The following is a 57,671-nucleotide window of genomic DNA, read 5'->3' as shown; positions in this document are numbered from 1 at the left end:
TTTTCAATTTGCAGCTGCCGAACGGCATTCTGGTTCATTTCGCCACTGAAAAATTTATAGCTGTTGCCCCCATTGTTTTTCGCAAAATACATAGCCGTATCGGCATTTTTAAGCATTTCCTGTGAACTCACGCCGTCTTCGGGATAAAAGGCGATGCCGATACTGGCGCCCAGTACAAACTCCTGCTTATTGATGATAAAAGGGCGTGACAGGGTATCTAATAAGCCCTGGGCGTAGTGGGTAATGGTGTGAATATCCGATTTATCCTCCAGCAGTACACTGAACTCATCCCCGCCTAAACGGTAACAGGTTGCCGTTTTCCCGGTGGTTCGTTGAATCCGTTTGGCAATTTGTTTTATCAAAACATCGCCGGTCTGGTGCCCTAAAGAATCATTGATTTTTTTGAAGTTATCCATATCCAGGCACAGCAATGCATGACTTTCGGTCCGGCGAACCAGATTCTGATGGCTGGCCTGGAAAAAAGAACGATTGGGTAAGTCCGTCAATGGATCGGTATTAGCAAGTTTCAGCAGTTCTTTTTCTGTATTTTTGCGCGAGGTGATATCAGAAAATACACCAACAAAGTGACTGATACGGCCTTCTTCATTGTGAACCGCATCGATATTCATCTCCATTTCAAATTTTTCACCATTAATGCGGGCTGATTCAACCTCTCCAAACCAGTTGCCTTTGGCTCGCAAAGTTTTCTTAATCTCTTCGGTATAGGGTTCGGGGTACTGGTGAAAGTACAAATACGAAGCAAGTGCCTGATCCCGGGTTTCGCCGGTATACTGGCAATACGCATTGTTCACTGATATAAATTTGAAATTGGTATTGGTAATAAACACACCTTCCGAGATATTTTCGATAGAGCGTTTAAATAGATTCAGCTGTTCTTCGGCTTCTTTCAGATGATGAATATTTTTGAGGGTCCCGGTCATACGTATGGGCTGGTCGTTGTGGTCCCGGGTAACTACCTTGCCTCTGTCTAAAATCCAAATCCATTGATTGTTAAATGTTTTTGCCCGATACGTCAGTTCGTAGTATTCCGTTTTATTGGCAAGATGGGCTTTGAGTGCTTCCTGAACCCGGAGTAAATCATTAGGATGAATATTAGCATCGTAGGCCGTGGAGGTACGGATATTATCCTGCGGAAAGTCCAGCGTACCCCAGGTGTTTGAGCGATACACCTGGCCTTTATAGACATCCCAGTCCCACAATTCGTCGCCGCTGCTCCATAATGTAAGCTTCAGACGCTCTTCGGATTCGCGAACCGCCAGCTGAGTTTTTTTCCGCGACTGATAATTTTTAAACAGTAACAGCAAAATACTTGCGAAAATCAGGGCATAAAAAGCCAGTGCACCCGTGTGCAACCAGGGAGGCCGGCCTATCTTTATCTTCAGGCTTGAGGTCTTTGACCAGTCTTTGCCTGGTTCTTTGGCCTGAACTTCGAAAGTGTAACTACCAAATGGAATATTATTGAATTGCGCATTGCGGCCGCCTTCAGAGTTCATCCAATTTCCGTCAGCACCTTGAAGTCGATAACGGTATTCAACCAAATTAGGAAACAGAGGATTAATTAGCTCAAATGTGATGCTAAATCGTGACTCATCGTACTTAAGTTCGATGGCACCATGTTCAGCACTGATAATATTTTGCGTTAAACCGCTTTCACCATCAATGTTATAGCCGAATACCTTCGTTGCTAAAATTAGTGGCTTTTGAGTAGGATAATCCGCGGCTAATCTAAATTCTGGACGGTTAAGTTTGATACGATTAAAACCAGAGCTACCTGCGAACACTACATGGTCGTTGGCAGTTTTTAAGACAACCCCATCATTAAAACTATTATATCCAAGCTGCTCTAAACTAAAGGTCTCGATTTTTTCTGATGTAGAAAGATCGTAAGCGTATATTGAATCGTTCGTAGCTATCCATAATATTTCTTCGTGAGAAATTGCCGACATGGGCCCCTTGCCCTCTGCGTCGACAACTTTACTATCGATAATTTCTAATCTAGTTTTATCTATTTTTGATAATGTATTCAGACTGTTCAAAAGCCAATAAGAATCTCGCCATGAGAAGATTGTAACCGTTCTGAAATCGCTGTCTTTATTCAAAGTAATTGATTTTATTATCTTCTTTGAAGTTGGGTTGTAAATAAATAAAGACTCTTTACTTGCTATCCAAAGCCTACCTAGCGTATCTGCGTATTGCACAGCAGAGTAACGATCTATGCCGGTGATATAATGCGTTTCTGTGATTGGTGTTGCGTCAGGAGAATCCAAATAACCCGGCAATAATGCTGAATCTATAGAAAATGCTTTATTTTCTTCCATCACTAACCAAATTTTGTTATTGGCTTCGTAAATTGAGTCAATGAAATTTCCTTCGAAAAAACTGGTCACGAAGGTGAATTTACTTTTATCTCTTCGAAATACTTTTATGCCGTCAGACGTGGCAATCCAGAAGTAGCCATTGTTATCTATGACTAAATCCCAAAATGTTTCATTTCGTTCGGTAATATAATAAGAGATTTTTCCAGTATCAAAACTAAAACGACCCATTCCTTCATTTTGTGTAACGAACCACAAAGTCTCTTCTTTGTCCTGTTTGATAGCCCAAATCGAATTACCATCTTTTTTCTCTTGGAAGCTTTTTTGATTTGAGTAGACTCTCGTGTGGCTTTCTTTAGAGTTGTATTTAAATAACCCCTGATAGGAACCAATCCAAATGTTATCATTTGTATCTTTTAAGTAAGTCAACAAGTAGCGCTGAGATAAACCTGTAAGACTGACGCTATCTGGACCTATAGACAAAAAATGTTTGGTATTGAAGTCGTAAATATCTAAACTTACATCAGTTCCAATCCATAATTGCTCTTGATAGGAGAAAGCAAAAAAAACAAATGGGGCGTTTGAGGTTGAACTCTTTTCGCTGTATAGCTCTTTAACAGTACCGTTTGCCTGAACTTCAAATAGCCCATTCTCAGTGGCTAGCCAATATTTTCCATCAATAATAGTAATTTGATTGATCGACTCAGCTGGTACATGTATTGACCAGGGGTTGGCTTCCTGGGCTGAATATAGTGTTTTGGTCGTCTTATCTAGTATGAATAAGCCTTCGTCGACGGTACCAATCCATGTTCGGGATGTTTCATCAAGCAAAGAAACAATATCTGAATCTATATTAAGCTCTTTGATATAAATATCTAAAAACTGGTTGTTTTCATCCCAGAAATAGAGGTTATTATCGATAGCAATCAAGGGGGCATCGCTGGAAGAAGAAACAATTTCACCTATAGAGCCGGACTTATCCTCAGAATTTTTTTGTGAACTATTTCGAATTTATCACTTTTTTTATTATAGCGGGCAATGCCACTGGTAGTACCGACCCACAACACGCCCCAGCTATCGACATAAAGGGATGTAATGCGGTTAGAAGGAATTGAGAACTCATCATCTTCAGAAGCAAGATATTGCTTGATTTCATAGCCTGAATAGCGATTGAGGCCATTTAGCGTGGCTATCCAGATATATCCGTCTTTATCTTCAGCAATGTCCAGGACAGTTAAGTCTGACAATCCATCGCGGAGGGTGAGTTCTTTAAAATAAATATCTGTGATCGAGACGGCGTAGCTTGACACCGAAGCCAGGCTGCCACACAGCATCAACAGAACAACTGTTAAACGAGCGATGGTCGAGCGCACCAAAAACACCTTTATACGGCCTAACGCCTTATCATTATTAGTTAATGTTATTTTTATCGGCTTTTATCCGTAAAACCGTAGTCACAATATGCCGAAATCGATTGGGGTCTACAAGATATTTTTATGGTAATACAATAACTAGCGTAAAGAATAATCAATTAGTTGTAATTTACCCCCTGACTAGTCAAAGCAGGGGTCAGCGACTTGAATTCAGCAATTTTATCAACCCGCTTTCCCTTGCTACAGTCAAGCTCAGCAAAGCGTCCGTTAGCAAACAATACCAACTCTCCGAATAGCGAACGGTCGGCAATCTGGTGCGCGTATGAGCGAATTTCCTCAAATGTCAGATTGGCCACACACTCAGCCAGCTGACTATTGCGGTTAAATTCGTAATCTGAGGTGCCCAGGCTTATCCACAATCGCTGAGACTTCATGGATAGCGAAAGGTCGCGTTCATCAAGCTGCTTCAACAGGTTGTGCTGAATAGTAGGCCAGTATTCCTGATAAAAATCCACCTCCTCAAGCTGTTTAAACAAAAAGCCGGTAATTTCGTTCATAAGCTGGTCCGGGGAACAGTTCGGGCTTTGAATATAAAATGCCATGCCCGGATGCTGGTTCTGCGGCACGTAACCGGTGCCTACCACATAACCCAGTTGTTTCTGGGTACGCAGAACACTGAAAAACGGTGCGGCCAGTATCTGCTCTAGTACCATGCAAAGTGCCGTATCTTTCAGATTACTGCTGGGGGCCTGTAAATACAGCACCACGGCACTGTCTTCATGCTCGCTGGGCACCTGATGATATAAAGTGGTGCCAGCAGGAAGCTGGGAGACCTGACGGGGTAACGCTTCGCCGGTTGCGTAAGGACTCAAACTGCTAATCTGCTCAGCAAAACTCCGCGCCTGTTCACCTGACCAATTCCCATGCATAAAGGTTTCAAGATAATACTGTTCAAGCGCCTGTTTAGAAAAGGTCAGCATATCCTGATATTCGCATTTTTCTAATGCTTTTATCAGATCGATAGGGGCCTGAGTATTACGCTGGATAAGCACACTCATTCTTGAAAACAAGCGGTTGGTGGGTTTGTTTAGCAGTGAGTTTTGCAAGCTTTGAAGCTGCATTGCTTTACGCTGTTCAAACTGTTCCTGAGTGGGAACTTCTGTTTGCACTGCCTGTAAAAGCTGAGTCGCGAGTAGCGTCTGTTGATTGGTAAAGCCGCGGGTATGCAGGCTGAACCCGGCCTGGTGACCATACAAACGGTAGTGCAGACCGGCAATTTCAGCGCGATAATATTTGGCCTGCAAGGTGTCATTAAGACAGGCCAGCCATATTCGTTTTGCGGCGACTGATTCTAATGACTGGGTCAGGGCAGGGGTATCAAGCGAAAAGTAGATATCCCCCTTGGGACTATGAAACTGATGGTCCTGAGCAAACCAGCAGGTCAGCCCCGATTCCCGGATTAACGCTACCGGCTTTTCGTATTCAGGCTCAGGCAAAGTGAGCGAATACTCACTACCCATATATGGGTTGGGTGGTGGCAGGTACAGGGCCTCAATTTGCGGTGGTTGCGCTAGGCTTTGCTGCAGCTCGTGAGTCAACGGCTGAACACTGTAGCTGGCATTATAATGCTGGCATTCGCGCTCGGTAGGTAGTCCCGGGGCGATGAGTTTCACTCTGAGATTATCCGCTGAAAAATAACCTAATGCATGCTCCAGCACCTCGCGATCAAAACTGTCGATGGTAGTTCTGAACTGCCTGATCTCCTCCTCACTGAATAAAAACATATGCTGGGCGTATTCGCAGGCAATGGGCATCAGCTTGGGATTGTCCTCATACTGATACGCTAACGAATGTAACCGGGCTTTTTCCTGATAGCGCCAGGGGTCGTTCAATGAGCTACGAATAAGTTCGATATACGTAAACAACGCCTGTATTACAGCTTCATGATGTTGCAAGCCATCTTTTGTGAGCTGAAAATTCACGTTAAAATCTTTGTAGTCATCGCCTTCAATACCACTACCTGCGATCAGGTTTGTCACCCAGTCTTTGTCTTTCAAATACGCCAGTAGCGAGCCTTCTCCCTCATCGCCCAGTAAATGGCTGATGTAATTGAGTGGCTTTACCCGAAAGTTGTTGTGCAGAGCTGGCATTGGAAAGGTCACAATCATCCGGCGCGCCGACTGTAAGGGCTCAATATTGATTTGAATGCCTTTATGGGCATCCAGGTACAGAGGCGGCCAGTTGGCGCTGGCCGGGGTACCGGCAGGAATGTCTTCAAAAAAATGTGTTACCGCGCTGGCCAGCTCCTTCGTCGGTATGGAAGAAAAAATACATAGCGTCATATTGCTGGCACAATAATATTGCTGATGATGGGCCAACAACTTTTGCTGCAACGAGGAGATTTCATTTTGGCCAAAGATATGGGCATTACCTACCGAAAACTGGCTGAACGGGTGCGCCGGGTTGCAGGTTTCTTTGTGGATTTGATACAGCCTGCGAAGATCATCTTTACGTTTAAATTGAAATTCTGCCTCAATGGACTGAATTTCTTTTTCCAGCGCCGCTGTCTTAAGCAATGGATGTTGCAGCATATCTGCAAAGGCTGGGAGTAGGGTAGGCAGCGAGGTATTGCGACAATGAAAATGATAATTTGCGTATTCGGTGCCCGTCCAGGCATTGATAGCGCCGCCCTGGCGCTCCACCAAGTTATTAATCTGGTTGGGTTCGGGCAGATGTTCACTGCCTAAAAACAGACCGTGCTCTAACAGATGGGCCAGGCCCTCACAGTCTTTAGGATCGTAAAAGTGGCCTGCTTTTACTGCCATCGAAACATAGCTCACCGCAGAGTCCTCAAGGGGACAATGCATTACTTTAAGACCATTAGGTAAAGTAAGAAAATGAGATTGCGTGAAATTAAGTGTTGTCAAAATGCCCTCAATTCATTGGGTTTTACTGCATTTTAAGGAATCAACACACTCCACTAATTCCCTGACTTAAACATTAGTATGAGATACCAAAGAATTCGAACATTATCTCTAGGTTATAAATACGCCTTCTGCTATCGTTAAAGAGCAGTATCTCATCTTATTAGTAATGTTATGTCACGTCAAAGCAGCGATTCCATTTTGCTATTTATCATGCGCCACGGAGAGGCAGAAGACTTACGTCGCGACGATAAGTCACGCAAGCTCACCGACTTCGGGCGTACCCAGGCGGTAACCACCTCACGCTGGCTGGCTAAGTACAGCCCGGATCATGCTATTGATCTGGCATTGGTTTCGCCGTATCAGCGAACCCGCCAGACCTTTGATATGATGACAGAGGATAATAAGTTCAGTGAGATGCAGTTGTGCGACGATATTATTCCGGATGGGGATGTGCGACTGGCCCACGATTACATCGATGCAATGCTTGCTCAGGCCCGTAAATTGCCAATGAATAATGTGTTGGTGGTCAGCCACATGCCCTTTGTCAGCTATTTTGTCGATGAGCTTTGCCGAACACAGCGAACCGCGTTGTTTGCTACGGGGTCGGTCGCCGTTATTCGTTATTCTCTCGTTCGTCATCAAGGTGAGTTACTGGAGCATTATCAGGGGTAGATCTTTTCCTGCCAGCTCACAGGCCACTATTTTTTATTAGTGTTGCGCTTTAGAAAAATGTTACCGGTCCGATACATACTCTAAGTGAGAGGCTGCGACATGATTCTTCCCTAACGGACAGGGCAGTCGCGTTAATGAGCAACGGTAATGACCACCAAATCAATCCCCGAAATGTTACGGCATTCGCTGGAAAGTCATATGGCTGAGGCGGATTTACGTGATGACGATGAGTTGCGTCAACTGATGGGAAAGTTAACTAACTTATCCCAGAAAGTCGCCGCGGCCAAAGCCCAGGCGCTGGCGCGCCGGGCCGATACGTCCGATTAATCGTCAGAGCCGTCGCTTTGCGCCAGATAATACTCAGGCATTATCCTGACGGTCTTGATCATGTTCTCTGTAATATCCACAATTTCGATAGGGTAGCCGGATAGCCGAACACTCACCCGATTCTCAGGAATTTCTTCCAGATACTCTAAAATCAAGCCATTTAATGTTTTGGGCCCCTCGGTAGGCAGGTTCCATTCCATTTCCCGATTTAAATCACGGATATTCGCACTGCCATCGACCAGCACGCTGCCATCTTGCTGCAAATGTGCTTCTTTGCTGTGGTCCGGCACCATGCTAGTGGTAAAGTCGCCCACAATCTCTTCCAGAATATCTTCCAGCGTTACCAGCCCATGATGTCGCCGTACTCATCTACCACCAACGCAATCCGTTCTTTTTCGGTTTGAAACTTATACATCAGGGTATGCAAGGGCGTGGACTCGGGGGTGTAATACACTTCACGCACCGCCCGCAATAAGCTGCTTTTAGTAAACTGGTCGCGCGACAACAACCGCAATGCATCACGCACGTGAACAAAGCCCACTGCGTCATCGATACGATCGCGATACAACAACACCCGGGTGTGCTGGGAGCTGGTCAGTTGCTTTTGAATTTTTTTCCAATCATCGTTGATATCGATAGCAAAAATTTCGGCGCGGGGCACCATGATATCTTCAGCGGTAACGCTTTCCAGATCTAGTATGCTGACCAGCATATCCTGGTGCTTTTTAGGAATCATGGCCCCGGCTTCATACACCACGGTGCGCAATTCTTCGCGACTCAGTGAGTCGTCGCTGCCTGTGGTGGGATTGATTCTCAGAATATACAAAATGCTGTTGGTAATACTGTTGATGAGGGCTACAAAGGGATACATCACCGTTAACAGCGGCAGCAAAATTACGGAGCTGGGAAAGGCGATTTTTTCAGGATAAAGCGCCGCCAGCGTTTTCGGGGTCACTTCAGCAAAAATCAGTAAGATCAGCGTCAACCCAAAAGTTGTGGCAAAAAAGCCCCAGTAATCACCAAACAGCCGGGTACAGATAATGGTTGCAATCGAAGACGCTGCTATATTGACCAGGTTATTACCGATCAGGATCAGACCAATAAGCCGATCGGGGCGGTCGAGTAGCTTCTGAACCCGTTTCGCTGAGGTGTTCCCTTCATTTTGCAGATGCTTAAGCCGGTAGCGGTTTATCGACATCATGCCGGTTTCAGAACTAGAGAAATAAGCAGAAAATAATATGAGCACTGCCAGTATAATACACAGCGTGCTGGTTGATATGGCGTCCAACTATGGGTTTCCTATACCTTGGTGATTTTCAATGTTGTGTTGCGTAACCAACAGAATTTTTAATGTACAGTACCGCATTTACCCATGCGTGTGACTGAATTCTGGTTAAAAATTATTTAACACCGGTTACAGCAGTACCTCCCGAACAAAACGACTGCCAAAGTAGGCGAGTGTAAGTAACACAATGCCGATGATATTCATGACAATTAACTGGCGACTCCGCCAGCCTCTGAGCGTTTGTCCTGCCAGCATAAAAATATACAGGATCAGAGCCAGGATAGATAACACTGTTTTATGGGCATACTGTAAACTGAACATGTCATCTAAGAAAATAAACCCGCTCAATAATGAAATAACCAGCAAGCCGGTACCAATTTGCAGTAGCCGGAACATCAGACCTTCAACCAGGGTTAATGGCGGCAATCCGGAATGTAACAGTGACGAGCCTTTTTGTTTTAACCGAAACGTAATGTAGGAAACCTGCAACGCGTACAAAAAGGCAATAGCCAGGGTGCCGTAGGCAAACAATGACAACGTGATATGCACCACCAGACCCGGATGCAGTTCGATATGCATAATATGATTAACCGGAATCAGCAATGACGCCAGTACCGTCAGTGCCGCAAATGTAAATACCACGGGCAGCATAATACGGTTGGGTAATACTTTGGCAGAGACCAGCAGTGCAGCTGTAATGAGCCAGGCGACCAATGACAATACATTGGTGATACTCATGTTTTGTCCCGGAGCCAGGATAATAGCTTTAGTCAGAAACAACACATGGGCGGTACAGCCGATACCGGCAAGTATTAACGGCAAACCTGATGAGGGGGGGCCTGATGATGAATAAAGCGGCGCACCAGCACGGTTGCTGCAATAACATAAAATATTACCGCTATCGGGGCAAAAAGCGAGGTCATGAATTGTCCTGTTGAACCGGCATCTAGGATTGGGCTACCTGAGTTTGCTGGCCTGCGAATAATGCAGGCCTTTGTACAGGAGGGTATTGTTACTGTAAGTGTTGATAAAATTCAACCATATGCTTGATTTTTAGTGCTATGAATCACCATATCAGACAGATAATGACGCTTGGACAGCCCGGCACGGTCTTAACCTCGTGCTATTTTCCCCCTCATCAGAAAAATCTTCGTCATCTGATGGTACGTTCGTTGCGCAAATTTCGTTATACTAGACTCATTAACCAAACAAAGAAGACTCTTGTGTATGTTTGAGAATTTATCTGAACGTCTTGGCCAGACCCTCAAAAATGTGAGTGGCCGGGGACGACTGACCGAAGACAACATCAAAGATACCCTGCGCGAAGTGCGTATGGCGCTGCTTGAAGCCGATGTTGCACTGCCGGTGGTCAAAGAATTTGTCGCGCAGGTGAAGGCCCGCGCCGTGGGCACCGAGGTGTCAAAAAGCCTCAAGCCCGGCCAGGTTTTCATCAAGATTGTGCAATCTGAGCTTGAATCGGTCATGGGGAGGCGAATGAAAAGCTGAACCTGGCGACCCAGCCGCCCGCCGTGGTACTGATGGCTGGTTTGCAAGGTGCGGGTAAAACCACCAGTGTGGGTAAGCTGGCTAAGTACCTGACTGAGCGTGAAAAGAAAAAGGTCATGGTGGTCAGTGCCGATATCTATCGTCCGGCGGCTATTAAGCAGCTGGAAACCCTGGCAGAGGAAGTCAATGTCGGCTTCCATCCGTCCACGGTATTACAAAAGCCGGTGGATATTGTCGAAGAGGCCATCGATACGGCCCGTAAACAATTTTATGATGTACTGTTAGTCGATACCGCAGGTCGCCTGCATGTTGATGCAGACATGATGGACGAAATTAAAGCGCTGCATGCGGCGGTCAAACCCATCGAAACTCTGTTCGTGGTCGATGCCATGACGGGTCAGGATGCGGCCAATACAGCCAAAGCCTTTAATGATGCGTTACCCCTTACCGGGGTGATCTTAACCAAAGCCGATGGTGATGCCCGTGGTGGTGCGGCCCTGTCGGTCCGAAAAATTACCGGTAAGCCAATTAAGTTTTTGGGTATGGGCGAAAAAGTCGATGCCTTAGAGCCTTTCCATCCCGAGCGGGTGGCGTCACGTATTCTGGGCATGGGCGATGTATTAAGCCTGATTGAAGATGTTGAGCGTAAAGTCGATAAAGACAAAGCGCAGAAGCTGGCGAAGAAAGTTCAGAAAGGCAAAGGCTTCGATCTGCAAGATTTCAAAGAACAGCTTGAGCAGATGAAAAACATGGGCGGCATGATGGGCATGATGGATAAAATGCCGGGCATGGGTGGCATGATGGATAAAATAAAAGATCAGGCCAACGATAAGCAGTTTAACCAGATGGAAGCCATCATCAGTTCTATGACCCCGGGCGAACGCGCCCGTCCTGATATTATCAAGGGCTCGCGTAAGCGTCGCATCGCGGCTGGGTCAGGCACGCAGATTCAGGATGTGAATCGATTGCTTAAGCAGTTCACTCAGATGCAAAAGATGATGAAAAAGATGTCTGGAGGCGGCATGAAAAAAATGATGCGCCAAATGAAAGGCATGATGCCACCGGGTGGCGCTGGTGGTATGTTCCCGCCCCGGTAGCCCAGGGCGCGCTATGGCCAGGGACAGTGGCCTGTTTGACCATTCACCAGCTGTCGCTGGATAAAAAATGCCGGTACGTACGCCGGCATTTTTGTATGTGCAAACCGATCATATTGTTTACAACACTACCTTCTCAGCGCTTTTTTTGGCAAAATAGCCCGCCGGCAAGGGCAGGAAGGCGCGGCCACAACGCCGCTTTTTTAGCCTTTTATAATAACAACAAAGCAGCTTTTGCTACCCAACTACAAAGGTTTTTATGGCTGGTTTAAAACGCATCATCCTTATTGATACTCATTTACCTGGCATCGTGGAGCTCAAACTCGAAGGACACACCAATATTTGCGGTACCAATGCTTCGGGTAAAACCACCTTACAGCGTCTGATTCCGGTATTTTACGGCGAGTATCCCAGTCGGGTAGTACCGGCGACCCGCGACAGTTTCGAGCGCTGGTATTTACCCCGAACCTCCAGCTTTATTATCTACGAGTATACCCGAGCGGATGGGCAGCTGTGTCAGGCGGTATTAAGTTCCACCGGTAATGGGGTGAATTATCGGTTTATCGGTAAAGCGTTTGAGCTGGAAGACTACCTGGTTTCTCAGAAAAAGGGCAAATATACCAGCCTCAGCAGCACCGAAATTGCCCGCAATATGAAACGCAACAATGTGCTGGTGACCAGTCAGCTGAACACCAAAGATTTCAGGGCTATATTGCAAAACGATCATAGCGTCTTAAACCATAGCAGTAACGCCCGGGAACTGCTGGGGTATTCACGTAGCTTTAGTTTGTGTGCCCGGCAAACGCATATTCGGCATATGGAAAAGCTGGCCAAAGCGGTGCACTCCAAAGAAGGCAAAATGGAAACCATAAAAGCCATGATTGCCGCTATCCTGGAAGAGGATGGGGTGCAGCCGCCCACCTCTGGGTTAAGTCGCCAGCGGGTCGATGACTGGATCCGCGAGTGTCATCTGATCAAACAGTTTGAACGCATTCGGCCCGAATTTGCGCGGCTGGAACAAGCCGATCTTGCCCTTAGTGATACCGAATCGGGCCTGGCAGAATTAGCCGCCTGTTTTGAGACCGACATCTCGGTACTGGATGCCCGGGTGGAGAACACCAAGGCAGACCTTAAAGACAATGAGTTTGCTAAAAAACAGTGTGAAACAGAATGGCACAGCCAGCGGGATACGTTAAACCAGACCTTATCGGGAGCCCGCGCGGACGTTGAAAAGTACAGCAGCGAGCTGGAAACCGTGGAACAGGAATATGAACACTGGCAACAACAAAACATCGATCAGTTAAAAGACGATGTGGCCAGCCTGGGTCAGTGGCAAAACGAGCTTACCACCGTCAGTAACCGCTATAACTTGCTTACCGAACAGCATCAGGATGTTGAGTCCGCGTACTCCCGCCAGCTGGCAGAGCAGGGCGAGCGATTGGCCGCGACCCTGGAAGAGCTGGCGCAAAATCGGCAGCAAACGGCTGAAAAGTACGCTGAGCAACAACAACGTGAGCGTGATGGTCTGCATGACTTAAAACAACAGTTTGCAGAGCAACTGCAAAAACTAAATGATGATACACAGCAACGCCTCAGTAGCCTCAAAGTATCCCATGCCGAACTTAATGCCACCGTCACGAATACGGGCTTTAATGAATTTGAACAGTCACAACTGGATTTGATGGATGCAGCGGTTAAAGAAGCCACGATTAATGAGGATGCTGCCAGAAGTGAATACCGCTCGGCGCAGCAAGCCCATCACAAAGCGGTGCAGCACCGCAGCCAGGTGGATAAACAGCTGGAAAGGCTACGTTTACAGTACGCAGAACAGGAAAAGGTTATTGCTGGCGTTCAGCAATTGCTGTATCCCGGCGAAGGCTCCTTGCTGGAGTTTTTGCATAAAAATGTGGATCGCTGGGAAACCACAGTAGGCAAGATAATCCGTCCGGAGTTGCTGGAACGTACTGATCTGGCCCCCGGGCTGGTGGCAGACTCTGAGCACCACGAGAACCACATCTTTGGGATGCGGCTGGCCACTGAAGCACTGGATACCCCAGAATACGCTCACTCAGAACAGCAGTTACAACAGCAGCTGCAAAGCGGCCAGGCTCAGCTGACGGTGATACATGAGCAGCAAAACGAGCAGGAAAGCTTGCTGGCGCAGGCAAATGAAGCGGTCCGTCACTGTGAGCTGACGCTTTCTAAGCAGGATAATGCGGTTCGCAGCGCCGAGTCGACCCGCAAACGTACCCAACAAGATCGAGAAAGCTTGCAAAGTGAGTATCAGCAGGCGTTAAGCCAGCGCCGGACAAAAATCAAAGCGCAACTGGCAAGCAATGAACAGGCACAGCAAAAAATTCAAAGCCAGTTCCAACAAGAGCGCGATAAGGTAAAACAACAGCAGGGGGAAACCCAGTCCGAACACAGTTTCCACTGGCAGCAGTTACTCAGCGATATCAACACCCGGCTGACCCAGATCGACAGTGAAATTCGCCAGGCCAAAACGATGGCTGCCAGCGAACGTCAGGAACTTGAAGGCTGGCTAAGCAATGAGCTTAATCAGCGCGGCGTGGATGTAGATGAAATCGGGCAGCTGAAAAAGCGTCAGAAAGCATTGAAAAGTAAAATTCAGCAAACCGAAAGTCAGCGCCATCTGGTGGCCGACTTTGAGCGCTGGTACCAGCATACCTTTATCACCCAGAAAGTCAGCTGGCAGAGCGCGTTGAGTGATGCCCGCAAGCAGCTGGCAGAGGCAGAGCGCAGCCTGGCATCCAAACTGGCGTTGTATCGCGAGCAGCGAGATCAGTACCAGCAGCAGTACGAACAGCTGGAAGCTGCGTTGCATACCGCTTCAGATCAGCAGGAGAAGGTGCGTAACCTCAACAAAACCCTGGGCCGGCTTAATCTGCCCAAACACCAGGTGAGTGAGACACTGAAGCAGGATGAACTGAGCATCAGTCAACGGGTGTCCCGGGTCCAGGAGTTACTTCAGCAACGTGAAACGCTGGTGGCAGATGTCAAAAATTATATTGAACGCTTTGATCAGCTGATTGCCGCGCAGGCCGGCACCGGCTTATCCGACACCTGGGAACGGGCACGCGAAGAATGTGCCACTACCAATGCTCAGGGCATCAAGTCAATCGATCACCGACGCATGGTAGCGCACCTGGCCCAACTGCTTAATGTTATTGTGCCGCAGAAGTTACAGGGGCTTAAAGAGCAGGGCCGGATTTTTGGCGCGGATTTAACCCAGTACTATTTTGTGCTGGCCGATATCGATAAGCGCATCGTTTCTCAAAGCCGCCGTATTTCGCAGGAGGTAGATGGCGAACTGTTTCTGGATGGGGTGTCAGACTCAGCCGTTAAGATTCGCTCACGTATCAGCGAATTGGAGTTCTGGCCTGAACTAAAGCAGTTTCGCGAACATTACGAAGCCTGGATCGATGATGGCTCGGCGCAGCTACCGGCAGAGGAATACGGTCAGAGTATGCGTAAAGTACTCGATATCTTAGGCAGAGCCGCGCTAGGTGGTGGTATCAGCAAGCTGCTGGATATTGAACTGCACCTGCGAGAAGGCAACAGCGATCTGGTGATCCGTACCGACCGGCAGTTAAATGAGTCTTCCAGTCATGGAATGGCCTATATGATTTTGTGCAAATTTCTGCTGGCGTTTACCCGGTTATTACGTGGGGATGAAAATACCGTGGTCCACTGGCCCATCGATGAGCTGGGCACGCTGCACCAAAGCAACGTAAAGAAAATTTTTGATGCTTGTCATAATAACAATATCAGCGTAGTGGGAGCCTTTCCCAATCCCGAATCGGAAGTACTCAGCCTGTTCGAAAATCGTTATCTCATTGACAAGGTCAGTCGTCAGTTGCAGGTAGTGCAGCCAAAAACCAATGCCATTTCCAGCCGAATTGCTGCCCGTCGCCAACAACAGGAGGTGTCCGCATGATGAATGAAACAGGTCGGGTGCTGAGCCTGCTGCTGGAAGGTAAATTTATTTGTCAGGTGACCGATGAAGAAGCCTGGCGCTTTCTTAAAAGTCGCCATAGTGTTGCGACTATCGAACCGCATCTGGCATTGTTAAATCGTAGTCTGGCCAGCACCGCTGACGGCGAAGTGTTTTTTTGTGCCTATAACACGCTGGGCGAAGCAGAGCGTAAGGTTTTACAACAACAGTTTCAGGATGTGGCGACGAATCTGGTGCCCCTGGTGGAATGGCTGATGCTGGTACAACAAGCCAGTGAGTCAGATATTCCTTTGACCATGGGCGCGGCCCTGCGCCTGAGTGAATTACAAACAGTTATTGAAGACACCCCGGCCTATGCCGAACAACTTGGAAAGATATCACGGTATCGGCTGTTTAACTCCGCCAGTGTTAATTTAGACGGCCAGCTGAAGCAGGTGTTTAAGCGACTAACTGATCTGGGTTATTTGTATAAGCCTAATATCGAGAAACAAATTTATCTGGCCACCGGCAAAGTTGAACACCTGTACGAGATGATTAAGTTTATTGATGAGACTGAGTCGCTGTCGTTGGCAGAGCAGGCCGATGCGGCCATTACCCAGGGTAATCTGCTATGAGTCAGACGCTGCTGCAGGCGGGAGCGCGGCTCTTTAATGCGTTAAGCCGGCATCATGATCTCATTATGCAGGCTTACCTGAGTGGCCAGGTAGATGAAGCCCAGGCCAGCCCCAAAGTGTTGGATCAGTTAGTACAGCTGGGGGTGCTTTGGCGACCTGATGTACACAGTGCCTTGCGGCTGAAAAGCGCGGTGCGCAATCTGCTTGAAGGCAGCTTGCAGGATGAGCGCAACCGTACGGTCAATGCCAATATCGGCGCCGCTCTGGCCAGCCTGAAAACCCTGGCGGAACATTACAAAGAAGCCTTGCACTACAGCCGCTATAGTGACGCGCAGGCACACATGAGCGAGCTTACCGAGCATGTTTATCAGCTGACTGAATCGTTAGGAAATAGTGTTCGGGTAATGTTCAGCCGGATAAATAACGAATTTGGGTATGTGGCTTCGGTGGAGGCCAAAATTCGTGAAAACGAACTGGCCCAAAGCCAGGTTTCAGAGCTATTACAGCAGCTGGAATGCTTTCGGTTTGATGAGCTTAGCGAAGTGGCGGGCAGCCAGCGCGAACTGCGTCACTTGCTGGTAGTGGCGCTTCAGCAAAGCTTTTCTGATGCGGCGCAGGAGCTGGCTGTGGCGCAGGCTCGCTTACTCGACTTGCTAGGCCGCTTTCGGGAGTTTCAGGGGCGTACCCGGCTGCTCAAAGGATTTTTACTGCATACCGAGCAGCATCCGGATTTTACTCCTTCTGAATACCCGGCGCTCTCACAGGTCCCGGTCTTGTTCAATCAGGCCCCGGGCTTACTGAATGCGGCTGCGGTCGACGTGAATCAGGTCGAGCACGAAAATGATTATCAGCAATTGGTGTCTTCTTTGACTCATTGGCAGCGTCGCGGCCAGAATGCCGGGGCCAACACCGAAGCGGCCGATATTGATGTCGGTGAACAAAGCACGGTGGCGCTCGAAAAAGGCGAAATCCAACAAGCGGTAGAAAGTTACTTCTGTAAGGTTATTGATACCGGCCAGGCATGTTCCGCGCTGGAGTATTATCAGCAGCAGCAACTGGCGTTTGATTCTGAGGTTTGGCTTTATCAGGTCATCGGTGGTTACCAGGCACTTCATGAGACCGATAAAGCATTTTTTGCATTAGATACCGAAGGTCAGGTTCATACCCTGTTCACCGGCAATTATTATATTCACGATGTGACCCTGGGCTTACGCTAAAGCACGGCCTCCCGGATAGCGGCGAAGTCGTCTTCAACACGGTACCAGGGTTACTTCGTATCAGTGGAGGCTCAGTGGCCAAGGGCCAAGGGGCAAGGCCAAGGACAAGGGCAAAGCACCAATGGGCAAAAGTTGGGAATCTGTGTAGACGTGGTTTATAATTAACACAGTTTTTACATGGTTCCGGGCGTATTGCGTGACCTGGGCAGGCTGGTTTCAGGTTGACCAGAGTGGGCAAACCTAATCTGACAGAGGCGCGTTAAACCCGTCTGAACCTTTCTGTAAAAATGTGCGTAACAGGCTTGTCATTATTTTCCCTTCGCCTGCTCAGACATCGCTCAGGCCGGGGGTTTCACCTATTTTTTTCGTCGGCACCGGCGAATGGAGAGACCTATGCAGTTGTCCAGCCAGCAAACCTTTAATCAGGCTTTAATCCGCCTGTCAGTATTGCTGTACCAGGTAGATAACAAGGTAACCCTGACCGAACAGGACTATCTGGAAGAATTACTCGCGTCTTTGGACTGGCAAAGCCCCATTTGCCGGGAGGCATTCTTTAATGATGTGGTTTATCAGACGCGACTGGCACTGGATACCGGAGAAGGTATTTACTATCTGCGTTCTTTCAAAGACGATTTATTGTTTGATGCCGAAAAGGCCATGGAAGTGGCAATGGCGATGACCGGTATTGATGGCGATCGCAGCGAGGAGGAAACTGAGATCCTGGCTCTGCTAAGCCACAAGATGCTGGCAAAAGCACTGGTCTCCCCAAAATCTAAACCAGCAGCAACAAACCACCTGAACTAATCCGTTTTCTGTTATAGCGAAGCGACATCCTGGATGTTGCTTCCCAGTAGTATTTATTTGATTCCTGCCATCCGCATTTATGTTCAAAGCTCTAAAACCAAGCCATCCGTCTACTACTTGAAGATTCCATGACGGTGCTAACCCCGGCTTACCCCATAAAACTGTCAGAATTATTTACACTCTCCAATCCTCAAATTATAGACGATTATCTATGGTCCTGTTTACTTTAGTAATTTTAATACTGGCGTGTTCTATGCGTATTTTTCTACTGCTGCATTGATGTTTTGTGTAAGTACTCCTATTTCCTTTGTCCAGGAATTGTCATTATGAAAATCAAAATTATGGTCTTTTTATGCGGTGTTTTTCTTGCCTTACCGCTTAGTGCTGCCGTGGTTAAAGTTGCCAGCGACGACTTTACCGCTTCGGCGAATGTCATCACTTTCTCTGAGTTTCCATTAGGAACCGTAAACCCTACGTATACGCCAGCCGAATATGCCGGCGATGTGGGCGATCCAACGATCACCTTTGGCGGTTTTTTTATGGGTCAGTCATTAAGTGCGACCCCTGGTGTAGATTGTCCCGGAGCGGCGGCCTCAGCATGTATTGTAGGGACCCCCACCGGGCCATTGATGCTGGACCCGGATTCACCCGATACCTTTACTGTTACGGATGGTTCAAACCCGAGCTCACCGGTGTTATCCGGTACCCCTACCTTTAATGGCGGTATTGCTTTGCTTTTCAGTGAAGATCAATTTGCTGTTGGCTTTGATGGCGGCTTCTTTAATGCGGTCGCGTCTACTGCCATTACCGCCTTTGCCCGCGATGGCAGTATGCTGGGGTCGATTGGCAACGATGTGGAAGGTATCGAGTTTTTGGGGCTGGCACTATCTAATGGAGCCAGCGAGATAGCCGGGGTCTTTCTGGATTTAATTGGCGCCGAGCCCGCAGGCTTTGCTATCGATAATGTTCGCTTTGGTACCGCCGATGAAGTCGATGTCATCATCATTGATGATGGTGACGAGAATGGCGGTCCGCAAGCCGATGTTCCCGAACCAGCCACCATCTTTATATTCACGATATTGTGTGCAGGGTTGGCAGGCCAGCAAAGACTGAGACATCAGCTAAAAGCTTAACAACACAGTAAACCTGTTAAAACGCAGGTAACAGGCATAAAAAGAGGCATCCGAAGATGCCTTTTTTATGCCTGGATATTTTACCCAATTCACAATGACTGACGGTGGGCTTCTTCCATCTCGTCTTCTAAACGCTGACTTTCATCGGCTCTGGGTTTGGTAAAGCGTGCCAGTCCCAGATACAACACCGGTGTAAGGTATAGCGTAAATACCACGGCAATGCCCAGGCCACCAAATACCACCCAACCAATGGCGTTGCGTGACTCAGCGCCCGCCCCGGTAGACAGAATCAATGGCAGACCACCCAAAATGGTAGAAACCAGGGTCATCATGATGGGGCGCAACCGCACCTTACCGGCCTCTACAATAGCATCATAGACACTGTGGCCCTGGTCGCGCAGCTGGTCGGCGAACTCAATCAGCAATATGGCATTTTTTGCCAGCAGTCCGATAAGCATCACCAATCCGATTTGTGAATACACATTGATGGTGGTGCCGGTCAGATACAAGGCATAAATAGCCGCAGCAATACCAAAGGGCACGGTGAGCATCACCACAATGGCACTGTTGACGCTTTCAAACTGCGCCGCCAGCACCAGCAGCACAATGATAAAGGCCAGCACATAGGTCAGCGCCACTTGTTTCGATGTTTCTTCAAAGGTTTGGGCTTCACCTAAGAAAATAAGGCCGATACCGTCGGGAAGGGATGACTGCAGGCCGCGAATCTTTTCCACCACCTCATTGATGGGCATATCTTCGGGAAGCTCCATTTCCATTTCAATTGCCCGGCGCTGAGCCTGACGTTCCAGTTCGGCAGCCACCCCTTCTTCGGTAATGTAGGCAATGCTGGACAGTGGCACCAGGGCCCCATTTACTGATTTTACGTAAAGATTGGTTAAGTCTGCAGGATTGCTGGTGTTACGTTCACTGGACTGCAACATGATCGGAATCGCCTGATCGCCAACATTCAAATCGGCAATATCATCTCCGTTAACGGCCGCTCGCAATGTACTGGCTATATCAGACAGAGGGACACCAAGTTCTTCTGCCCGGCGACGATCGATATTGATGCGCATTTGTGGCTGGGTGGGCTCGTAGCTGATACGCGGCGCACCGACTTCTGGCAAAGCCTGTTCAATCTTAACAGAAAAGTCCTGAGCTGCTTTAAATATGGTTTCATAGCTGCTGCCGGTAAGCGCAATCTCCAAACCACCGCCTTGCCCACGCAGGTTAAGACTGTTGCCCCCAAAGGCATTGCCAGGCGCTCCGGGAATAGCGCGTAATTGTGGACGAATTTCTTCAATTACATCCTGCAGTGATTTGTCCCGGGCATCCCAGTGCTGCAAAGGGGCGGTAATGAATACAATGTTGGGATCCCAGGAGCCGACCACGGTGTAAACCGAGTCGATGGTGCCATTGTCCACATAGGGCATTAGCACTTCTTCCATCTTTTCGGCCTGGCGGTTCATAAAGTTCATACCCGCACCATCGGGGCCGCGGGCAAAGATTCGGATAGTGCCGCGATCCTCACTGGGTAACAATTCATTGTCTATCTGAGTGGCAGTAAACCAGGCGCCCACACCTGCCGCAATGCTAACAAAGACAATGATCCAGCCATGCCGAAGCGACCAGCCTAACGAGCGTTGATAGCCGTTTAACCCGGCGTAACCAATCCGGCCCAGTGTGCGAGCGAACCAGCCATCAGACTTCTTGTTTTTAAGGGCAGGCGTGCGGTCAGGGCCGGAACCAGCGACAGCGCCACAAATGAGGAAATAATCACCGCACCCGCTAATACTCCGCCAAATTCCCGAAACAGACGGCCGGCGGTGGAGGGTAAAAAGGCAATGGGAATAAACACCGAGGCCAGCACTGCGGTGGTAGCGACTACGGCGAAAAAGACTTCCCGAGAGCCAACCACGGCAGCCGCGCGGGCACCTAATCCTAAACTGCGACGACGCTGAATATTTTCTGATACCACAATGGCATCATCCACAATCATTCCGGTAGCCAGCACCAGTGCCAGCAATGTCAGAATATTGATGGAAAAGCCCAACGCCCAGATAATGGCCAGCGCGCCGGCCAGGGAGACCGGTATCGACAACGCCGGTACAATCGTTGCTCGCCACGAGCCAATGAAAATAAGTAGCGTGAATATTACCAGCAACACCGTCAGACTGAGTGACTGCACCACTTCGCTCACCGAGTCGCGGATAAATTCAGCATCGTCGGAGGTCAGCACGATATCCATGTCGGCAAAACGCTGATTCATCTGCGTCACCATGGCTCGCACTTCATCCGAGATTTGGATGGTGTTGGAGCTGGCCTGCCGGATCACCCCCAGGCCAATAACCGGTTTGCCATCCAGGCGTACCATGCTGGTGGTATCGGCGGGCCCGAAATAGACACTGGCCACATCGCTGATACGCACATCGCCCTGTAACACAATGCCCGCTACGTCCTCGGCCGACACCGAGGTCGCATCGGCGCGGACTATTAAAGACTGATCCTGAGACTGGATGCTTCCGGCCGGCACATCAAACGGCGCCGTGCGCAGTGCCGCGGCAACATCGGTCATGGATAAACCAAAACTGGTTAGCCGCAGCGGATCCACCGAAACCCGCAGGGTTCGTTCACGGTTACCGCTAAGCTGCACATCGGCAACGCCGGGAATACTTAAAAATAATGGGGCTAAATCGGTATCAACCCGCTCGGTTAAGGTTTCCATATCCAGGGTGTCGGAGGACACGGCCAGACTGACCACCGCCTGAGCATCACTGTCGGCGCGAATAATCGAAACCTGCTCCACATCTTCAGGCAGCTCCCGCTGGACCCGGCTTACCGATTCGCGGGTTTCATTGGCTGCATCTTCCAGATTAACCCCGGGGCGAAATTCAACCCGGATACGGGCAGAATTTTCTTCGCTTTGGGCATAGATGTTCTTTACCCCGCTAACCCGTGCCACCGCGCCTTCTAAGCGACTGGTGAGCTCGGCATCCACTGTCTCAGGCGAGGCGCCCGGTAGTTGGGCGGTAACAGTAATGGTCGGTGTGTCGACATCGGGAAGTTCACGAACTTCCAGTCCGTTCAGGGCAGCAAAGCCGGCAATGATAATCAGCAGATTAAGCACGACAATCAACACCGGGCGGCGAATAGCCGTAGACGGCAAATCATTCGCCTGGGAGGTCAGCTTGCTCATTGCGGGCTTCTCCGGGCCAGCTCGGTAGTGACTTCCTGACCATTACGCAGCCGCTGAACACCTTCGGAGATAAGCAGGTCACCTTCCTCTAAATCGCCGGAAACCAGGATGGTGCCACGCAGCCGCTGATGAACTTTAACATCGACCCGTTTGGCCTTACCTTCCTCTGAAATCCAGACATAAGCTCCATTTGCGCCCCACAACAGGGCAGCTTCAGGAATGGCGGCATAGCGATTACCGTTGATGGATAATCTGACCCGAAAACTCATGCCGGGGCGATATTTATCCTTACTGTTATCCAAAATCGCCCGGGCCCGCATCGTCCGGTCGACTTCATTGATACGTGAGTCAATTTCAGCTATCTGGGCTGGAATTTTTTGTTCCCGGTCGGTCCAGGGCTGCAACGACACCGAGGGTTCATTCATCAAAATGGGAAGGGCGGCTTCCGGTGCCCGAAAATTAACATACAGTTTAGTTCTGTTATCCAACGTGGTGATCGCAGTTTGCGTGGTAATGCGATCGCCTTCTTCAATGTCGGTCAGACCCACCACACCATCAAACGGCGCTTCTACCGTACGGTCATCTAAATCGGCCTGCGCTTCATCCAGGTTGACCTGGGCCAGGTCGCGTTCGGTCTGTGCCACATCCAGCTCGCTTTGAGAAACGGCGCCTTTATTCAGCGTATTTTGCAGTCTTTCGAGTGAACGCTGGGCATCCTGCAGTTGTAGCTGTGCACGACGCACGGCCACTTGCTGACGTCTATCATCAAGCCGCATCAGGACTTTATCTTTTTCAACATACTGTCCCGGTACGAAGTTTATTTCTACCACTTCATCGGCCACGGCGGGGTACAGGGTAACCGAGCGCACCGCTTCGGCGGTGCCGACGGCTTCAATATCGCGGTTGGCGTATTCAAAGGTGACTTTTTCTAATACCACCAGCTTGGCCTGACTATCACCGAAGTATTGCGCAGTTGCCAACGGGGCAAGCAGGGTCAATACAACCCCCAGAACCAGTGCCGGGACTGGCTTTATGAGTTTTGTGAACATTATAATTCCATTATCTTAAAAAAGGACGAAACCATGCTGGCAGTTCGTGTGGTATTAAAACGCGAATAGCCGCAGGATGGTTCGAACGTTGCTTATCATTAATGTTATTGCAACGCCTTTTATAGCACCACAAGGGCTCTAGCTAAGCAATTGCAGTTCGGCGTATTCCCGATACAGTGTGTCGCTTTTCATCAACTGCACATGCTTGCCCTGGGCGGTAATCTTACCCTGGTCCAGCACAATGATACGGTCGGCATGCTGTACAGTCGCCAGCCGGTGGGCAATCACGATGGTAGTACGTCCGCGCATAAGCGATGACAGGGCTTGCTGAACCATCTTTTCAGAACGGGCGTCCAAGGCGCTGGTGGCTTCGTCTAGCAGCAACACCGGCCGGTCTGCCAGGATGGCCCGGGCAATGGCAATACGCTGGCGCTGTCCGCCGGATAAGCGCACGCCCCGTTCTCCCAGCTGTGTATGGTAGCCATCCTCAAGCGCTTCGATAAACTCATCAGCAAAGGCGTTTTTAGCAGCGGCCACCACATCTTCATCGCTGGCATCTTCACGGCCATAGCGGATGTTTTCCATCACCGTGGTAGCGAACACCACCGACTCCTGACTGACCATCGCAATCTGGTTACGTAAATCGTGCAGCTTCAGTTGCTTTATCGAGTATCCCCCCAGTGTAATGTCACCTTCATTCACATCATAAAAACGCAACAGCAACTGAAACAATGTGGTTTTGCCGGCGCCACTGGCGCCCACTAACGCGACCTTTTCACCCGCGTCGATGGTCAATGAAAAATTATTGAACAGGGCCGGCGAGTCGGGGTAAGCAAACTGCAGTTGTTTAATATGGATAGCGGGTGCACTGGGCAGATGGGGCAGGGTGGTGGTCCCGTCGACAATGTCCACTGGCGAGGCCAGTAATTCCAGCAAGCGCTCAGAGGCGCCCACGCCGCGCTGCACCTCACCGATAACCTCGCTAATGGTGGCAACACTGCCCCCGGCCAAAATGGCGTAAAACAAGAAGGCGGATAACTCCCCGGCGGAGATATCACCTGCAAATACCTGTCGGGCGCCGACCCAGGCGATCAATAAAATGGCACTTAAACTAAGCACCATAATTAAACCGATAAGCAATGAGCGGTAATGAATTCGCCAGCGGGCCACGCCAAATGCTTCATCTACCCGATTATCAAATTGTCGTGCTTCGCTGGTTTGGGCATTAAAGGCCTGCACGGTGGCGATTTCATGCAAGCTCTGGTCAATATGTGCGCCTAAATCAGCAATCTTATCCTGACTTAAACGCGCGTAACGGCGGACCTTTGGCGCCAGTACCCGAATGGGAATGAGCACCACCGGCACGGCTAACAGCACGCATAGTGTTAATAACGGACTGGTGGCCCCCATCAGAATCAGGGCACCAATAAAGGTGACCAACGAGCGCAAGGCCATCGACAAACTCATGCCCACCACCGTTTGCAAGATAGCGGTATCACTGGTGAAACGTGAAATCACTTCGCCGGTGCGTATTTTTGAAAAAAACGAGGGGGATAAATGCAAAAGATGCTGGTATAGCTGCATGCGGATATCAGCGCTGATTCGCTCCCCTAGCCAGGTCATCAGATAAAACCGGCAATAGGTGGCCAGGCTGGCAATTATGCAAATAATCAGTACCGCCAAAGCCGCCTGATTCAACACCTGTGGATGATCCCCGATAAAGCCATTATCGATAGCATATTTAACCCCCTGGCCCAGCGCCAGCCAGGCCCCTGAGGCCAAAAATAGCGCCACAATAGCACCGGCTACCTGCCAGCGATAAGGCGCCAGATGGCCGCCCAGCCAGCGAAGTACTTCTCGGGTGTTTACCTGGGTTAATACTGTTGTTGAAGACAGATCATCCTCCTGTAGCCTGCATACCGGCCTGAATTAATAACATCAGCCCGGGAGCAATGAAGCCGGGCCGCCGCCAAACATCATATACTACTGCTTTAGTTTATCCTGATTTAATTGTTTTTAAGCCGGGGTTTTGCTTGCATTTAATTCGCATACCCGTATAATTCTGCGGCCTTCCAGCCTAGCTTAAAACAAGCGAACGGCACAGGAAGGAAAGTTAACGGTAACGCTACAACGAGTTTGAGGCACCCATGGTTACTATTCGTTTACAGCGTGGCGGCGCGAAAAAGCGTCCATTTTATCAAGTTGTCGTGGCTGAGAGCAGCCGTGCACGAGACGGTCGTTTCATCGAAAACGTCGGTTTCTTCAACCCAACTGCACAAGGTCAGGCAGAGCGTCTTCGCTTAGATCTTGACCGTGTTGAATACTGGGTTGGTGTTGGCGCGAGCTTATCTGAGCGCGTTAACAGCTTGGTAAAAGAAGCTAAAAAATCAGCAGCGTAAGCTGCAACACTGGTAGGTATAAATGAGTCAAGCGTCTGACAATTTGGTTATTGGCAAAATCGGCGCGCCACACGGCGTTAAAGGTTGGGTTAAAATCAACACTTATACCAACGTACCAGAGGGTATTTTTGAGTATTCGCCCTGGATATTGGGCGACGAAAAAGAATACCGCGTTGACCAGTGGCGACCGCACGGTAAAGTTCTGGTAGCAAAACTTGTGAATATTGAGACTCGTGACGATGCCGAGCGCATTAAGAATCTTGATATTCGCATTACTGCTGACCAGTTACCTGAACTTGAAGAAGGTGAATTTTACTGGCGTGAGCTTACCGGCATGCAGGTGGTAACAACGCAAGGTTACGATCTGGGTGTGGTGAAAGATGTATTTAATACCGGTGCGAATGACGTTATTCAAGTCAAAGCAAACGCGAAAGATGCATTTGGTCAAAAAGAAAGATTACTGCCGTTTGATCTCGACGAAGTCGTACAGACGGTGGATAAAGTCGGTAGGATCATTACCGTAGACTGGGATCCGGGGTTTTAAGTGACCGCGGATAAATGGTTTGGCATTGTCAGCCTTTTTCCGGAAATGTTTGCGCCATTCACTCAACAGGGTGTTATTGGTCGGGCAGTAAAGTCGGGAACGCTGGCGGTCGAAACATTCAACCCCAGAGACTACACCCATGATCGCCATCGTACCGTGGACGACCGCCCTTATGGTGGTGGCCCCGGAATGCTGATGATGGTCAAACCGCTCACAGACGCAATTACGGCAGCCCGGCAGGCTGCTGGAGAAAACAGCAAGGTTATCTACTTATCTCCACAGGGTAAGAAACTTGACCAGGCCGGGGTTGCCCGGCTGGCAGATAATGATCGCATGATATTAATCTGCGGTCGTTATGAAGGAATCGACGAGCGGGTAATCGAAAGCCATGTTGACGAAGAAGTCTCTATTGGTGATTACGTGTTAAGCGGTGGGGAATTACCGGCGATGGTCCTGATGGACTCAGTGGCACGGTTAGTTCCTGGCGTGCTGGGGCATAAAGCTTCAGCGGTTGAAGATTCTTTTACCGATGGGTTACTGGATTGTCCGCATTATACGCGGCCTGAAGTACTCGACGGGCGGTCAGTTCCTTCTGTGTTGTTAAGTGGTGACCATGAAAAAATACGGCAGTGGCGACAAAAGCAAGCGCTGGGAAGAACCTGGCAGCGTCGCCCTGAATTGTTAAATCACCTAGCTCTGACTGAGGAGCAGCAGCGTCTACTTGAAGAATTCAAGTCGCAGTTGCAGCGAGATGACAGTTAACTAGGACGAGAGGATATGATGAGCAAAGTCAGTCAAGATATCATCAAGAAAATTGAGCAAGCACAGCTCAAATCTGATGTTCCTGCGTTCGGCCCAGGTGACACAGTTATAGTTAAAGTGCGAGTTACTGAAGGTGACAAAGAACGTCTACAGGCTTATGAAGGCGTTGTTATCGGTAAGCGTAACCGTGGTCTTCACTCGTCTTTTACCGTACGTAAAATTTCAAGTGGCGAAGGCGTAGAGCGTGTTTTCCAAACACACAGCCCGGCAATCTCTTCTATTGAAGTGAAACGTCGTGGTGCGGTTCGTCGTGCTAAGCTTTATTATCTTCGTGAGCGTTCAGGCAAATCTGCACGTATCAAAGAAAAGCTTAACTAAGATTACTAATCCTTGCGTTATTGTTAACTTTTCGAAAAGCCCGCAGATTGCGGGCTTTTTTTATGGCTGGAGAAAAGCATGAGTCAGGCGTTGTATAGCAGCCAGATTTGGCAGCAAATGGTGTCAGGCCGGCCCTATCAGACCCAGGCTAAACCGTTGAAGCGCGCACGTAAGCTAGCCAAACACCGTTGCCACAAACTAAACCAGGAGGCGAACAAGGCAGAGCGCCAGTTACTTATACAGCAACTATTGCCCCATGTTACCGAGGTCACCCTGGGAAGCGGATTTTATTGCGATTATGGCGTCAATATCGTTGCGGCCCCGCAATTGCATATTGGCCACCATGTGGTCATGCTGGATGCCGCCCCTATCACTTTTGGCGCGAAGGTAACCATAGCCGATGGGGTGGTGTTAGCCAGTGTGTATCATGCTACCGATAGCCTCCGCCGGCGTGCCGGCTGGCAGCACAGTCAACCGGTGTTTATTGGTGATAACGTGGTTATCGGACCGGGCGCCACTATACTGCCTGGCGCATGTATTGAGAGCGACACAGTCATTGCCGCCGGACAGGTGGTAACTGCATCTCAGCCGATTTAATTGCGGTTAAACGACCAAAGTGCGGTTTTAAACAAATGTTGGTTGCGGCTTTAGCTATATATTGATAAAAAGTCAATCAGCTTGAATAAATGCAAAAATGAAAGTGTAATTATTAGTTTGCACTTAAAGGTAAGTGGTTAGGCAACAAAACTCAGCCTACACTATGAAGTCAGTTTCTAAATAGTAGAGTGGTAAGATGCAAGATACAGTGAACAATATCCATATCAGCACTCAGGATGTGCTGATCACCCCCGATGCGCTTAGCCAGGAACTGCCGGTGTCAGACAAAGCGCTTAATGGCATCTCTTCTGCCCGCAAAACCATCTCCGACATCATTCACGGCCAGGACCACCGGTTGTTAGTGATTTGCGGCCCATGTTCTATTCATGATATTGACGCGGCAAAAGATTATGCCCTACGGTTAAAAGAGCTGCATGAGTCCTGTAAAGACAGCCTGTTTGTGGTGATGCGGGTCTACTTTGAGAAACCACGCACTACCACCGGCTGGAAAGGATTGATTAACGATCCGCATATCGATGGTACCTTTGATATTGAAACCGGTTTACGCAAAGCCCGCGAACTATTGATTTGGCTGGCGGAACTGGAATTGCCCGTTGCCACCGAAGCCCTGGACCCCATCAGTCCGCAGTATCTGGCGGAGCTATTCAGCTGGAGCGCCATCGGGGCGCGTACTTCTGAGTCCCAGACGCACCGTGAAATGGCCAGCGGCCTGTCTATGCCGGTAGGTTTTAAAAACGGCACCGATGGTAGCCTGGGTATTGCGATTAATGCGTTAAAGTCGGCGGCGTCTGGCCACCGGTTCATGGGTATTAATCAACAGGGGCAGGTCAGTATCATTGGTACTAAAGGCAACCCGGATGGCCACATTATTTTGCGCGGCGGTAAGCAGCCAAACTATGACTCTGTATGTGTGGCCGATGCCGAAGTTGAGCTTGCAGAGGCCAACTTAACCGCAGGTCTGATGGTGGATTGCAGTCATGCCAATTCCAGCAAAGATTATCGTCGTCAGCCGGCGGTGGCCAAAAATGTGGTGAATCAGATTTTAGAAGGTAATCAGTCTATTATCGGAGTTATGCTCGAAAGCCACATCAACGCTGGCAATCAGAAAGCCGACGATAAAAACCAGGACGAACTGGAGTACGGCGTTTCTATTACTGATGGCTGTATTGATTGGCAAACCACCGAAGAACTTATTGCCCAGATGCGCGATCGCCTGATTACCGTATTACCAATGCGTCGTGATAAACGTATTCAGGTCGCCTAAATAGTAAAAGAGTAATTAACACTTATGTCTGATTTGTCGAGACGCTTAGGTGAGCTGCGCAATGACATCGACCAGCTGGATTCCCAGTTGGTCGACTTGCTGGCGAAACGCGCAAAAGTCACCACCGAAGTTGGGCAAATAAAAGCCGAAACCGGAATGCCGGTGTATGTGCCGGAGCGAGAAAAAGATCTCATCGCTTCACGGCGGGAACAGGCGCAGGCAGCAGGCGTTTCGCCGGAATTGGTCGAAGACCTGTTGCGCCGAATTATGCGTGAGTCTTATCACACGCAAAATAACCGTTACCTTTGCATGAACCCAGCGGCCGGTGAGGTCGTGATTATTGGGGGGAAGGGGCTCTGGGCCGGGTGTTTGTCGGGCTGTTTGAAAAAAGCGGTTACCGGGTCAGCAGCATTGAACCTGCAGACTGGGACAATGGCCGGGCTCATAAGATACTTAGTACTGCCACGCTGGTGGTGGTCGCGGTGCCGATTAATATCACCGAGCAGGTAATCGCGCGGCTCACGATGCTACCTGATGACTGTATTCTGGCTGACATCACCAGTATCAAAGCCCGCCCTTTGCAAGCCATGCTGAATGTCCACCAGGGGCCGGTAGTAGGTCTGCATCCCATGTTTGGTCCGGATGCGCCGGGGATGATCAAGCAGGTGGTGGTCGTGTGCGAAGGGCGTCAGCCCGAGGCCTACCAGTGGCTGGTAGAGCAGATGAATACCTGGGGCGCTACCGTGCATCACAGTGATGCCAAAGAGCATGATGAGGCCATGGCTTATATTCAGGTTATGCGCCATTTCAATACCTTTGTGTATGGTGAGCACCTGCGCGGTGAAAAACCTGATCTGGAAAAGCTCACGCAGTTTTCATCACCAATTTACCGGCTGGAGCTGGCGATGGTCGGACGTTTGTTTGCGCAGGCGCCGGATCTGTACGCGGATATTATCTTTAATAACCCGGATAACTTTGCTTTACTACGAAGGTTTCATGAACGTTTTGGCGCGGCCTTGGCGTTACTTGAAGCCGGCAACAAACCTGCCTTTATACAACAATTTGCCGAAGTCGGAAATTGGTTTGGCGATTACGCCAGGCGTTGCCTGACCGACAGCAAGCAGTTGTTATTAAAAGCCGATGACAGTCATTTGTTGCGCAAGTAGCCCGCAGCGTACTCAGGACGGTCACAAAGCATAAAAAAAGGCTGAATATTCTATATTCAGCCTTTTTTATTGCAGAGGCGTTACCGCTATGACGAGGATGTCAGCGCATTGGCTGCGGCTACCTTAGTGGGACTGATCTCTTCGCTGGGATAACACCCCAGAACCTTTATATACCGGGTAATGCCGCGCAGTGATTCCAGTGCCTTTTGTACCGGGCCGTCCTGTACATTGCCCTGCACATCAATATAAAACATTTCTTCCCAGGGATTACCATGAATCGGCCGTGACTCCAGCTTCGTCATATTAATTTTATTTTCACGCAATACCAGTAACGCATCAACCAATGCCCCGGGCTGCTGTACCGTAGAGATAACCAGGGTGGTTTTAGCCGGAACCTGCAAAGGCACCACCACCGGAGCCCGTGCTACAACAATAAACCGACTATGATTTTCTTTCTGGTTAGCCAGATTGGATTTAATCGCCGATAACCCGTATAAGCCCCCGCCGGCTTCGCTGCCGATAGCGGCAACATCGTCCCGTTGCATCTCACTGACCATGAGCATGGCAGAAGACGTGCTATCAATGGTTTTTACCTCCACATTGCCCAATTCTGCCAGAAAGTGGCTGCACTGGGTAAAGACCTGCGGGTGGGCATACAAGGTTTTGATCTTATCCAGGCTGGTTTGGGTGGCCACCAACAGGGAATGCCGGATAGGGTGGATCAGTTCGCCGATAATACTGAGCTCGGTATGCTGTAGCTGGTCATAAACCTCGTTGATACTGCCCGACGTACTGTTCTCAATAGGCAACACCGCGTAATCGGCTTCGGCATGCTCGACCTTTTGTACAATCTCAGCAAAGCTTTGACATCCGATTTCCAGCAGCTCACCCGGGCGTCGCGAAAAATACTTCTGCGTGGCCAGGTACGAATACGAGCCTTTGTCCCCCAAAAATGCTACCCGATTGAGCGGCAGCGCGGCTCCGGGATTAGCTCGCGCGGCCAGCAAGGCTTGCTGATTGAGTACCGAGTCTTCAATCACCACATGAAATAACTGCGTGACATAGTGGGGATCCAGACCTATCTGCTGACCTTCCTTGATAAGCCGGACCAGCAACTGTTCTTCGCGTTTTACATCGCGTACCGGGATATGATGCGCAATTTTGGTCTCGGCAACTTCCTGGGTAAGCTGGCGGCGTTCGGCCAAAAGCTGTAACAAGTGGCTGTCCAGCTCAGTAATGCGGTGTCGAATGGTATCCAGCGCTGATTGTGTCATCGTAGGTTCCGTTTAAAGCCAAAAAAAAACCTCCCGGGGGAGGTTTCTGAATACAGTGCACGCTCCCTCAGGCAAAGAGAATAAAGCCGTTAAAGAAGATGAAAGTGCGACCAAGAATGTGTTTCATGTCCTGACTTTATAAAGCAAAGGGGTGTGTGTCAATTCCTTTTTACAATGCGATGGTGCGCAATTACCGGCAATTGTTGTTTTGTCTTTGCACCCTATGCTAGGACGGTGAGTTACTCACCTAGCAAGGCGGCCAGCATCGCCCGTACTTCGGTGGGTTCAAAGGGTTTGTCACATAGTGCATTGACCCCGGTTTGCTGGATATTGAGCATATGCATGCTGTCCGCGGCTTCAGAAGTGACCATGATAATCGGAATATGCGAGGTTTCCGGATTAAAGCGGATAAACTCAGATAATTCCCGCCCATCCATTTCCGGCATATTGTAATCAGTCACTACCAGGTCAAAGGCTTCTTCTTTAACCAGGGTCAGGGCTGTGGCCCCATTTTCCGCTTCTTTAATTTTTTCCAGACCCATGCCTTCTAACACCCGCCGAATATGATTACGTGCCAGACGACTGTCATCCACCAGCAATACCCGCACATCGCGAACATCAAACAAGTCCAGCTCAAGCTCATCGTGGTTAATCAAATCCAGACTGGCGTTTAATGCCCGGGACAAGTGCAAAGGCTCGAACGGTTTAGGCAAAATGGCTGCCACGCCTGCCTGCTTCAATTCCTCAAGCTTGCTCAAGCGGTTTTCAGATGAAACCAGCATAAAAGGAATATTTTCGAAGTCAGGATCCTCTTTAATAAAACGCAAAAGTTCTGAGGCGGTGCCATCTTCAAAATACATGGCGCTTACCACCAAATCCGCACCATGGGAACGGATCGCGGCCCGGGCTTCAGCAAGGCTGGCCACAGAGTCAATTTCTTTGACCTTTTCCTTAAGCAGTAAGGTGGTGATAATTTTACGCTGGGTATCGGATGGCTCGACCAATACAATATTCAGGTCACAAATAGACAGTTTTTCCATCAACAATTCTCACTTTTATCTCTGTTATTCTAATTGGTGCGTGCAGCCAACCTTAGGGGTAAACCCAGTCAGCCGCCGGCCAGCTTTACATTATGACCTTTTGCCTCTAACAGGCTCTTTAGTTTGTCGCGATCATCTGTTTGTACTTCAATGGTGCCTTCTTTGACCGCGCCGCCACACCCACATTTCTTTTTCAATTCGGTACACATCGCTTTCAGTGCTTTTGCATCCATGTCCAGCCCGGTGATAATAGAAACCCCTTTACCCTTACGGCCTTTGGTTTCTCGTTTAATTCTTACCACCCCGTCTTTGGAGACCGAGCGCTCACTGGACTGCTGTGTGTCTTTGATTCTGCCGGTGTCGGTACTGTATACCAGTTTAGAGTCTTGCATAAATTGCCCTTTAGCCTAATTTTCACAGCGGGTTACGCCACTGATAGCTGCTATGGTAGAAAATATTACGCTAAATTTATAGCACAGTGACCTGCCACGGCCATACCTGGCCGCTAACCGCATAGTGGCATTGCTGACGAAGCTATAGCGGCACCGTCGTATTAGTTGACTTATTTGTATGACCGTTGGTCTCTGCAACGGCTCGGTTAAGCAGCCTGACACCCGGTACCGGCGGCGTGCTAGTTACAGACAGCTTACTACAGGGCGGGCCTTAGCATTCGTGTGAATTTCTTTCTTAACTCTTTCTGTTGCCGCTCTTTCTTCAGGCGCTATCGGCATTTTCTTATTGCTCCTGGCCCCAGGCGAAGGCCATGTGCCGCCAGAATTATGGTGGTTATCGCGGATTTTCAGCCAGCCAACCTGACAGAATGAGCAAACTTTTAACATTTATGGTCGTAGAAAATGCAATAACTACCAACCAGGTTGAAGTGTATGTTAAAAAAAGTGCTGGATTTATTTGATCGTCCCGACGAGGAAACCAAAGCCTCACAATATTCCGTAGAACTGGCCACTGCGGCTTTATTAAGTGAAGTTATCCGGGCCGATCACGAGGTTGATGAGCGCGAAAAAATTGCCTACCGGGAAATTCTTGAACGCCAGTTCTCACTTGACCAGGAGGCGCTGGATACCCTGGTTGAAGATGGCCATGAGACCGCCGATGATGCCGTAGGTTTGGTGCATTTCACTAAAGTTATCAACAAAAAGTGCGATAATGAACAAAAGAAGAATATCTTAACCAGCCTCTGGGAACTTGCCTATGCTGATGATAATCTTGCACCTATGGAAGAGCATACTATCCGGCGCATTGCCGATCTTTTGTATATTCCTCATAGCCAGTTTATTAAAACCAAGCTTTCAGTGTCCGACGAGTAACGCAGTCAACTGCAATATCCGATGAGTACCAGTGAGCACGGCACAGGGTAGCAGTAAAGTGTTCAAATCTATCAAAACCCCGATTGCAATTATGCTGGTAGGGGCAGTGTTAGTTATCTCGGCGCTAGTTACCTGGTTTGCCGCACAAAAGCATGAACAGCTCTATACCGAGTCAGTGAAAAGCAACCTAACCGCCCTGACCAGGAATATGGCGGATGAACTGTTGCCGGTGCTAATGGCCGCTTCCTCAGGCCCGGTGACCGCTACAGCGTCGATGGGGGGCACTAAAAGCACAAACAGGACCACAAGCCCGGACATGGGCTCCAGCGCTTTCTTTTCAGCGGATCCTATCCAGGCCATCATGAAACGAGCGGCGGCCTATCAGCACATTGTACAGGCCCGAGTGTATGATGGGCACAAAGTCTTGCTGCATAGCCAAACCGGGGTTGCCGGACACAAGTACGGCCTGCCAAAAAATGACCCTTATGTATTACTTCTCAACTCGCCCTCAGGGACTTATCACATTGATGAGCAATTGATCGCCAGTCGCCGCATCATCCAAGATGGGGTGACCTATGGTTATTTGATGATCATGAACGACATTAATTCCCCGGTGACCAACAGCTGGCGGACCCTGCTTTGGCATGTGGGCCCGTTGGTGGCATTAAGCCTGCTGATTACCATTGCCATTGGGCTGTACTGGCTGAACCGGCTTCTAACCCCCCTTAGCAGTTTGTCCCATTTCACCCATCAGCTTAGTCAGTCAACAGATTACACCCGTCGTTTTAAAACCCGGTCAAACGGTGAGGTCGCCCGCCTGGGTCAGAATGTTAATATGCTGCTGGATACCATAGAAGCCGAACTGACCATTAATGATGAGCAGAATCAGACCCTCATAGAGCAACAGCAGACCATGTCCAGACTGGCAAACTTCGACAGTCTCACCGGTTTACCCAATCGCCAGTTTGTGATGGATAACTTACGTCTGGAGCTGGCCCGGGCGAAACGCCAGAGCACTGATTTGGCGCTGATGTTTTTTGATTTAGACGGGTTTAAGGGCATCAATGATTCGCTGGGGCATGAAACGGGTGATTTGATTTTAATTGAAGTTGCTGACCGGGTTTCCGGAATGCTACGAGAAAGCGATTTGGTGGCCCGGCTGGGCGGCGACGAATTTATTATTGTCCCTGATCGTGATGTCACCGATGTCAGTCTCGACAATCTGGCGCAGCGAGTGATTGCCGCATTCGAAAAGCCCTTTCATTTTCGCGGACTGGCACTGACGGTGGGTGTCAGTATTGGTATTGCCCGGGCCATCGAGGCTGATTTTGAGCTTAGCCAGTTAATGAGTAATGCTGATCTGGCCATGTATCGGTCTAAGGCTCGCGGACGGGGTATGGCCACCATCTTTACCAATGAGATGGTAGAAACCCACAAACGCAAATTGTCTATCGCCAACAGCATCGATCAGGGCATCGTCAACAACGAGTTTGTATTGTTTTACCAGCCCAAAATTGACCGTAATGGCCAGGTGATAGGTTTTGAAGCCCTGATGCGCTGGGAACATCCTGACTTTGGGCTGGTGTTGCCTGGTGAGTTTATTCCTGTGGCCGAACAAAGCGGTAAAATTTCCCTGCTGACCCGTTGGGCTATCGAGCAGTCCTGTGCCGATCTATCTTTGCTACAGTCAGTTATGCAGCATAAATTTCGGGTGGCCATTAATCTATCGGGTCATGACCTGCGACATAGCGAATTGTTCGATGTTATTTACCAAATATTCACCGAGCAGCAGGTCAATCCCGAATACATTGAGTTTGAAGTAACCGAGTCGGCGTATCTCGAAAATTTCGAATCTGCGAATAAACTTTTCAAACGCCTCAGTAATATGGGGTGTGCGGTGGCTCTGGATGATTTCGGTACGGGCTACTCCTCACTGAGCTACCTGACCCAAATCTCCATCGATACCCTCAAGATTGACCGGCAGTTTGTGCGGGAAATCAGTACGTGTCATCGCAGCCGACTGGTCACCGGCGCCATTATCGATTTGGCTAAACGGCTGTCACTGACAATATGTGCCGAAGGGGTAGAAGAGCTTAGCCAGTGGGAATATTTGTTAAATCATGGTTGCGATCATGTTCAGGGCTATCTGTTCAGTAAGCCGTTACCCCTGGAAAAAATTGCCCTGTTACCTGACTATTTTGACTTTGGCTCCTCCCCGCGACAGCGGTCTGAAGACGGCGGTAAAAGCTGATTAGAAGCTGTTGGTGAACAGCAACACATTATTAGCTGAATAGGAATAATGTCCCCGAATTTTACTTTAAGTTGTTAATATGTAAACGCTAAAGCACTTTGGCATGGTTCTGGCTTTGTAATTTTTGTTATTACTTTTTGGCAACTACCGCACAAGACGCCAAATTTGCCAAAGTCAGGAGCAGCTTATGAAACGCATTGAAAAAGTTTTTTTAATTTTACTCACCATTATTGCAGTGCAGTCTGTGGCAGTAGCCAATGCTAACGCGACAGAGTCAACCATTGCCCGTCTAGATGCAGACCTTGATGGTCAGGTGTCTCTTAAAGAAGCGGTGTCTGACACCCAGCTCTTGCGTAAGTTTGCTCGTCTGGACAATAATAAAGATGGCAAACTCAGTAAACAGGAGCTTTCCGGTGACGAGTTTGTTGCACAGGCAACTGCTAAACCTTAAGACAAAAGGTATAACAAGCAATAAGGAGCGTCGTGTCTCTGACTTGCTAGCAATTTAGGGGTATGCCATTCTGATTGGCCGTTTTTCTTTCAGTGAGCAGGTAGTGCGACTCGGTTCCTTACGACAATTAACCCTTGCCAGTTTTGTATTGGCCCTGGTGCCACTTATTGCATTGTTATGGCAAAGCCAGAACGATTTAGCAAAGGTAGGCAAAATGACCCACGTAGAAACCCGCTACGTGGTGGATGTTGTGGGGCTGATGCAACAACTCGATGGCGCCGCTATCGACCTGGAACGTGCCCTGCGTCAATATGCTATTATTCGCAATGAAACGGTGGCTGAGCTTACCGATAATGCCATCATACAGTTTGTCGAAGCACTTAAAGAGCTGTGCACTAGCTTACCGGCCAGCAATACCTGCGACACCATTAAAAAAGACATTACCCAGTTAAAAACCTTTCGAAACATTGACGATACCAGAGTGCTTAACGCGTATTTGAACGCGATGAACAAGCATGTGTCGCTGATGCGAAAAGATGTGGATACCGCCATACAGCAGCGTTTGGAAGTTCAGAAAAACGATCTGAACGCGATGCAGGCTAAACAGGCCTGGTCTACGGCGATGCTGGTAAGCGTTTCTCTGCTGCTGATTTTGCTGGGCAGTCAGTTAATTGTAAATCCGGTTAAAAAGCTTAAACAGATTATCCGGATCCTGGCCCAGGAGCAGGGCACGTTACCGCCCTTATCGACGCAGGCCCCCACTGAGCTTATCGGCGTCGAAAAAGACTTACACTGGCTGGCCGATCGACTGCAACAACTGGAACATATCCGTACCGCATTGTTACGTCATGCTGCCCACGAATTAAAAACCCCGCTGGCCAGCATCAAGGAAGGTTGCAGCCTGCTGTCGGAAAATGTAGTGGGGCATTTGAATACTCAGCAGACCGAAGTGCTGGCATTATTGACCTCCAGTACACAACGGCTCAATACGCTGATTGAAAAGCTGTTAGACTACAACCTGTTGTTACAACAGGCGCAGCCTACGTTTACCGAGGTGAACCCGAGCCAGATGGTGAAGGATTGTCTGGAAGATTATGCGCTGGCCTTGCAGGAACGCGAAGTCACGGTAGATATCCGGGTCAGTAAAATCTGGGTAGACGAAGAACTTTACCGTCGGATTCTGGATAATCTGATTTCTAATGCGGTGGCTCATGGCGCCGTGGGCAGGCCAATCAACCTGGCTATTTATGAAAAAGATAAACACATAACCCTGGATGTTGCCAATCGTGGAAAACGGATTTCCCCGGAAACAGTGACCCGTTTATTCGAACCCTTCACCCGGGGCGATGATCCACGCAACGATAATGTCATCGGGACCGGCCTGGGACTGTCTATTGTCTCAGATTGTGCCAAACTGATGCATGGGGATGTGGAAGTGGCAGAGGTGGATTATGCCGATGTATGTTTTAGGGTGACTATCCCGCAAGAGGAAGAACAATAATGAAAAAAATGCTAGTTCTGTCACTGGTAGCGGTTTTGACAGGCTGCGCGGGGATGATACCACAACCTGTAACCGAGCCGGCTGATACAGTAGCGCAACCGGTCACGGTAATTCATGACAGTGATGATATGTGTCTGGTCACCGAAGACACGATTGAGTTTGAGCATCAATGCGATCTTATCTACTGGGCCAATATGTGGATTAAGGCTGATGCCACGCCCTGGCCCCAACGCAGAGCGCGTATCGATGAATTGAGCGACTCGTTACCCGACACCATTGAACGGGTGATTTTGTCGCTGCCGGTAGACACACCTTATCAGGCGCGTTTACGGTCACAGCACTGGATCACCAGCATCATCGACAAACTGTCGCCGGCGTTACAGCCGCTGGTCAAAACGATGGTGGATGCCCCCAATAATGAAATGCTGGAGCTGGAATCAGCGCTGGTCATTTTAAACAAAGTCAATGCAGAGCAAGCGCAGTCCAGTGAAGCATTGCAACAAGAACTTGAAGCCCAGCAAAAAAAGCTGGAAGAACTATTAGAAATTGAAGCGACATTGATGGATAAGAACAGGAGTAGCCAGCAGTGAGTGAGTCAGGTAAAAGTAATCCGCAGTTATTGCTGGTAGACGACGACAAAAGTTTGTTACGGCTTCTGACTATTCGTTTAGAAGGTGAAGGTTATCAGGTTACCGCCGTCGAAGATGGCAATGCCGCGCTTAAAAAAGTTCGCAGCGAAGAATTTGATGTGGTGCTCAGTGACCTGCGTATGCCAGGCCTGGACGGCTTGAGCCTGTTTGAAGAAATCATGGGCATTCGACAAGATATCCCGGTGATTCTGATGACCGCCCACGGCACCATCTCTGATGCGGTGGCCGCCACCCAGCGCGGAGTGTTTGGCTTTTTGCCAAAACCCGTGGATCATGAAGAGCTACGCACCCTGCTTAAAAAGGCCCTGAGTCAGTCTCAGGCGTCCCAGCCTGGCGAATGGTGCTCAGCCATTATTACCCGCTCACCTGAAATGACCAATGTGCTGGACCAGGCGTATCGTATTGCCCAGCGCGAAGTCAGTGTGCTGATTACCGGGGCCAGCGGTACCGGTAAAGAATTACTGGCTAATGCTATCCATCAGGCCAGCACCCGTAAAGATATGCCGTTTGTGGCCATCAACTGTGGCGCGTTGCCTGAAAACCTGCTTGAATCTGAGCTGTTCGGGCACGCCAAAGGCGCCTTCACCGGCGCGGTTCAGGCCGCCCCGGGTTTGTTTCGTGAAGCCGACGGCGGCACCCTGTTTTTAGACGAAATCGGGGACATGCCGATGACGCTGCAGGTCAAACTATTACGGGCTTTGCAGGAACGTCAGATTCGACCGGTGGGCAGTAGCAAGCAGGTGGATATCGATGTCCGGGTTATCTCGGCCACGCACAAAGATTTACACAAAGAGATGGAAGAGGGCACCTTCCGCGAAGATTTGTATTACCGGCTAAATGTGGTAAATCTCAAACTTCCTTCGCTAAAAGAACGCAGTGAAGATATTCCCTTGTTAGCGCGCACATTGCTGCAACAAAGCGGCCAGCGTCACAATGTCAATGTCACGCAGTTTTCTGATGATGCCATGCAGCTGATGGTTAAGTCAGACTGGCAGGGTAATGTTCGGCAACTGGTGAACGTGGTAGAACAATGTGTAGCGCTGACCCAGACGCCGGTTATTCCCCTGCATTTGGTCGAACAGGCGTTGTCAGCCACCAAACAAAGCTGGCCCACGCTGACCGAAGCGCGGGATGCCTTTGAACAGCAGTATCTGTACAAGCTGTTGAAAATGACCGACGGTAATGTGACCCGGGCGGCAGAGCTGGCCGGTCGCAACCGTACCGACATGCATAAGCTTATGAAAAAGCACGAGCTTGACGCCGCGGACTTTCGTAACACCTCAGAATAAGTCTTCCTGCTGACCGGTCGCTGACATCGGGCCGGTCAGAGGGGTTTTCGGGTAACACCGGTTGTGAAGCTCCACAAACTGTTGCGCCAGCCATGGCGCATCTTTGTTATCGGGTCTGTGTAAAAATAAAAACGGACTCTTTCCTTCCTGACGCCATTGCTGGCATTTGTGCACCCATGGGGTCAACATTTGCTGATTGATGTGGTCATCATCTCCGCCCACAAAACGGACCACCGGCGATTGAGCCGTCGCAATGATATTTACCGGCACTCGCGGCTTTTTGATTCGGGCCTCGGCCACCATGGCATTTTGCGCCGGACCTGCAAACAACGCACGGGTATCCATAATGATTCGATTAGCGCCATAGCGCATCAACAGACGATTCAGGGCGACTTCGGCCTCACCTTTGGTAAAAAACTCGGGATGACGCACTTCCACACCCAGCACAAATTCATCGGCCAGATACGCCAATAATTTTTTAAGCTGACGCAGTGCCGATGGGGCAAAGTGCGCAGGCAGCTGAATCAGCAACATGCCCAGCTGGTCTTTCAGTTGCCGCATCAGACTAAGCTGCTCCTCCAGCCGCGCCTGGTTCGCGCCAACAGGCCCGTTATGGGTAATGTCCTGATGCAACTTAAACGTAAAACGGAAGTCAGCCGGCACCGCCGCCTGCCATTTAGCGAGGGTGGCCTGGGAGGGCAGCGCATAAAAGGTGGTGTTGCCTTCTACTGAATTGAAGAAACGCGCATAATACTGCAGTGTGTGCTGACGCGCCGCCGGGTCACCAAACCAGCGGCTGGCCCAGCTGCTATCCTGCCACACGGGTAAGCCAAGGTGCAGCGGCGCGGTTACGGGTAAATCTGTTGCGGCGAATGTTGTTTTTGGCATTGGGGTTTATTACGCATTTGTTTATACTATGCGGCCTTATTTTGTCATAAAGCCATCGGTTGCCGCGCACTTTTTTATCCTGCCACTCCCGCATGCTGTGTTTTTGCACAGTCAGGGTCGGGTTTGTGTGAACAGCAGCACCGGTAACAACCAGAACTATCAGGGGTCATCGACCATGCGCACAGATTACTGTGGGAATATTGATTCATCTTATGTCGGACAGGAAGTTACCCTGTGCGGTTGGGTAAACAAGCGCCGCGATTTAGGCGGAGTGATTTTTATCGACCTGCGCGATCGCGAAGGGCTGGTTCAGGTTGTGTTTGATCCGGATTTGCCGGACGTGCTTGAAGAAGCCAATAAGTTGCGTAGCGAATTTTGTGTAAAACTGACCGGTAAAGTACGAGCCCGGCCTGCCGGCCAGGTTAACGACACCATGCGTACCGGTGAGATTGAAATTCTGGGAACCGGCTTACATATTTACAGCAAAGCGAATGCGTTACCCCTTGACTGGAACCAGGAAAATTCCGAAGAGCAGCGTCTGCGTTATCGTTATCTGGACCTGCGCCGGCCATTGATGAGTCAGCGTCTGAAGTTTCGTTCGCAGGTAACCGCCGCAGTACGCCGTTACTTAGAAGGTGATGGTTTTCTGGATATTGAAACCCCCATCCTGACCAAAGCCACGCCTGAAGGGGCCCGCGATTATCTGGTGCCAAGCCGCACGCACAAAGGTGAATTTTTCGCATTGCCACAATCGCCGCAGCTGTTTAAACAGTTGCTGATGATGTCAGGCATGGACCGTTATTATCAAATCGTGAAATGCTTCCGTGATGAAGATTTACGTGCCGATCGCCAGCCAGAGTTTACCCAAATCGATTTGGAAACCACCTTTTTGGATGCCGATGGTGTGATGGCGATTACCGAAGGTCTGATTCGGGATCTGTTTAACAAGATGCTAAATGTTGAACTGGGTGACTTCCCGCGCATGACCTATGCCGAGGCAATGCAGCGCTACGGCTCAGATAAACCTGATCTGCGTAATCCGCTGGAGCTGGTGGATGTGGCCGACTTGCTTAGCACGGTAGAATTTAAAGTATTCAGCGGTCCAGCCAATGATCCTAAAGGTCGGGTGTCGGTCATTCGGGTACCCGGCGGTGCCAGCTTGTCTCGTAAGCAACTGGACGAGTACACCAAGTTTGTGGGTATTTACGGTGCTAAAGGGCTGGCATGGCTGAAAGTAAACAGCCTTGAAGGCGGTCAGGAAGGACTGCAATCACCGGTACTTAAGTTCCTGAGCGAAGATATTACTGACGCCGTGTTACAGCGCACCGGCGCGCAAAGTGGCGATATTCTGTTGTTTGGCGCCGATACGGCCAATGTGGTCACCGAAGCACTGGGCGCTCTGCGTCTGAAACTGGGTGAAGATCTTGATTTGCTGGAAGGCGAATGGCGCCCACTGTGGGTCGTGGATTTCCCCATGTTCGAAGAAGTCGATGGCCAGTATCACGCTCTGCACCATCCGTTCACCGCGCCCCGGGATGTGGACGCCGAACAACTTAAAGCCAATCCTGCCGACGCCTTGTCTGATGCCTATGACATGGTATTAAATGGGGTTGAATTAGGCGGCGGTTCGGTACGTATTCATGATGAACAAATGCAGTCGGCGGTATTCAGTATTCTGGGTATTGGCGAGCAGGAAGCACAAAGTAAATTTGGCTTCTTACTGGATGCGTTGCAATTTGGCGCGCCGCCCCATGCTGGCCTGGCCTTTGGTTTGGATCGTTTGGTGATGCTGATGACCGGTGCCACCTCCATTCGTGATGTGATGGCCTTTCCAAAAACCACCACGGCTGCGTGCCCGCTGACATCAGCGCCTAGCCCGGCAAACGAACAGCAGCTTGCTGACCTGGCGATTGGCGTGGTCAAGAAAAACACCTGATTCTATGGGTTATAAAAGACCTGAATCAGTGTTGGTGGTGCTTTATGATGAGCACCACCGCATTTTATTGTTACAACGAGATGATGATGCCAGTTTCTGGCAATCGGTGACCGGCACCATAGAAACCGGTGAGTCTCCTGAACAAACCGCTTATCGCGAGGTTCACGAAGAAATAGGCTTACAGCTGCAACCGCATCTGCATCAGGTGGTGAACTGTCACCAGACCAACCGCTTTAAAATCCGTTCCTGCTGGTTACATCGTTATCCGCCAGGTACCCTCTATAACACTGAACATGTTTTTACCGCGCAAATTCCCGCTGATACGGTAATTGTGCTAACCGAACATCTTTCCTACGAGTGGCTCGACAAACCTGCGGCTTTACAGCGAATTTGGTCGCCCAGTAACCGCGAGGCGGTCGATACATTTGTTCCCGGAGCCAAATAATGATTATACTGGGTATAGATCCAGGTTCTCGCATCACCGGCTATGGTTTAATTGCCCGCCGTCAAGGCAAGTTAGTGTATGTGGCCAGTGGCTGTATCAGGTTAAAAACTGATGCGTTACCCGAACGCTTGTCACAAATCTTCAGCAGTGTCGGTGAGGTCATCAAACAATATGGCCCCCAGCAGTTTGCCATTGAGCAAGTGTTTATGGCGAAGAATCCGGATTCAGCGTTAAAGCTTGGGCAGGCGCGGGGGCCGCGATTGTGGCAGCTACCCAGAGTCACTTGCCGGTGGCAGAATATTCTGCCCGACAGATAAAACAGGCGGTAGTGGGCAAGGGAGGCGCGGATAAAGCGCAGGTTCAGCATATGGTAAAACATCTGCTGGGTTTACCAGGCACTCCCCAGGCAGATGCTGCCGATGCGTTAGCGGTGGCCCTGTGCCATGCTCATACCGAACAAAGTTTGATTAAACTGGCCGGACAGGCAAGTAAGACTGTTCGGGGCCGGTTGCGATAATACAGAGCAGTTAATGACATGATAGGTCGAATCAGAGGAACCCTGGTGGAAAAGCAGCCACCAGAAGTATTAATAGACGTTGCCGGGGTGGGGTATGAGATTCAGATGCCCATGACCAGCTTTTATCAGTTGCCGGCCCTTAACGAAGAAGTAGTGGTGTACACTCACTTTGTCGTGCGCGAAGATGCCCAGTTGCTATTTGGCTTTGCCGATAAAATGGAACGCAGTTTGTTTCGCGAGTTAATCAAAGCCAATGGCGTGGGTCCGAAACTGGCGTTAACGATACTGTCGGGCATGTCAGCCAGTCAGTTTATGGTTTGCGTGCAAAACGAAGATGTATCTTCACTGGTGGCCATGCCCGGAATAGGTAAAAAAACCGCGGAAAGGCTGGTGGTTGAGCTACGTGACCGGCTGGCAAAATTTGGCAAAATTCAGGATGTAAATTTGCCGGATTTACCAATGGAAAGCACCAACGGCGCTAGCGTAGTACCCATCAACGATGTTCGTGAAGATGCGGCCAGTGCCCTGGTGGCATTAGGCTACAAACCCACGCAGGCCAGTAAAATGGTAAGCGGTGTGTATACCTCCGACATGGACAGCGAAGCCCTTATCCGCGAAGCGCTGCGTGCAGCACTATAAGAGTCTATTGCAATGATTGAAGCCGATCGTTTAATTGGCGCCGACGCCACTAACGAAGATGAAGTGATCGACCGGGCAATTCGCCCGAAGATGCTGAGCGACTACACCGGCCAGCCCCATGTTTGCGAGCAGATGGAAATTTTTATTCAGGCTGCCCGTAACCGCGAAGATGCGCTGGATCATCTGCTTATCTTCGGGCCTCCGGGGCTGGGCAAAACTACGCTGGCCAATATCGTGGCCAACGAAATGGATGTCAGCATTAAAACCACCTCCGGACCGGTGCTTGAAAAAGCCGGTGACCTGGCGGCATTGCTGACCAATCTTGAACGCAACGATGTTTTGTTTATCGATGAAATTCATCGTCTAAGCCCGGTAGTCGAAGAGATTCTGTACCCGGCGATGGAAGATTACCAATTAGACATCATGATTGGCGAAGGTCCTGCGGCGCGCTCTATAAAGCTTGATTTGCCGCCCTTCACCCTGGTGGGGGCCACCACCAGGGCCGGCTCGTTGACCTCGCCCCTTCGAGACCGTTTTGGGATTGTGCAGCGTCTGGAATTCTATTCAGTGAAAGATTTAACCACGATAGTGGCCCGCAGCGCGGAATTTTTAAATCTTAATATGGATGAAGAGGGCGCGCTGGAAGTGGCCAGGCGTTCGCGCGGGACTCCGCGCATAGCTAACCGGCTGTTACGCCGGGTGCGCGATTATGCCGAGATCAAAGCCAATGGTGTGGTCAGTGCTCAAGTGGCAGCCAGTGCGTTGGACATGCTGGATGTGGACAAGCAAGGCTTTGACTATATGGATCGTAAGCTACTGCTGGCCATTATCGAAAAATTCGATGGCGGCCCGGTAGGGCTGGATAACCTGGCGGCAGCCATCGGCGAAGAAAAAGAAACCATCGAAGATGTCATCGAACCGTTTCTTATTCAGCAAGGCTTTTTACAACGCACTCCCCGTGGCCGTATTGTGCAGCAGCGCGCCTTTCTGCACTTTGGGTTTAATCCTACCGAATAACAAACCGCGGCTCCTGGTCTGTATCGGGGCTGCGGTAAGTCTTAACGATTTTCCATTTTGCTGTTTTCATTTTGCAATTGTACAAAGTGGCACACTTTCCGCTTAGCTTTGGGCAAAGCTGGTTAAGGTAGTCTCGGGCGAAAGCTCGAGCCGATTGCCCGACAAAATGGCTCGATAAGCTAAAGCGGCCTGCGGTTGAAGAAATCAGATCTTAAGTCTGAGGCAAGAATTCTGAGCATTGCAGGGAAAATGAGGTTGGCTAAGTACCGGGCAAAAAAAAGCCCGCTCAAATGAACGGGCTAAAACAACAAGTGTTGAAGGAAATAAATCCAGGGAACTCATGTCTAACAGGAGAAATTCTCATACATCCCGAAAAATTCGTGATGTCTGTGTGACAGATGGTGCGCATTATAGAGTAGAACTGGTTTCTATCAATTGAGTAAAATTATAATTTGAGATTAGAAAAACTAATTCGTTAACGGGTTGTTATAATGTGGCGATAGTTGCGTTAAATCTATTGTTTTAAATAGTTTATAACGGTATTTTGCCTCTTGAATAGTCCCCGTCACTACCAAGGATTGGGGGCAAAGCGATTAATTTTATTGTGGTAGGAAGCATAAGTATGCATAAATGGCAGGTGCGCATTTATTATGAAGATACCGATGCCGGTGGCATTGTTTATTATGCGAATTATCTGAAGTTTATGGAGCGGGCCCGCACCGAATGGTTACGTGAAATAGGTTATGATCAGGATGTTTTGCTGGAACAATCTATTGGTTTTGTCGTCAAACGGGTCGAGATGCATAACTATGCGCCTGCGCGATTCAATCAGCTGTTGAGTATTGATTCACAGATTGTAGAATTGAAAGGTGCCAGCATGGTGTTTCAGCAAAGAATTTATAATGAAAGTGGCGAACTACTGGTTGCTGCTGATATTCAGGTTGTGTGCGTGGATCAGCTTAAAATGAAAGCAAGAAAAATCCCACGCACTTTATTAGGGGATTTATCGCGTGGAATCTGATTTAACTTTTATCGGACTGTTCCTTCAGGCCAGTTTTGTCGTGCAGTTGGTAATGCTGTTATTGCTGGGCGTCTCGGTGGCATCGTGGACATTTATTTTTCAGCGTACCAAGGCGCTAAAATCGGCCGAGACCGAGATGCGCAACTTTGAAGACAAATTCTGGTCGGGCGCAGATCTAAACCGCCTGTATCAGGAATTGTCGGCGCGCACCAATATTGGCGGAATATCTGGCATTTTCTGTTCAGGCTTTAAAGAATTTGTACGTCTGCGTAAAGGTAATACCGCCGTCAACGGTATTGTGGATGGCACCTACCGTGCTATGCGGGTGACCATGTCCCGGGAAGTAGAAGAGCTGGAAAGCCGGTTACCATTTTTGGCCACGGCAGGCTCTATCAGCCCCTACATCGGTTTGTTTGGTACCGTATGGGGAATCATGAATGCCTTTATTGCGCTGGGTGAAGTGCAACAGGCCACACTGGCAATGGTAGCGCCGGGCATTGCTGAGGCGCTTATTGCCACGGCTATCGGTTTGTTTGCAGCTATTCCGGCCGTTATTGCGTATAACCGCTTTAGTCATAAGGTAGAAAAACTGGAAAACAATTACGCCAACTTTATGGAAGAATTTTCGGCCATATTGCATCGTCAGGCCATCGCGGCGCAGCAGCACCAAACGCCTTAATGCAGGCGTTTGTTAGTACAGGAGTCTGTTATGTATACCCGTAAACGCCGTCGCCCGGTATCTGAGATTAATGTGGTGCCCTACATTGATGTGATGTTGGTATTGCTGATTATCTTTATGGTGACCTCGCCGCTGGTTTCGCAGGGCGTAAAAGTGGATTTACCAAAAGCCAGTGCCGAGCCTATTGAGCAGAAAGACAACCCGCCACTGATTGCTTCGGTGGATGTGGAAGGCAAATATTATCTGAATCTGGGTGATGACGAAGAACGTCCTGTCGCCCCAGAAGATTTGGGCGCGCTGGTTCAGGCACAATTGCAAAAGCAGCCTGACACCCCGGTGGTAGTTAAAGGCGACGGGCAGGTGGCCTACGATAAAGTCATTCAGTTGATGGTTTTGCTGCAAAGTGCAGGTGTGCCTTCGGTGGGCCTGATGACGGATCCCAAAGAGTAATCGGCCTATGCGCAAACCCAAAATATTGGCCAGACTCTTCGACACAGATGAAAAAGTGGCGGTGGCAAAGTCTGTGGGCGTGCACCTGGGCATTGCGCTGGTGTTGCTGATTAGTGTCAGTTTTTCACCGGATCCCTTGCCCACGCCGCCGGCCTCACAGCCGGTGATAAAAGCGACGTTTATCGATGCTCAGGCCATTGCGGATAAACAAAAAGCGCAGGCACAAGCCGCGGCACGTGAAGAGCAACAGCGGGCCGCCGCAGCCGCTGCCAAAAAAGCAGAGGCTGAGCGTCAGCGTAAAATCAATGCTCAAAAAGCAAAACAGCGGGCGCAGGAGAAGCGGGCCGAGCAAGAACGTCAAAAGCAAGCTGCTGAGGCTAAACGTCAAAAAGAACTGAAACGGGTGGCCGCCCAAAAAGCCAAAGAGCGTAAAGAACGCGAGGCCCGGGAGAAAGCCGCAGCCGAAGCCAGACGCAAACAGGCCGAAGAAGATGCGGCGATGGAAAAGATGCGTCAGGAGCAGGCTGACGCAGAGCGAGCGGCTCAGCAACAACGGCGGCAGCGGCAGGTGCTTTCCGAAACTGACCGCTATCGGGCACTTATTAAACAAAAGATTATGCAGGGGTTATACAAAGACTCTGCGTATAAAGGTAAGAAGTGTCGGCTGAATGTTCGACTGGCGACCACAGGCTTTGTGGTCCAGGTCAGAACGCTCAGTGGCGATGCAGCATTGTGCCGGGCTTCAGAGGCAGCGGTAAGACGTCCTGATAAACTGCCAATGTCAGAAGACCCTCAAGTGTATCAACAACTTAAAGACATTAATCTAACGGTGGAATTGTAGTGATCAAGAAAAAAATCGGAATCTGGTTTAGTGCTACATTGCTAATGTTTAGCACGTTGGCGCAGGCTTCTCTGGAAATTGTCATTACCGAGGGCGTAGACGGTGCGCGGCCTATCGGGGTAGTCCCGTTTACTTTCAAAGGCACGGGCGAGATGCCCGAAGACATTGCTGCCGTGGTGCGCGCTGATTTACTGCGTAGCGGTAAGTTTAACCCTACTGCGCCGGATGATATGCCGCAATATCCTGACACCGATGCCAGCATCAATTATTCAGCCTGGGCGTCAGCCGGGGTAGATACGGTACTGGTTGGCACGGTTGAGCAACAAGCCGGCAGCAAATACAAAGTCAGCTTCGAATTAGTGGATGTGCTGCGGGGGCAAGCCACCGGCGGCAAATCCAAAGCCATGAGCCAGGGTAAACTGGTGGCGGCCAATGATCACCTTATTGATAAACGCCAGGCGGTTATCAAACCCGAGGACTTTAGGCAGTATGCCCATCGCATCTCTGATGTGGTGTACGAAAAGCTGACCGGTACCCGGGGTGCCTTCCTAACCCGCATTGCGTATGTCAAAGTACGTGACCGTGATGCCCATGCCCGCCCGTATGAGTTGGCCATTGCTGACTATGATGGCAAAAACGAAACGCGCCTGTTGTCATCCCCTGAGCCGCTGATGTCGCCAAGCTGGTCACCTGATGGTGAAAAGCTGGCGTATGTGAGTTTTGAAAACAAACGTCCACAAATTTTTATTCAGGATATTTATACCCGCAAGCGTGAGGCCATCACGGATTTCCCTGGCATTAATGGTAGCCCCGTGTTTTCACCGGATGGCAAACAATTAGCGATGGTTTTGTCAAAAGATGGCAACCCGGAAATTTATGTCATGGAACTTGCGTCCAAGAAACTGCGTAGGGTGACCCGTAATCGTGCGATTGATACCGAGCCGTCGTGGGCGCCAGATAGTGAGAGTCTGATATTTAGCTCAGAACGGGGTGGTAAACCCCAGATTTATCGCGTAAATTTAGCATCAGGTAAAGTAAGACGACAAACCTTTGAGGGTGAGCAAAACCTGGGCGCGACCATTGCTCCTGATGGCGAAGAAATGGTGCTGGTGAATCAGACCAATGGTGATTATCGAATTGCCCGCCAGGGCTTAAAAGACGGTGCCATTCAGGTATTGACCAGAACTTATCTGGACGAGTCGCCTAGTATTGCGCCCAACGGAAGTATGATAATTTACAGCACCTTGCACAATGGTACTCAGGTATTATCCTTAGTGTCTTTGGATGGGCGCTTCAAAGCAAGGTTACCAGCCACAGACGGACAAGTTAAGTCACCGAGTTGGTCACCATTCTTGTTTTAAACAAAATATTTGTTAATGAAAACTATAAGGATTAAGAGGATGCAACTTAATAAAGTAATGAAAAGCTTCGTTATCGCCTTGCCCGTGGTGACGATGATGGCGTGTTCATCAGGTCCAAGTGAAGAAGAACTGGCGGCTGAACGTAACCGTGTAGCTCAGGAACAAGCCGAAGCTGAGCGTCAGGCTCGCCAGGCCGAAGAATCCCGTGTTGAAGCCGAAGCGGCGCAACGCATGGAGCGTCAGCAAGAGATGGTTCAGGAACAACTTGAGTCACTGAAAAATGAGCAAACGGTTTACTTTGAATTTGACCGTGCTGTTATCAAACCAGAGTTTCGCGAAATTCTGAACAAGCACGCTGAATTCCTGGTACAAAATCCTGATCAAAAAGTGGCGGTAGAAGGTCACACCGACAGCCGTGGTACACCAGAATACAACATTGCATTGGGTGAGCGTCGTGCCCAGGCAGTGGAAACGTACCTGATGAATGCTGGTGTCAGCAGCGATCAGCTTTCTACCGTTTCCTATGGTGAAGAAAAACCGGCGGTCATGGGTTCAACTGAGTATGCCCAGGCGCAAAATCGTCGCGGTGTGGTTGTATATCAGTAATGGCTTGCTCTGTACTTAAACGTACCTGCACCGGTATCGCCCTGAGCGTTGCCTGTGCAGTATCGGGTGCGGCAGGGGCTCAGGCCCCGGTTTATGATGTCAACAATCCGCAGGGCGGTGATCTGGAAAAGCGGATCACGGTGCTTGAGCGCATGGTAGACAGTCGCACACAGATGCAGCATCGTCTACAGCAACAACTGGACTCGATGCAGGGCGAAATAGATGATTTGCGTGGTGCTGTGGAGGTCCATACCAATCAGTTGGAAAAAGTACTGGAACGTCAGCGCGAGTTGTACCTCGAGATTGATAAACGGGTTACGTCGTTAAAACAATCGGTAGGTGAAGCATCTTCGTCTTCGTCGCCAGCGTCTCCTGAACCTGCGCAAAAGACTCAACCGTCATCGTCGGATAAGCCTTCATTAAGTGAAGATGAAGCCTACGATAATGCCGTAAACCTTATTTTAAAGTCTCGCGAATATGATAAAGCGATTCCTGCATTTCGTGATTTTATAAGCGATTTTCCTAATAGCCAGTATGCGGCCAATGCGCACTATTGGTTAGGACAGTTATTGTTTAATAAACAAAACTGGCAAGAAGCCAAAGCTCAGTTCAGTGAAGTCGCCGACCGCTTTAAAAATTCGAGTAAACGTGCAGAATCCTTGCTGAAGTTAGGCGTGATTGAGCAGCGTTTAGGCAATACCGGTCAGGCCAAAGCATATCTTAATGCGGTAATTTCAGAATATCCAAACTCCTCAGCCAGAAAGCTGGCCGAATCGAGATTGAATTCTTTATAAGAAAAACCTCTGTTTGCAGAGGTTTTTTGTTTTTTTGCACTAAAATTACAAATTCACCGTAATTGAAAAGGTGGTAACGCCGGGCAAAACCATGAAACTGGTGGGGCCTGATTTACCGCTGACTCAGTACTTGATGCGGCGTTTGCTTTTTTACAACGCATTGAAGTGCAGAAAGTTTGTTCGTTTTGTGGTGATTTTGACCACTTGATGCAGGTTTTCTTAAAAAAAGAAAATAAAAAGCGATTTAGGGTTGCACGCCCACAGGAAATGGGTAATATATGCCGCCGTTGCCACCGACAGGCAACAACAGGAAAGAAATGGGTCGTTAGCTCAGTTGGTAGAGCAGTTGACTTTTAATCAATTGGTCGCTGGTTCGAATCCAGCACGACCCACCATTTATCCAAATGTTTTCTTTTCGACAATGCAAAGGGTCGTTAGCTCAGTTGGTAGAGCAGTTGACTTTTAATCAATTGGTCGCTGGTTCGAATCCAGCACGACCCACCATTGCATCACAATCCGATAGGCCGCCAAAGCTTATCATCCAGTAACGTCAGGTTACTGAACACCATAAGATGGGTCGTTAGCTCAGTTGGTAGAGCAGTTGACTTTTAATCAATTGGTCGCTGGTTCGAATCCAGCACGACCCACCATCTTATTAGTACGTTCCAGTTAACACTTCTCAAAAAGAGCACATTATGCTCGCGCCGGATTTGAACCAGCGAAGCGGTTCGACACCAAGCGCAGCGCAGGTGAACGTGCTTTAGCACGGCCCGAAAGGGCGCAGACTGCGCTAGCAGTCAAGTAATCCAGCACGACCCACCATCTTATCGAAATAGTCCAGTTACACACTTTTCAAAAAGAACATATCGTGCTCGCGCCGGATTTGAACCAGCGAAGCGGTTCGACACCAAGCGTAGCGCAGGTGAACGTGCTTTAGCACGGCCCGAAAGGGCGCAGACTGCGCTAGCAGTCAAGTAATCCAGCACGACCCACCATCTTATTCGTACGTTCCAGTTACACACTTTTCAAAAAGAACATATCGTGCTCGCGCCGGATTTGAACCAGCGAAGCGGTTCGACACCAAGCGTAGCGCAGGTGAACGTGCTTCAGCACGGCCCGGAAGGGCGCAGACTGCGCTAGCAGTCAAGTAATCCAGCACGACCCACCATCTTATCGAAATAGTCCAGTTACACACTTTTCAAAAAGAACATATCGTGCTCGCGCCGGATTTGAACCAGCGAAGCGGTTCGACACCAAGCGTAGCGCAGGTGAACGTGCTTTAGCACGGCCCGAAAGGGCGCAGACTGCGCTAGCAGTCAAGTAATCCAGCACGACCTGGCACTTTACAGGTGAGGTAGCCAATAAGCCTGTATTAGAGCGATACGCATGCAGCCGTTTATAGGCGGGCCCAAACACCCCCCCTCATAAAGGTTTCTCAATAGCACTGCCCCAGACAACAGGGCTACACACAACGGGGACGGCTTTTAACAGCACTCATGGTTTGGGGTGCAAGCCATGAGCGAAAGTCTGTTACACCCGGTCTCAGCTTGCTGTATATCGTGTGAAGTGCCAATTAACCCAGGCATTACAGATCGTTAATTCAAAGAAGTGAAAAACCGGCTGGGGGTACCTTGAATGTGATGGAATAATTCATACGTTTACGATATGAAATTTTTATGACAGTCGGGTATAATTGCCGCCCTTTTAGCTGTCGTCAATCGGGTCAGTATGTTATGACAGTCGCATTTCGCGTAGAACAAGTTGATTATCCTTTCCCTGCAATGCCAGAACCGCTAACGTCTGAGCGAAAAGACGAGCTGCGTTCCCAGATAAAGCAATTGCTTATTGATAAGAATGCGGTACTGGTGGCGCATTACTACACCGATCCTGAAATTCAGGCATTGGCCGAAGCAACCGGTGGCTGTGTGGCTGACTCTCTAGAGATGGCGCGTTTTGGCCGCGACATTCAGGCCGATACCGTTATTGTCGCAGGGGTTCGCTTTATGGGTGAAACCGCCAAAATTCTAAGCCCGGAAAAAACCGTGTTGATGCCAACTCTGGAAGCTACCTGTTCACTGGATATTGGCTGTCCTGAGAAAGAATTTACAGAATTTTGTGATGCCCACCCTGATCACACAGTGGTGGTGTATGCCAATACCTCAGCCGCGGTAAAAGCCCGGGCCGACTGGGTGGTTACCTCCAGCATTGCTTTGGAAATAGTTGAACACCTGGATGAGCAGGGTAAACCCATTATCTGGGGCCCGGACCGTCACCTGGGTGCTTATATCGCTAAACAAACCGGCGCAGATATGCTTATGTGGCAGGGTGAATGTATCGTGCATGACGAATTTTCAGCACAAAAGCTGGAAGACATGAAAGCGATCTATCCGGACGCCGCCATCCTGGTTCACCCTGAATCGCCGGCCAGCGTCGTGGCCATGGCTGATGCGGTAGGCTCCACCAGCCAGCTTATCAAAGCAGCTCAGGAAATGGAGAACAGCACATTTATTGTGGCTACGGACAAAGGCATTTTTTATAAAATGCAGCAATTGGCCCCGACTAAGAACTTTATCGAAGCTCCCACTGGTGGCAACGGCGCCACGTGCAAAAGCTGTGCTCACTGCCCATGGATGGCAATGAACGGTATACAGTCAATTTACGATGCGCTTAGCGGTGGTAATGAAGGTCACGAGATTTTTGTCGATGATGTTTTGCGTGAAAAAGCATTGGTACCGTTAAACCGGATGCTGGACTTTTCTGCACAACTAAAAGCAGAAACTGCTTAAATAAGCAGCGCTTAAGCGGCTTTTGCACGCCGAAGCTTGATCCGCCGGGAAGGTTAACCTACTATACGCGCTGCTGCTTGCAGAGCAGCGCAAAATTTGGAGAGATGGCTGAGTGGCTGAAGGCGCACGCCTGGAAAGTGTGTATACGTTAATAGCGTATCGAGGGTTCGAATCCCTCTCTCTCCGCCAAATTTAAACACCAAAGCCTCGCCTTGTGCGGGGCTTTGGTGTTTATGGTGGTTTAGAATGTGATGAGAACCCACGGGTTCGACAAAACGGCAGGCAAGGCGTTTTGCACAGCGCCAGCTGCCCGTAGGGCGAGCGGCATGTAAAGCGCGAGGGAATCCCTCTCTATGTGTTTATGGTGGTTTAGAATGTGATGAGAACCCTCGGGTTCGCCAAAACGGTAGGGAAGGCGTTTTGCACAGCGCCAGCTGCCCGTAGGGCGAGCGCCATGTAAAGCGCGAGTGAATCTCTCTCCGCCAAATACCTTACAGGCCCTGCGGATGGGGACTTTGGTGTTGGTGAAGGCTTTGAACAATTTTATAGCGACATCATTAAACTTGCTCTAACACCTGCCGGCTTTTTTGTAAGCTTGGTGACTAGCCGACCTGGGAAAAGTTTCTTAGTACTGCTTTTAATTCTGAAAAGTCCACCGGCTTGGTAAAGTGCTGATTAAAGCCTGCTTCCTGAGCCAGTAGCTTATCTTTTTTCTGGCCCCAGCCGGTGATAGCCACCATAAATACATCGGCGGCCCAGTCTTTGTTTCGTAGCTGTTTGGCGACTTCGTACCCATTAATATCGGGCAGGCCGATATCTGACAGTATAATCTCAGGACGAAAGGCTTCAGCCATTGTTATCGCATCCTCGCCGCAATTGGCGCACTCAATGGAGTGACCCTCAAACTCCAACAAAAAACCCAGGCTTTCAGCAGCATCCACATTATCATCCACAATTAAGATGCGTTTGGGCGCCGCTTTGTCAGTGTGTGTAGGCTGTGACTTGGGCTTGTCGACTACCTGACTGGTTGCCAGCGGCAAACGCACTTCAAATTCGCTGCCCAGATCGATGCCGGGACTTCTGACTTCTATCACCCCTTCATGCATTTCCACCAGACCATGTACCAATGCCAGCCCAATTCCGAGGCCGCCCTGGGCACGCTCGAGGGCCGGCGTAAGCTGTGAAAACATATTAAAAATCGTGGACAGCTTTTCTGAAGGGATGCCGATGCCGGTGTCTTTCACGCGAATAACGGCTTGCTCTGTGGTAGCATACACATGCAGGGTGATATGACCGCCAGGCGGCGTATATTTGGCGGCATTGGTCAGCAAATTCACGATGATCTGGGTGAGCCGGGTTGAGTCAGCCTCCAGCATCAGGGGCTTGTCCGGAAGCGTTATCTCGAAGGAATGCTGACTTTCTTCAATAAAGAATTTAGTGGACTCAATCGCAATCTGAGCCGCTTCGTTTATATCTACTACCTGCTTTTTAAGTTCCAGCCGGCCCTGAGAAATCCGCGTAACCTCTAATAAATCGTCAACAATATGGGTAACCTGGGAGACATGCCGGTGAAAAATATCGTGGTACCAGCTCAATTCAGGGTGCTGCTCGGTATTGCGTTTCATGAGCTCCAGCACATTTCGAATTGGTGCAAGGGGATTGCGCAACTCGTGCCCAAGAGTGGCCAGAAATTCATCTTTTTTACGATCTGCTAATGCGAGTTGGCGATGAGCATTTGCCAGCGCCAGCTGGGACTTTTTGCGTTCGCTAATATCAATAAAGATTCCGAATATGGTGATGCACTGGCCCGCTTCACTATAGGTAGCATGCCCACGGCCTACTATCGAGAGCCACTCTCCTGATGCATGTTGCAGCCTGAACTCGACCTCGTACTCGCAGTGTTGATTGATCGCCTCTTGTACCCCTTCACGGAAAACGGTCACATCTTCAGGATGAATGGACTTATAAAAGTGAGATGGTTGTTGCCACAAGTTGCTGTGGTATAAGCCAGTGAGTTCCTGTAACTCCTGACTGAACTTGATTCGGTTTAGTACCATGTCGTGAGTCCAGACGCCCATGTGGGCGCTACGGATAGCTAGACTCAGAAAATTCTGGTTTTCCTTAAGATCATTCTGGACTTTACGTAAGTGGGTAAGTGATTGTTCTACCGATTTGCGGGCTTTCACCAATTCCTGTTCGTAACTTTTGCGCTCGGTAGCTGCAAAAAATGCAAGATGATCGTAGCTGTGGCCATCGCTGGTTCGGCGTACCGCGTTAACCAGCATCGGCACCGTGTCACCGGCATGGGTTTTGAGCTCGATGAGTACTTCGGAGACCGCGCCTTGTAACTGTAACAGTGGGGCCCAGTGGGTATGGTGATAAAACCGGCTGCCCACCGTGAATAGCGCCTGGATACGCTGTTGGGCGACCAGCTGTTCACAGCGATAACCCAGCCAGTCGCAAAATGTTTGGTTCACCTGCACAATCGAGCCGTCAGTTTCGCACACCAGCAAACCACAGGCGGCGTTCTCAAATAAACTTGAGGTTTCAGGTGTCATGGGCTGACCGGGCGCTGACAATAGTATTATTTAAATAGCTATCGATAGCTTCATAACATGCCTGCGGGGCGCTCATATGCGGGCAGTGCCCAACATTATCGATTAATGTCAAGGTGGATTGCGGTAAGGTAGCCTGCATAAATTCGCCCACTGAGCACGGGGCAATAAAATCGTCAGTGCACTGCAAAATCAATGTCGGTGTATGACATTGAGGCAGCAAGGCGCGGTGATCAGCTAAAAAGGTGACCCGGGCAAAATGCTGGGCGATATCCGGGTCGGTACGGCAAAAGCTATTAGATAACTCCTCACCCAGCTCGGGCTGAGTTGGGGCGCCCATAATCGCCGGGGCCATATTGCTGGACCAGCCCAGATAATTACTGTCGATGGTCTCACAAAGCTCATTAATGTCGGCTTTTGAAAAGCCACCGGTATAGTCGGCGTCATTGGTGAAGCAGGGCGAGGGACTTACCATAATCTGACATAAAAATTTGTCGGGGTGCGCAACACTGGCCAGTAAGCCAATACTGGCGCTGACAGAATGGCCAATAAAAATAACCGGGGCGTCGGGGCTGACCTCACCGATAATTTCAAGAAGATCTTCGGCATAACCATCCAGCTCATTGTATTTTTCATAGCTGTACATAGTTAAATCAGACTGGCCGCTGCCCACCAAATCATACAGTACCAGGGTGTAGTCTTTCGCCAGCTTCGG

Annotated in this window: 43 protein-coding genes, 4 tRNA genes and 5 pseudogenes (2 of these 52 only partly in view); 38 read left to right on the top strand and 14 right to left on the bottom strand. The window is 49.5% G+C overall.

Features of this window, described 5'->3' with window-relative positions:
• The 3 genes from IT774_RS11495 to IT774_RS11490 form a co-directional block, all read right to left on the bottom strand.
• Window positions 1-3,266, bottom strand: partial view of an EAL domain-containing protein gene (locus IT774_RS11495; protein WP_232364969.1) — the 5' portion only. Its footprint begins 787 nt before the window's first position; 3,266 of the gene's 4,053 nt are visible here — the first part of the coding sequence; its start codon is at window positions 3,264-3,266; its stop codon lies off the left edge, out of view.
• Window positions 3,267-3,298: 32 nt separating this feature from the next.
• Entirely contained in the window at window positions 3,299-3,709 is a 411-nt protein-coding gene (locus IT774_RS17475) for a ligand-binding sensor domain-containing protein (protein ID WP_232364968.1), read from the bottom strand.
• Between the two features lie 158 nt (window positions 3,710-3,867).
• Window positions 3,868-6,549, bottom strand: a complete 2,682-nt coding sequence (locus IT774_RS11490) for an insulinase family protein (protein WP_232364967.1) — start codon at window positions 6,547-6,549, stop codon at window positions 3,868-3,870.
• A 258-nt stretch (window positions 6,550-6,807) separates the two neighbouring features.
• On the opposite strand from IT774_RS11490, the gene sixA reads away from it, so the two are divergent.
• Together sixA and IT774_RS11480 are read left to right on the top strand one after the other, a co-directional pair.
• On the top strand, window positions 6,808-7,308 hold the full coding sequence (gene sixA, locus IT774_RS11485; RefSeq protein ID WP_195809897.1) for a phosphohistidine phosphatase SixA: 501 nt from the start codon (window positions 6,808-6,810) through the stop codon (window positions 7,306-7,308).
• 147 nt (window positions 7,309-7,455) lie between these two features.
• Entirely contained in the window at window positions 7,456-7,635 is a 180-nt protein-coding gene (locus tag IT774_RS11480; protein ID WP_195809896.1) for a hypothetical protein, read from the top strand.
• Here the strand turns inward: IT774_RS11480 and IT774_RS11475 are convergent.
• Together IT774_RS11475 and IT774_RS11470 are read right to left on the bottom strand one after the other, a co-directional pair.
• Window positions 7,632-8,923: pseudogene (locus IT774_RS11475) on the bottom strand (HlyC/CorC family transporter). The gene IT774_RS11480 and the pseudogene IT774_RS11475 sit on opposite strands and share 4 nt — an antisense overlap.
• Window positions 8,924-9,049: 126 nt before the next feature.
• On the bottom strand, window positions 9,050-9,658 hold the full coding sequence (locus tag IT774_RS11470; protein ID WP_232364966.1) for a cytochrome C assembly family protein: 609 nt from the start codon (window positions 9,656-9,658) through the stop codon (window positions 9,050-9,052).
• 489 nt (window positions 9,659-10,147) lie between these two features.
• On the opposite strand from IT774_RS11470, the pseudogene ffh reads away from it, so the two are divergent.
• The 6 genes and pseudogenes from ffh to IT774_RS11440 all read left to right on the top strand — a co-directional run bounded on the left by ffh (window position 10,148) and on the right by IT774_RS11440 (window position 19,264).
• Window positions 10,148-11,523, top strand: a pseudogene (gene ffh / locus IT774_RS11465) (signal recognition particle protein).
• A gap of 256 nt (window positions 11,524-11,779) precedes the next feature.
• A complete protein-coding gene (locus tag IT774_RS11460) occupies window positions 11,780-15,478 on the top strand; it encodes an ATP-binding protein (RefSeq protein WP_195809895.1) in 3,699 nt (1,232 codons plus the stop codon).
• Window positions 15,475-16,110, top strand: coding sequence for a hypothetical protein (locus tag IT774_RS11455; protein ID WP_195809894.1), 636 nt, complete (start codon window positions 15,475-15,477; stop codon window positions 16,108-16,110). Before IT774_RS11460 ends, IT774_RS11455 begins: the two co-directional genes overlap by 4 nt.
• Window positions 16,107-17,327, top strand: coding sequence for a phosphoenolpyruvate carboxylase (locus IT774_RS11450; protein WP_195809893.1), 1,221 nt, complete (start codon window positions 16,107-16,109; stop codon window positions 17,325-17,327). The genes IT774_RS11455 and IT774_RS11450 overlap by 4 nt, the downstream gene beginning before the upstream one ends.
• Before the next feature lie 393 nt (window positions 17,328-17,720).
• Window positions 17,721-18,131 (top strand): tellurite resistance TerB family protein, encoded by a 411-nt coding sequence (locus tag IT774_RS11445; RefSeq protein WP_195809892.1) that lies wholly within the window; start codon window positions 17,721-17,723, stop codon window positions 18,129-18,131.
• A gap of 326 nt (window positions 18,132-18,457) precedes the next feature.
• Window positions 18,458-19,264 carry a PEP-CTERM sorting domain-containing protein gene (locus IT774_RS11440; RefSeq protein ID WP_195809891.1) on the top strand — a complete coding sequence of 269 codons (807 nt, stop codon included), beginning with the start codon at window positions 18,458-18,460 and terminating at the stop codon, window positions 19,262-19,264.
• 89 nt (window positions 19,265-19,353) lie between these two features.
• On the opposite strand, the pseudogene IT774_RS11435 reads toward IT774_RS11440, so the two are convergent.
• The 3 genes and pseudogenes from IT774_RS11435 to IT774_RS11425 all read right to left on the bottom strand — a co-directional run bounded on the left by IT774_RS11435 (window position 19,354) and on the right by IT774_RS11425 (window position 25,405).
• A pseudogene (locus tag IT774_RS11435) lies at window positions 19,354-22,460 on the bottom strand (efflux RND transporter permease subunit).
• Window positions 22,457-23,509 carry an efflux RND transporter periplasmic adaptor subunit gene (locus IT774_RS11430; RefSeq protein WP_195809890.1) on the bottom strand — a complete coding sequence of 351 codons (1,053 nt, stop codon included), beginning with the start codon at window positions 23,507-23,509 and terminating at the stop codon, window positions 22,457-22,459. The pseudogene IT774_RS11435 and the gene IT774_RS11430 overlap by 4 nt, the downstream one beginning before the upstream one ends.
• Before the next feature lie 138 nt (window positions 23,510-23,647).
• Window positions 23,648-25,405: an ABC transporter transmembrane domain-containing protein gene (locus tag IT774_RS11425; RefSeq protein WP_195812279.1), complete on the bottom strand. Its 1,758-nt coding sequence runs from the start codon at window positions 25,403-25,405 to the stop codon at window positions 23,648-23,650.
• A gap of 251 nt (window positions 25,406-25,656) precedes the next feature.
• On the opposite strand from IT774_RS11425, the gene rpsP reads away from it, so the two are divergent.
• The 7 genes and pseudogenes from rpsP to tyrA all read left to right on the top strand — a co-directional run bounded on the left by rpsP (window position 25,657) and on the right by tyrA (window position 30,640).
• On the top strand, window positions 25,657-25,908 hold the full coding sequence (gene rpsP / locus IT774_RS11420) for a 30S ribosomal protein S16 (protein ID WP_195809889.1): 252 nt from the start codon (window positions 25,657-25,659) through the stop codon (window positions 25,906-25,908).
• Between the two features lie 22 nt (window positions 25,909-25,930).
• Complete coding sequence (rimM, locus tag IT774_RS11415; protein WP_195809888.1) at window positions 25,931-26,452, top strand: ribosome maturation factor RimM; 522 nt, start codon at window positions 25,931-25,933, stop codon at window positions 26,450-26,452.
• Window positions 26,453-27,214 (top strand): tRNA (guanosine(37)-N1)-methyltransferase TrmD, encoded by a 762-nt coding sequence (trmD, locus tag IT774_RS11410; RefSeq protein ID WP_195809887.1) that lies wholly within the window; start codon window positions 26,453-26,455, stop codon window positions 27,212-27,214.
• An 18-nt stretch (window positions 27,215-27,232) separates the two neighbouring features.
• Window positions 27,233-27,592 (top strand): 50S ribosomal protein L19, encoded by a 360-nt coding sequence (rplS, locus tag IT774_RS11405; RefSeq protein ID WP_108566548.1) that lies wholly within the window; start codon window positions 27,233-27,235, stop codon window positions 27,590-27,592.
• Window positions 27,593-27,670: 78 nt separating this feature from the next.
• Window positions 27,671-28,189, top strand: coding sequence for a maltose acetyltransferase domain-containing protein (locus tag IT774_RS11400; RefSeq protein WP_195809886.1), 519 nt, complete (start codon window positions 27,671-27,673; stop codon window positions 28,187-28,189).
• A 196-nt stretch (window positions 28,190-28,385) separates the two neighbouring features.
• The gene (locus tag IT774_RS11395; RefSeq protein ID WP_195809885.1) at window positions 28,386-29,474 is read left to right on the top strand and encodes a 3-deoxy-7-phosphoheptulonate synthase; all 1,089 of its coding nucleotides are present in this window, start codon (window positions 28,386-28,388) and stop codon (window positions 29,472-29,474) included.
• Between the two features lie 24 nt (window positions 29,475-29,498).
• Window positions 29,499-30,640 (top strand): annotated as a pseudogene (tyrA, locus tag IT774_RS11390) (bifunctional chorismate mutase/prephenate dehydrogenase).
• An 86-nt stretch (window positions 30,641-30,726) separates the two neighbouring features.
• Here tyrA and pheA read toward each other — a convergent pair.
• The 3 genes from pheA to yciH all read right to left on the bottom strand — a co-directional run bounded on the left by pheA (window position 30,727) and on the right by yciH (window position 33,346).
• Window positions 30,727-31,914 (bottom strand): prephenate dehydratase, encoded by a 1,188-nt coding sequence (gene pheA, locus IT774_RS11385; RefSeq protein WP_195809884.1) that lies wholly within the window; start codon window positions 31,912-31,914, stop codon window positions 30,727-30,729.
• A gap of 239 nt (window positions 31,915-32,153) precedes the next feature.
• Complete coding sequence (locus IT774_RS11380) at window positions 32,154-32,954, bottom strand: response regulator (protein WP_195809883.1); 801 nt, start codon at window positions 32,952-32,954, stop codon at window positions 32,154-32,156.
• 68 nt (window positions 32,955-33,022) lie between these two features.
• Window positions 33,023-33,346, bottom strand: a complete 324-nt coding sequence (yciH, locus tag IT774_RS11375; protein ID WP_195809882.1) for a stress response translation initiation inhibitor YciH — start codon at window positions 33,344-33,346, stop codon at window positions 33,023-33,025.
• A gap of 492 nt (window positions 33,347-33,838) precedes the next feature.
• On the opposite strand from yciH, the gene IT774_RS11370 reads away from it, so the two are divergent.
• The 6 genes from IT774_RS11370 to IT774_RS11345 all read left to right on the top strand — a co-directional run bounded on the left by IT774_RS11370 (window position 33,839) and on the right by IT774_RS11345 (window position 40,421).
• The gene (locus IT774_RS11370) at window positions 33,839-34,279 is read left to right on the top strand and encodes a tellurite resistance TerB family protein (protein ID WP_195809881.1); all 441 of its coding nucleotides are present in this window, start codon (window positions 33,839-33,841) and stop codon (window positions 34,277-34,279) included.
• Between the two features lie 31 nt (window positions 34,280-34,310).
• Window positions 34,311-36,530, top strand: coding sequence for an EAL domain-containing protein (locus IT774_RS11365; RefSeq protein WP_232364965.1), 2,220 nt, complete (start codon window positions 34,311-34,313; stop codon window positions 36,528-36,530).
• Between the two features lie 187 nt (window positions 36,531-36,717).
• Complete coding sequence (locus IT774_RS11360; RefSeq protein ID WP_195809880.1) at window positions 36,718-36,981, top strand: EF-hand domain-containing protein; 264 nt, start codon at window positions 36,718-36,720, stop codon at window positions 36,979-36,981.
• Window positions 36,982-37,084: 103 nt separating this feature from the next.
• Window positions 37,085-38,482: a sensor histidine kinase gene (locus tag IT774_RS11355; RefSeq protein ID WP_195809879.1), complete on the top strand. Its 1,398-nt coding sequence runs from the start codon at window positions 37,085-37,087 to the stop codon at window positions 38,480-38,482.
• Window positions 38,482-39,072 (top strand): hypothetical protein, encoded by a 591-nt coding sequence (locus tag IT774_RS11350; protein WP_195809878.1) that lies wholly within the window; start codon window positions 38,482-38,484, stop codon window positions 39,070-39,072. The genes IT774_RS11355 and IT774_RS11350 overlap by 1 nt, the downstream gene beginning before the upstream one ends.
• Window positions 39,069-40,421, top strand: coding sequence for a sigma 54-interacting transcriptional regulator (locus IT774_RS11345; RefSeq protein ID WP_195809877.1), 1,353 nt, complete (start codon window positions 39,069-39,071; stop codon window positions 40,419-40,421). Before IT774_RS11350 ends, IT774_RS11345 begins: the two co-directional genes overlap by 4 nt.
• Here the strand turns inward: IT774_RS11345 and IT774_RS11340 are convergent.
• Window positions 40,413-41,309, bottom strand: a complete 897-nt coding sequence (locus IT774_RS11340) for a DUF72 domain-containing protein (RefSeq protein ID WP_195809876.1) — start codon at window positions 41,307-41,309, stop codon at window positions 40,413-40,415. The genes IT774_RS11345 and IT774_RS11340 overlap by 9 nt on opposite strands.
• Window positions 41,310-41,484: 175 nt before the next feature.
• Here IT774_RS11340 and aspS point away from each other — a divergent pair, with 175 nt between their 5' ends.
• The 17 genes and pseudogenes from aspS to IT774_RS11255 all read left to right on the top strand — a co-directional run bounded on the left by aspS (window position 41,485) and on the right by IT774_RS11255 (window position 54,590).
• The gene (gene aspS / locus IT774_RS11335) at window positions 41,485-43,245 is read left to right on the top strand and encodes an aspartate--tRNA ligase (protein WP_195812277.1); all 1,761 of its coding nucleotides are present in this window, start codon (window positions 41,485-41,487) and stop codon (window positions 43,243-43,245) included.
• 4 nt (window positions 43,246-43,249) lie between these two features.
• Complete coding sequence (nudB, locus tag IT774_RS11330; protein ID WP_195809875.1) at window positions 43,250-43,690, top strand: dihydroneopterin triphosphate diphosphatase; 441 nt, start codon at window positions 43,250-43,252, stop codon at window positions 43,688-43,690.
• Window positions 43,687-44,207 (top strand): annotated as a pseudogene (gene ruvC / locus IT774_RS11325) (crossover junction endodeoxyribonuclease RuvC). Before nudB ends, ruvC begins: the two are co-directional and overlap by 4 nt.
• A gap of 18 nt (window positions 44,208-44,225) precedes the next feature.
• Window positions 44,226-44,846 carry a Holliday junction branch migration protein RuvA gene (gene ruvA / locus IT774_RS11320; RefSeq protein ID WP_195809874.1) on the top strand — a complete coding sequence of 207 codons (621 nt, stop codon included), beginning with the start codon at window positions 44,226-44,228 and terminating at the stop codon, window positions 44,844-44,846.
• 12 nt (window positions 44,847-44,858) lie between these two features.
• The gene (gene ruvB, locus IT774_RS11315; protein ID WP_195809873.1) at window positions 44,859-45,863 is read left to right on the top strand and encodes a Holliday junction branch migration DNA helicase RuvB; all 1,005 of its coding nucleotides are present in this window, start codon (window positions 44,859-44,861) and stop codon (window positions 45,861-45,863) included.
• A gap of 622 nt (window positions 45,864-46,485) precedes the next feature.
• The gene (gene ybgC, locus IT774_RS11310) at window positions 46,486-46,884 is read left to right on the top strand and encodes a tol-pal system-associated acyl-CoA thioesterase (RefSeq protein WP_195809872.1); all 399 of its coding nucleotides are present in this window, start codon (window positions 46,486-46,488) and stop codon (window positions 46,882-46,884) included.
• Window positions 46,874-47,563 carry a protein TolQ gene (tolQ, locus tag IT774_RS11305; protein WP_195809871.1) on the top strand — a complete coding sequence of 230 codons (690 nt, stop codon included), beginning with the start codon at window positions 46,874-46,876 and terminating at the stop codon, window positions 47,561-47,563. The genes ybgC and tolQ overlap by 11 nt, the downstream gene beginning before the upstream one ends.
• Window positions 47,564-47,593: 30 nt before the next feature.
• Window positions 47,594-48,013, top strand: a complete 420-nt coding sequence (tolR, locus tag IT774_RS11300) for a protein TolR (RefSeq protein ID WP_195809870.1) — start codon at window positions 47,594-47,596, stop codon at window positions 48,011-48,013.
• Window positions 48,014-48,020: 7 nt separating this feature from the next.
• Window positions 48,021-48,854, top strand: coding sequence for a cell envelope integrity protein TolA (gene tolA, locus IT774_RS11295; RefSeq protein ID WP_195809869.1), 834 nt, complete (start codon window positions 48,021-48,023; stop codon window positions 48,852-48,854).
• A 44-nt stretch (window positions 48,855-48,898) separates the two neighbouring features.
• Complete coding sequence (gene tolB, locus IT774_RS11290) at window positions 48,899-50,215, top strand: Tol-Pal system beta propeller repeat protein TolB (RefSeq protein ID WP_218958972.1); 1,317 nt, start codon at window positions 48,899-48,901, stop codon at window positions 50,213-50,215.
• A 39-nt stretch (window positions 50,216-50,254) separates the two neighbouring features.
• The gene (gene pal / locus IT774_RS11285; protein WP_195809867.1) at window positions 50,255-50,821 is read left to right on the top strand and encodes a peptidoglycan-associated lipoprotein Pal; all 567 of its coding nucleotides are present in this window, start codon (window positions 50,255-50,257) and stop codon (window positions 50,819-50,821) included.
• Window positions 50,821-51,615, top strand: a complete 795-nt coding sequence (ybgF, locus tag IT774_RS11280) for a tol-pal system protein YbgF (protein ID WP_195809866.1) — start codon at window positions 50,821-50,823, stop codon at window positions 51,613-51,615. Before pal ends, ybgF begins: the two co-directional genes overlap by 1 nt.
• Before the next feature lie 319 nt (window positions 51,616-51,934).
• Window positions 51,935-52,010 (top strand) — tRNA-Lys (locus tag IT774_RS11275).
• A gap of 33 nt (window positions 52,011-52,043) precedes the next feature.
• Window positions 52,044-52,119 (top strand) — tRNA-Lys (locus tag IT774_RS11270).
• 70 nt (window positions 52,120-52,189) lie between these two features.
• Window positions 52,190-52,265 (top strand) — tRNA-Lys (locus IT774_RS11265).
• Between the two features lie 1,083 nt (window positions 52,266-53,348).
• Complete coding sequence (nadA, locus tag IT774_RS11260) at window positions 53,349-54,401, top strand: quinolinate synthase NadA (RefSeq protein ID WP_195809865.1); 1,053 nt, start codon at window positions 53,349-53,351, stop codon at window positions 54,399-54,401.
• Between the two features lie 98 nt (window positions 54,402-54,499).
• Window positions 54,500-54,590 (top strand) — tRNA-Ser (locus tag IT774_RS11255).
• Between the two features lie 413 nt (window positions 54,591-55,003).
• Here IT774_RS11255 and IT774_RS11250 read toward each other — a convergent pair.
• A complete protein-coding gene (locus IT774_RS11250) occupies window positions 55,004-56,959 on the bottom strand; it encodes a PAS domain-containing hybrid sensor histidine kinase/response regulator (protein ID WP_195809864.1) in 1,956 nt (651 codons plus the stop codon).
• Window positions 56,949-57,671, bottom strand: partial view of an alpha/beta fold hydrolase gene (locus IT774_RS11245; protein ID WP_195809863.1) — the 3' portion only. It continues 108 nt past the right edge of the window; the window shows 723 of its 831 coding nt (coding positions 109-831); the start codon falls outside the window, past its right edge; the stop codon is at window positions 56,949-56,951. The genes IT774_RS11250 and IT774_RS11245 overlap by 11 nt, the downstream gene beginning before the upstream one ends.

The sequence above is a fragment of the Salinimonas marina genome (genome assembly GCF_015644725.1).
Lineage (GTDB): Bacteria > Pseudomonadota > Gammaproteobacteria > Enterobacterales > Alteromonadaceae > Alteromonas.
This window is presented reverse-complemented; position numbering and strand designations above follow the sequence as displayed.

What these genes read in the sequence shown, in the direction of transcription:
- sixA (WP_195809897.1), top strand. Translation starts at nt 6,808, where the DNA reads ATGTCACGTCAAAGCAGCGATTCCATTTTGCTATTTATCATGCGCCAC.
- IT774_RS11480 (WP_195809896.1), top strand. Translation starts at nt 7,456, where the DNA reads ATGACCACCAAATCAATCCCCGAAATGTTACGGCATTCGCTGGAAAGT.
- IT774_RS11470 (WP_232364966.1), bottom strand. Translation starts at nt 9,658, where the DNA reads ATGAGTATCACCAATGTATTGTCATTGGTCGCCTGGCTCATTACAGCT.
- IT774_RS11460 (WP_195809895.1), top strand. Translation starts at nt 11,780, where the DNA reads ATGGCTGGTTTAAAACGCATCATCCTTATTGATACTCATTTACCTGGC.
- IT774_RS11455 (WP_195809894.1), top strand. Translation starts at nt 15,475, where the DNA reads ATGATGAATGAAACAGGTCGGGTGCTGAGCCTGCTGCTGGAAGGTAAA.
- IT774_RS11450 (WP_195809893.1), top strand. Translation starts at nt 16,107, where the DNA reads ATGAGTCAGACGCTGCTGCAGGCGGGAGCGCGGCTCTTTAATGCGTTA.
- IT774_RS11445 (WP_195809892.1), top strand. Translation starts at nt 17,721, where the DNA reads ATGCAGTTGTCCAGCCAGCAAACCTTTAATCAGGCTTTAATCCGCCTG.
- IT774_RS11440 (WP_195809891.1), top strand. Translation starts at nt 18,458, where the DNA reads ATGAAAATCAAAATTATGGTCTTTTTATGCGGTGTTTTTCTTGCCTTA.
- IT774_RS11430 (WP_195809890.1), bottom strand. Translation starts at nt 23,509, where the DNA reads ATGTTCACAAAACTCATAAAGCCAGTCCCGGCACTGGTTCTGGGGGTT.
- rpsP (WP_195809889.1), top strand. Translation starts at nt 25,657, where the DNA reads ATGGTTACTATTCGTTTACAGCGTGGCGGCGCGAAAAAGCGTCCATTT.
- rimM (WP_195809888.1), top strand. Translation starts at nt 25,931, where the DNA reads ATGAGTCAAGCGTCTGACAATTTGGTTATTGGCAAAATCGGCGCGCCA.
- rplS (WP_108566548.1), top strand. Translation starts at nt 27,233, where the DNA reads ATGAGCAAAGTCAGTCAAGATATCATCAAGAAAATTGAGCAAGCACAG.
- IT774_RS11400 (WP_195809886.1), top strand. Translation starts at nt 27,671, where the DNA reads ATGAGTCAGGCGTTGTATAGCAGCCAGATTTGGCAGCAAATGGTGTCA.
- IT774_RS11395 (WP_195809885.1), top strand. Translation starts at nt 28,386, where the DNA reads ATGCAAGATACAGTGAACAATATCCATATCAGCACTCAGGATGTGCTG.
- pheA (WP_195809884.1), bottom strand. Translation starts at nt 31,914, where the DNA reads ATGACACAATCAGCGCTGGATACCATTCGACACCGCATTACTGAGCTG.
- IT774_RS11380 (WP_195809883.1), bottom strand. Translation starts at nt 32,954, where the DNA reads ATGGAAAAACTGTCTATTTGTGACCTGAATATTGTATTGGTCGAGCCA.
- yciH (WP_195809882.1), bottom strand. Translation starts at nt 33,346, where the DNA reads ATGCAAGACTCTAAACTGGTATACAGTACCGACACCGGCAGAATCAAA.
- IT774_RS11370 (WP_195809881.1), top strand. Translation starts at nt 33,839, where the DNA reads ATGTTAAAAAAAGTGCTGGATTTATTTGATCGTCCCGACGAGGAAACC.
- IT774_RS11360 (WP_195809880.1), top strand. Translation starts at nt 36,718, where the DNA reads ATGAAACGCATTGAAAAAGTTTTTTTAATTTTACTCACCATTATTGCA.
- IT774_RS11350 (WP_195809878.1), top strand. Translation starts at nt 38,482, where the DNA reads ATGAAAAAAATGCTAGTTCTGTCACTGGTAGCGGTTTTGACAGGCTGC.
- IT774_RS11340 (WP_195809876.1), bottom strand. Translation starts at nt 41,309, where the DNA reads ATGCCAAAAACAACATTCGCCGCAACAGATTTACCCGTAACCGCGCCG.
- aspS (WP_195812277.1), top strand. Translation starts at nt 41,485, where the DNA reads ATGCGCACAGATTACTGTGGGAATATTGATTCATCTTATGTCGGACAG.
- nudB (WP_195809875.1), top strand. Translation starts at nt 43,250, where the DNA reads ATGGGTTATAAAAGACCTGAATCAGTGTTGGTGGTGCTTTATGATGAG.
- ruvA (WP_195809874.1), top strand. Translation starts at nt 44,226, where the DNA reads ATGATAGGTCGAATCAGAGGAACCCTGGTGGAAAAGCAGCCACCAGAA.
- ruvB (WP_195809873.1), top strand. Translation starts at nt 44,859, where the DNA reads ATGATTGAAGCCGATCGTTTAATTGGCGCCGACGCCACTAACGAAGAT.
- ybgC (WP_195809872.1), top strand. Translation starts at nt 46,486, where the DNA reads ATGCATAAATGGCAGGTGCGCATTTATTATGAAGATACCGATGCCGGT.
- tolR (WP_195809870.1), top strand. Translation starts at nt 47,594, where the DNA reads ATGTATACCCGTAAACGCCGTCGCCCGGTATCTGAGATTAATGTGGTG.
- tolA (WP_195809869.1), top strand. Translation starts at nt 48,021, where the DNA reads ATGCGCAAACCCAAAATATTGGCCAGACTCTTCGACACAGATGAAAAA.
- tolB (WP_218958972.1), top strand. Translation starts at nt 48,899, where the DNA reads ATGTTTAGCACGTTGGCGCAGGCTTCTCTGGAAATTGTCATTACCGAG.
- pal (WP_195809867.1), top strand. Translation starts at nt 50,255, where the DNA reads ATGCAACTTAATAAAGTAATGAAAAGCTTCGTTATCGCCTTGCCCGTG.
- ybgF (WP_195809866.1), top strand. Translation starts at nt 50,821, where the DNA reads ATGGCTTGCTCTGTACTTAAACGTACCTGCACCGGTATCGCCCTGAGC.
- nadA (WP_195809865.1), top strand. Translation starts at nt 53,349, where the DNA reads ATGACAGTCGCATTTCGCGTAGAACAAGTTGATTATCCTTTCCCTGCA.
- IT774_RS11250 (WP_195809864.1), bottom strand. Translation starts at nt 56,959, where the DNA reads ATGACACCTGAAACCTCAAGTTTATTTGAGAACGCCGCCTGTGGTTTG.